This window comes from Methylobacterium sp. BI1 (assembly GCF_056680125.1).
In genome coordinates this window covers 3,924,067-3,980,381 of record NZ_CM155267.1, presented here as the reverse complement: position 1 = coordinate 3,980,381, position 56,315 = coordinate 3,924,067, and the positions used below count along the sequence as shown (strand labels likewise).

Sequence of the window (56,315 nt, the reverse complement as noted above, 5' to 3'; positions counted from 1 at the left end):
CGCATCGCCGCGACGCTGAGGCGGGCGGGCGTCTCCACCGCGTCGATCCAGGCGGTGTAGGAGGCCGGCACCGGGCGCGGCCGGGCGCTCGCCCGGAAGTCGCGCCAGAGTTCGGCGACGCCCTTCTCGCGCCAGGCGTCCCGGATGCGCGCGAACAGGCGCTCCGGCGTGCGCTCCGCCTCGGGCAGCGCCTGCACGCCGCGGCGGGCGGTTTCCGCGATCGCGCCGAGGGCGCCGAGATAGGTCAGGGAGACGTCGCGCAGGCGGAAGCGCCCGGCGCCGCTCATCGGATCGAGGCGCAGGCCCCGAACCCGGCGCGGCAGGTGCACGAGGTTGTCGATGCCGTCGGCATCGGCCTCCAGCGGAATCGTCAGCGTCTCGCGAAACCCCTTGCCGTCATCGACGTAGAGGATCGGGACGAGTTTCGTGCGGTCGAGGGCGGTGAGGTCGGCGCGGAGACGGACCCAGCCGCCGCGATGGCGCCGGCGTCCCTCCGGCGGCCAGAGGCGGAAATACGGGTCCGACCCGGTCGCGCGCCACGTGCCGGGCGTCCCCTCCGCTTCGATCTGGCTGGCGGCGTCGAGACGACAGCGTAGGGTGCGCGGCAAACCCGGATCCTCTTCGATGCGGGCACGGGGGCCTGCCGAACCGGGGTTTAGGGCAAGCCCGCCGGCCGTCGCAAGGGTCGGCGGGTTCGTGGCTCAGGCACGCCCGGCGGCGAGGTAGGCCCTCCACCCCCCGTGCCGGGTGATTTCCGGTGCTTCCACGACAGCGTGGGCCTCGCAGAGGAAGCCCGAGACGGCCTCGCCGTCGGCGAGCGCGATCTTGCCGATGCCCAGCGGCGCCGGGATCGCGGCGGCGAAGCGCCCGAAGGCCGCCGGGTCGAGCGCCCAGACCTCGACCTCGAGTCCGGGGCCCTCGAAACCGGGCGCGCGCACGAGGCCGGGCTTCGGCGGCACCGTGCCCGGCAGGGCATAGAGCCGGTAGTCGGCCGCCGTCCGGGTCGCGCGCAGGAAAGTCGCCCCGAGGTCCTGGAGCTGGTGGTTGAGGGCGAGCCCGGTGAGATGGGCGCCGACCACCACCAGGGGGATCTGCGCGGACACGGCAGGGGCGACCCGGCTTTCCTCGGGCAGGGAATGGGTGCGGTCCACGCCCATGCCGCCGTCGAGGGTGCGATGGAGGGCATCGGCCCAGGGCGCCAGGGCTTCGTCGCTGAAGCCGGGTCCGACCAGCATCACGCCCGCCGGCAAGCCGTCCCGGCGGAACCCGGCCGGGACCGCGATGGCGGCCATGCCGAGCAGGTTGGCGAAGTTGGTGTAGCGGCCGAAATGGCTGTTCCGGACGATGGGCTCGGCTTCCATCTCGGCCACCGAGTAGGTGGTCGGCGCGGTCGGCAGCAGCAGCACGTCGATCTCGGCCAGGATCGCGTCGGTGCGGCGCTTGAGGGCCTCGAAGGCGTAGCGGCCCCGGAAGGCGTCGACGGCGCTGTAGGCACGGGCCGAGTCGAGGATGGCGCGGACGCTCGGGTCGATCGCCGCGGCGTGATCGGCGTGGAAGGCCTCGACGGCCGCCAGCCGCTCGGCGACCCAGGGCCCGTCGTACAGGAGCGCGGCGATCTCGCGGAACGGCGCGTAGTCGAACGGCACCGCGACGGCGCCGAGGCGCTCCAGACGGGCGATGGCGGCGTCGTAGAGGGCCGCCGTCTCGGTATCGCCGTAGAACTCGCGCTCGGCCGGTGCGAGCACGCCGAAGCGCAGGCCGGTGGCCGGAAGCGGATGCGGGACCGCCGCGCGCGAATACGGGTCGGCCGGGTCGAAGCCTTCCGCGATCCGGCGCACGGCGACGCCGTCGCCCACGGTGCCCGCGAAGACCGTGATGCAGTCGAGGCTGCGGCAGGCAGGCACGAGGCCGGTGGTGCTCAGCGCCCCCGGCGTCGGCTTGATGCCCACGATGTTGTTGAAGGCCGCCGGCACGCGGCCGGAGCCGGCGGTGTCGGTGCCGAGGCTGAAGCAGGCGAGCCCGGCCGCCACGGCCACGGCGGAGCCGGAGCTCGACCCGCCCGAGACGTAGTCGACGTTGAAGACGCTGCGCGGGGCGCCGTAGGGCGAGCGGGTTCCGTTGAGGCCGGTGGCGAACTGGTCGAGGTTGGTCTTGCCGATCACCAGGGCACCCGCCGCCTTGAGGCGGCCCACGACCACGGCGTCCCGCTCCGGCCTGTAGGCGAAGGCGGGGCAGGCGGCGGTGGTGGGCAGGCCCGCCACGTCGATGTTGTCCTTCACGGCGAAGGGCAGGCCCCAGAGCGGCAGGGAATTCGGCTCGGGGTGCGCCGCCATCAGGGTGCGGGCCGCCGCAACGAGATCGGCGCGCGGAACCGGCGTGATGAAGATCGCCGGGTCCGCCGAAGCGGCCATCCGCTCGGCGACGATCTCAGCGAGGCCGACCGGGTCGAGGCTGCCGGAGGCGAAGGCCGCGCGCAGGCTCGCGATGTCCAGGATCGTGGGCAGCATGGGTTCAGATCTCCTCGATCACCGCGACAAGGTCGCCGCCGCGCAGGGTCCGGCCGGGCTGGGCCCGGATCTCCCGCACGAGGCCCGCCGCCGGGGCGGCGACGGCGATTTCCATCTTCATCGATTCCAGGATCGCCACGGTCTCCCCCGCGGCGACCCGGTCGCCCGGGGCGACCAGCAGCTTCCAGACGTTGCCCGGCACCGTGGTCGGCACGCCGAGGCAGCCGGGGGGCACTGCATCCTCCGTGCCGTCCGAGAAGGCCTCCTCGGCCACGAAGCTGTCGAGCCCTTCCGCCTTCCAGCGCTGGCGCTCAGCCTCGTAGGCCGCCTGCTGGCGCGCCTTGGCCGCCTGGATCTCCGGGGCATGCGCCGCCAGCTCGGCGCGATGGGCGGCGTAGGAGAAGGTCCCGTCCTCGATCCGCACCGGATAGGCTCCGTGCGGGAAGGCGGCGCGCGCCTCCGTCAGCTCGGCCGGATCGACGGGGAAGAATCGGATCCGGTCGAAGGGGCGCAGGAGCCAGGGGTGACCGGGCACGAATTCCCGGGTCGTCCGCCAGGTGTTCCACATCTGGATGGTGCGCCCGAAGAGCTGGTACCCGCCCGGCCCCTCCATGCCGTAGATGCACATGTAGGCGCCGCCAATGCCGACGGCATTCTCGGGCGTCCAGGTGCGGGCGGGGTTGTACTTCGTCGTCACGAGGCGATGGCGCGGGTCCACCGGCGTCGCCACCGGCGCTCCGAGATAGACGTCGCCGAGGCCCAGGACGAGGTACTGGGCGTCGAAGATGATGGTCCGCACGGCCTGCTCGTCGTCGAGCCCGTTGATCCGGCGGATGAACTCGATGTTCGACGGGCACCAGGGCGCGTTCGGGCGGACCAGATCCTGATACTTGCGCATGGCGAGCGCCGCCTGGGGGTCGTTCCAGGACAGGGGCAGGTGGACGGTCCGGCTCTCGACGGTGACGTCCTCGACGCGGGGCAGGCTTGCCTCGATCTCCCGCAAGGTGCCGAGGAGGCGGCTCCGGGGCAGGGTCACGCCGTCGTAGTGGATCTGCAGCGAGCGGATGCCGGGGGTGAGGTCGATGAGACCGGTGAGTCGCGCCTCCACCACCGCCTGCGCGAGGAGGTGGACGCGCATCCGGATGCCGATATCGAGGGCCATCGGGCCGTACTCGACGAGGAGGTTGTCGTCGCCCTGACGGCGATAGGCCACCGGGACGGGACCGGATTCGTCCGCGGCCAGGATGGGCGAGCCGCGCCGGATCGCCGGAGCCGGGAGGGCGGCAGGCGGGTCCGCGGGTGCCGGCACGTCGTCCCCCGGGCGTGCGACGGGGCTGAACCGCACCCGGTCACCCGGGCGCAGCTGACCCATCTTCCAGAGTTCGTCGCGCGCAATCACGGCGGGGCAGACGAAGCCGCCGAGGCTGGGGCCGTCGGGGCCGAGGAGGATCGGCATGTCGCCGGTGAAGTCGATGGCGCCGATGGCGTAGGCGTTGTCGTGCAGGTTGGAGGGGTGCAGGCCCGCCTCGCCGCCATCCGTCCGTGCCCAGCGCGGGGTCGGCCCCATCAGGCGCACGCCGGTGCGGGCGGAATTGAAGTGCACCTTATAGGTGGCCGAGAACAGGTCGGCGATGTCCGCGTCCTGAAAGAAGTCCGGCGCGCCGTGCGGGCCGTAGACGACGCCGAGGGTCCAGTCTTGGGTGAGCGGCGCCGGCTCCGGGCCGTCGACCGCCTCCTGCGGGGCATCGCCGAGATGGAGCACGTCGCCGGCCTTCAGCACGCCGGTGGCATGCCCGCCGAACGCACCGAGGGCGAAGGTGGCGCGGGAGCCGAGCACGACCGGGGCCGCGAACCCGCCGCGCAGGGCGAGGTAGCTGCGCTGGCCGGGGCCGGCGATGGCCCCGAGGCTCAGCGTCTGACCGGCCCGCACCGGGAAGCTCGTGCCGTGGGGCTGCTCGGCGCCGTCGAGTTTCGCCGGCATCCGGGCGCCGCAGACCGCCACGATGGTGTCGGCGTGGAAGCGCAGGGTCGGGCCGGACACCGTGAGCTCGAGGGCGCAGGTGTCGGGCGGGTTGCCCACCCGGGCATTGGCCTCGCGGAAGCTGCGGGCGTCCATCGGGCCGCTCGGCGGCACGCCCACGTGCCAGAGGCCGACGCGGCCGGGCAGCTCCTGCAGGCTCGACTGGGCACCGGGCAGCAGCACCTCGACGCTGCGCGGATGGAAGACGAAGTCGCGCAGGGCCGTGGTGGCGACCCGGCCCTCGGCGAAGAGAGCGGAGGCCGCGATGGCGCGCAGGTAGTCGCGGTTGGTCTCGATGCCCGAGACGGCCGTGCCGTCCAGGGCCGTGCGCAGGGCCGCGAGGGCGGCGGGACGGTCGGCCCCCGTGACGATGATCTTGGCCAGCATCGGGTCGTAGAACGGCGTCACCTCGGTGCCGGTCTCGATCCAGCCGTCGATCCGGATCCCTTCGGGAAAGCGCACCTCGGTGAGAAGGCCCGCGCTCGGGGCGAAGTTGGCGTGCGGGATCTCCGCGTAGAGGCGCGCCTCCATGGCGGCCCCCCTCGGGACCAGGGGGCCGGCCGCGCCGATGACGTCCTCGCCGGCGGCCTGGCGGATCATCCACTCGACGAGGTCGATGCCGAAGACCGCCTCGGTGACCGGATGCTCGACCTGGAGGCGGGTGTTCACCTCGAGGAACGCGAAATCCGCCCGGACCGGATCGTAGATGAACTCGACGGTGCCGGCAGAGGCGTAGGCGACGCGGGTTCCGAGGGCGACGGCCGCCGCGTGGAGGCGCGCGCGGACCGCGTCCGGCAGGTTCGGCGCCGGGGTCTCCTCGATCACCTTCTGGTTCCGCCGCTGGAGCGAGCAGTCGCGCTCACCCAGGGCCACGACACGGCCCTGTCCATCGCCGAAGATCTGCACCTCGACGTGCCGGGCGGCGCCGACGAAGCGCTCGAGATAGACCCGCGCATCGCCGAAGCTGGCACGGGCCGTGCGCTCCACCGCGGCGTAGTGCTCGGCCAGTTCCTCGGCCGAGGCGCAGAGGCGCATGCCGATTCCGCCGCCGCCGGCCGTGCTCTTGAGCATCACCGGATAGCCGATGGCCTCGGCCGCCGCGAGGGCCGCGGCGCAGTCGGGCAGGAGGTCGGTGCCGGGCAGGAGCGGCACCCCGCTCGCCCGGGCGAGTTCGCGGGCGGTGTGCTTCAGGCCGAAGGCGGAGAGATGCTCGGGCTTCGGGCCGATGAAGACGATTCCCTCGGCCGCCAGCCGCTCGGCGAAGGCGACGTTCTCGGAGAGGAAGCCGTAGCCCGGATGCACCGCCTGCGCCCCGGTGGCCCGGCAGGCAGCGATCACCGCCTCGACGTCGAGGTAGCTCTCCGCGGCAGGGGCCGGCCCGAGGCGCACGGCCTCGTCGGCCTCCAGCACGCCACGGGTGAAGCGGTCGGCATCGGAATAGACCGCCACCGAGGCGATGCCCATGCGCCGGCAGGTGCGCACGATGCGGCGCGCGATCTCGCCCCGATTGGCGATGAGGATCTTCGCGAACATCAGGCCGCGTCCCGGATCGTGACCCGGATCGGCGTCGGGTTGAAGCCGTTGCAGGGGTTGTTGATCTGCGGGCAGTTCGAGATCACGCAGATCACGTCCATCTCCGCCGTGATCTCGACGTAGTCGCCCGGCGCCGAGACGCCGTCGACGATGGCGAGATCGCCGTTCTGCTCGATCGGCACGTTCATGAAGAAGTTGATGTTCGGCGGGATGTCGCGCTTCGTGAGGCCGTACCGGGCCACCTCCAGGGCGAAGTTCTCGCGGCAGGCATGCAGGTACCGGGTAGCGTGCCCGAAGCGGACGGTGTTGCTCTCGCAGGAGCAGGCTCCGGCGGAAGTGTCGTGGCGGCCGCAGGAATCGGCCGTGACCCGCGCCATCACCCGACCCTCGCTGGAAACGAGCGGCGTACCGACGGTGACGTAGGCCGCGCCCTGCATCCGCACGGTGTCCTGGGAGGAGTAGCGCTCGCCGAGATCGTCGGCGCGGTAGAACAGGGTGTCGACCGCCTGGCAGCCCTCCGTGTCGGTGATGCGCAGGGTCTGGCCCCGGCGCACGAGACCGGACCAGGGCGCCTGGGCCGGCACGGCGACGTCGAGAATCGTCTTCACGTCGGTCATGCTGCGTCCTCCCTCACTGCCCGGCCCGGGCGTTGTTCTCGAAGCCGCGCACGGCTTCGGGCGTCGCCGTGCGACAGAGGTCGTCCGCCTCCGCGGGCGGGGCCCGGAAGCGGGTGACCGCCACGGGGCTGGGCGCGTAGCCGGCGGCCGGATCGAAGGGGTGGGGACAGTTCGACAGTGTGACGGTGAGGTCCATCTCGGCGCGCAGGTCGACGAAGTCGCCGCGCCGGCGACCGGCCTCGTTCCAGGCCAGCCGCCCTTCCGGGCCGACGCTCACGGGGGCGAAGAAGCTGACCAGGGCGGGGATGTCGCGCCGGTCCAGCCCGGCCTTCAGGGCGGCGAGGACGAGGTTGTCCCGGGTGTTGCGGTGGGGGCCGCCGGGATAGCGCGCGGCGTTGGAGGCGGCATTGGAGCCACCCGCGAGGGAATCGTGCGCGCCGCAGGAATCTTCGGTCAGCGAGAGCATCACCCGGCCCATGTCGGAGAACAGGACCCGGCCCTTCTGCAGGGCGGTGGTCCACTGCACCTTCACGGTGTCCGCGTAGTTCAGCCGCTCGGACGGGTCTGCCGCGCTCCAGGCGACCAGGGCGACGCTCGCCGGGCCGTAGTCGAGGGCGAGGCGCAGGGCCTCGCCCCGGGCCAGATGCGTCGTCCAGTACCAGCCGCCCGGGAGGGTCTCGACGTGCAGGACCTGGCCGGCGAGCGGCAGGCCGAGGGGCGAAGGCGGCGGCAGCGCGCGGGGCGCCTGGTCCTGCCCCGCGCGCTTCAGCGCCTCGTAGCGCCGCCGGTTCTCGGCGATGGTCTCTTCCGTGGTGGTCTCTTCCGTGGTGGTCTCTTCCGTGGTGGTCTCTTCCGTGGTGGTCGGTGACGCCGTGGTCATGCCCGTTCCTCGATCGTCCGCCGGGTCGTCCCGGCCGATGGTGAGCCCTGTTCACGAGGCCGGGTCGTCCCGGCCGGGCAGATGCGGGTGGCGCGGGGTCGCCTAGAACAGGTGGCTGTAGCGCTCGATCTCCCAGGCGCTGACGGTGAGATGATAGTCCTGCCACTCGGCGGTCTTGTAGCGGATGAACTCGTCGCGCAGGGCCTTGCCGAGGGTCCGCTCCACCAGGGGATCGGCGGCGAAGGCCTCCACCGCCTCCATCAGGGTCTGCGGCAGGAAGGCGATGCCCCGGGCCTCGCGCTCGGCATCGCTGAGGTCGTAGAGGTTGTCCTCGTTCGGCGCGCCGGGGTCGATCCGCTCGCGCACGCCCTCCAGGCCGGCCGCGAGCACCAGGGCGGCGGCGAGGTAGGGGTTCACGGCACCGTCGGCGTTGCGGCTCTCGCAGCGTCCCCCGCCGGCCGGCACGCGCACCGAGTTGGTGCGGTTGTTCGAACCGTAGGAGTTGAAGACCGGCGCCCAGGAGAAGCCCGCCATCGCGCCCTGGCGCACGAGGCGCTTGTAGCTGTTCACCGTGGGGGCGAAGGCGGCGCAGAGGGCGCGGCCATGCTTCAGCACGCCGCCGATGAAATGGAAGCCGGTCTCGGTGAGGCCGAGGCCGCGCGGGTCGGCGGCAGGATCGCAGGCGAAGGCGTTGCGGCCGGTCTCGCGGTCGAACAGCGACATGTTGAAGTGCGCGCCGTTGCCGGTGCGGTCGGCGAACGGCTTCGGCATCATCGTGGCGACCAGCCCTTCCTCCTTGGCGTAGTGCTTCGCCATCATGCGGAAGAAGGTGAGCCGGTCGCACATGGTCAGGGCGTCGGCGTAGTTGAAGTCGAACTCGAACTGGCCGTTCGCATCCTCGTGGTCGAAGGAATACAGGTCCCAGCCGAGATCGTTGATCGTGGTGGCGACCTTGTCGAGCCAGGAAAAATTGTCGACGAAGCCGCGCACATCGTAGCAGGGCTTCACCAGCTTATCGTCCGGGACCGGCGTGTGCAGCGATCCGTCCGCCGCCTGCCGGAGGAGGAAGATCTCGCACTCGATGCCGAGGTTGAAGCCGAAGCCCATCGCCTCGGCCTGCGCGAGCACCGACTTCAGCGCCACGCGGGTGGAGAGCGGGTAGGGCCGGCCCTGAAACGTCAGGTCGGCCGGGGTCCAGGCGAGCTTCGGCTCCCAGGGCAGCTGGATCACGTTGGAGAGGTCCGGCACCGAGGCGAGCTCGTCCTCGTTCGGGGCCTGGCCGAGGCCGTCGAGGGCGTAGCCGGTGTAGCGCTCGGAGCCGGCGGCCATCTGGGGCAGGTGGTCGATGGGCACCACCTTGGCCTTCTGCGCGCCGTGGATGTCGACATAGGCGCCGATGACGTACTTCACGCCCTTGGCGCGCAGGTCGGCCTGCAGGGCGGCGATGGCGGGGTCGATGTCGGTCGTGTGAGCCACGGGCTCGCTCCTCTTACGCGGAAACGTCGTAGGGATGGGGAAGGGGCGGGGACTCGCCGAGACTGCGCCGGACGAGGGCCGACAGGTCCTCGACCATCCAGCCGAACAGGCGCTCGCCCTCGGCGCGGCTCGCCTGCGATGGCCGCCCGGTGACGCCGTTCCGGCTGGTACGGTTGACCGGATGAGCGAAGACCAGGCCCTCGGTCCGGTCGGGATCGTCCGCCCCGGAGATCCGGTCCGGGCGGACCAGGGCGGGCGCCGTCGCCATCATCAAAGCGGTTTCGGCGGCGTTGGCGTGCCAGTCCGCGGCATCGGCGAAATGGGCCGCGCGCACGCGCTCGCTGACCGTCGCCGAGTTCACCAGCGCCACCATGAGGTCGTCATGGGCGGCGCGCAGCATCTCCAGGGCGCAGCGCAGGGGGGCGGCGTTGGTGACGTGGGCGTTGACCAGGAACAGCCGCCGCACGCCCGAATGATAGGCGGACGTGCCGATCTGCGCGACGAGTTGGGTCATCACCAGCGGGTCGAGGGTGATCGTGCCCGGCCAGCGCCGGCTGTGGCCGAGGGAGCAGCCATAGGGCAGCGTCGGCAGCACCGGGACGCGGGTCTGCGCCGAGACCGCGTGGGCGAGGCGCTCGGCCAGTACGAAATCCATGCCGCAGCCGAGATGCGGGCCGTGCTGCTCGGTGGCCCCCACCGGCAGGATCGCGGCCCGGGACACGGCCGCGAGGTCGCCCGGAATCTCTTCCCAGGTGCGCTCGGACCAGAGCAGCGGCGCGGCGGCCATCACTCGACCTCGTCGCCGGCCGGCGCCATGCGGGTGACGAGGGCCGTCGCCGCGGGCTCGTCGGCTTCGGCCTCGTCCTTCGGTGGATGGATCAGCGCGTCGAGCCGGGCGCGGGTGGCCCGGAACTCCGGCCCGAGCATCTGGTCGGGGCTGCGCGGGCGCGGCACCGGCACCTCGATCAGCTCGGCCACTTCGCCCGGATGCGCCTTCAGTACCAGGATGCGGTCGGCGAGCAACACGGCCTCGTCGAGGTCATGGGTGATGAACACGATGGTGATGTCGATCTTGCGCCAGATCTCGATGAGGTAGGCCTGCATCCGCGCCCGCGACTGGGTGTCGAGGGCCGAGAACGGCTCGTCCATGAGGAGGATGCGCGGCCGGGTGGCCAGTGCCCGCGCGATGGCGACGCGCTGCTTCATGCCCCCCGACAGCTGGTGCGGGTAGGCCTCCGCGAAGGCTTCGAGGCCGATCAGGGCCAGCCATTGCCGGGCCTCGCGCTCGGCTTCCCGGCGGGGCGTGCCGTTCTCCTCCAGGCCGAAGGCGACGTTGCGCAGGACGCTGAGCCAGGGGAAGAGCGTGTAGCCCTGGAAGACCATGCCGCGGTCGGCCCCCGGCCCGGTGACCGGCACGCCGCCGACCCGGACCACGCCGGAACTCGCCGTCTCCAGCCCGGCGAGGATGCGGACGAAGGTGGACTTGCCACAGCCGGAGGGGCCGACGACGCAGAGGAATTCGCGCCGATGCGTGACGAGGTCGATGCCGCGCAGGGCCGTCGTCTGGCCGCCGCCCGAGCTGCGGAAGACCTTGCCGAGGCCCTCGACGCTGAGGGCGACCTCACGGCTCTTCAGTTTGGCGAAGCGTGCCCGCACCGGCTCGGACAGGGTGCGGTAGTCGCAAGGCTCCACCGGCAGGGGGATAGGCATGGGCGGGGAAAGGGCGTCGGCGCGCGTCATGCCTCGCTCCGGTCGTAGGGGAAGAGCCGGCGCCCGATCCAGGCCAGGGCGAGGTCGGTGGCCGAGCCGACGAGGCCGATGATGAGGATCGCCGCGTAGACGTTCTCGAAGTGCTGGTAGCGGGCCTGCTGGGTGATGAAGAAGGTGATGCCGGAAGAGGTGCCGATGAGTTCGGCGACGATGAGGTAGGTCCAGGCCCATCCGAGCAGGATGCGCTGGTCGCGGTAGAGCTGCGGCAGCATCGCCGGCACGATGACCCGGCGGATCAGGCGGAGATTGCGCGCGCCGAGCGTCAGGGCGGCCTCGATCAGCAGCGGCTCGATCCGCCGCGTCGTGTTGGCGATGACCAGCACCTGCTGGAAGAACGTCCCGATCACGATGATCGCGATCTTGGGGCCATCGTAGATGCCGAGGATCGCCACCATCAGCGCCCCGAAGGCGGGGGCCGGCATGTAGCGGACGAACTCGATGACCGGCTCGGTCAGCCGCGCCAGGGTCGGCTGCGCCCCGCAGAGGATGCCCAGCGGCACCCCGACCACGGACGAGAGCAGGAAGCCCCAGAAGATGATCTGGATCGAGTGCCACAGGCTCAGGGGCAGGCGGATCGCGTCGCGCTGGGTCGGCGTCGCGGTCAGCGACGTCCAGAGCGCCGCCGCGACCTCGTGCGGCGCGGGCAGGTAGACCGGGTTGGCGGGGATGCCGGCGGGCACCGCGCCCTTGGCCGCCTGCGCTCCGGCGACCTCGTCGGCGAAGGCGGCCTTCGGCACCCGCATGCCCGGCTCCATCCAGGCGACCTCGCCGGGGTCCGTGACTTCCACCAGGGGATGCCAGAGGAAGGGCACGTAGGAGACCGCGGCCCAGACCAGGACCGGCAGCAGGAAGGAGAGCACCGCCAGCACGGTCCGGCGCCGGGACGAGAGCGGCCGGGCGACGCCCACCCAGGAGCGCCGCCGCGCACCGGCCTTCGCCGGAACGGCGACCGACCGCTGCGGGAGAGCGCCGGCGAGGGCCGGCTCCCCCGTCGCGCCGCCCTGGGGCAGGGGGCGTGGCATCCCGTCGGTGCGCGGCCCGGCGCTCACTTGCCGTCCGTCAGCGCCGGGTCGATGTAGCCCTTCACGTCCTGCGCGGCCTTGTAGACCTCGTACTTGACGTTGAAGGCGTCGGCGTAGCGGCTCGACCCGTAGAGGGAGCCGAAGCCCTCGGCATCGGCCATCACCTTACGGCCCTCGGCCAGGGTCAGGAGCTTGGTGCCCTTGAGGAAGCGGGTGAAGACCGGCGGCTCGATGCCGACCTTGGCGGCCATGATGGCGACGGCGTCGGCCTGCGTCTTCGGGTCCTGGATGTAGGCCACGACCTTGTCCCAGACCGCCACGAACTTGATCCAGTCGGCCCGGCGGGCGGCGAGGCTCGCGGGCGTCACCGTCACCACGTCGTAGATGAGTCCCGGCTCATCGGCGGAGGTGTAGAGCGGGCGGGCACCAGCGGCGCCCTTCATCGCCTGGCCGGCGATGGGCTGCCAGGCGCCGACCGCCGAGACGTCGCCGGAGGCCAGAACCTGGGGCGTCTCGTTGGTCTTCACGTTGACGAGGGAGACGTCGGTCTCCTTCAGCCCCAGCTTGGTCAGGCCATTGATGAGGAGCAGGTGTTCCACCAGCCCGACTTCGAGCCCGACCTTCTTGCCCTTCAGCTCGGCCAGCGCCTTCACGCCCGGCTTGCCGACGATGATGTCGTTGCCGTTCGAGTAGTCGGTCAGCATGATCATGACGTTCTTGGCGCCATTGCCGCCCATCACGAGGGCATCGCCGTTGGTGCAGGTCACCGCATCGAGCTTGCCCGCCGAGAAGGCATCCATGGAGGCCGAGTAGTCGAACCACTCGAACTTCGCGTCGATGCCGGCTTCCTTCAACCAGCCCTTCTCGATGGCGACCTGCCAGGCGACCCAGCCGGGCCAGTCGCTGTAGCCGATGCGCAGGGGTTCCGCGGCCTGGACGGGGCCGACCGCGACGGGGGCCGCGGCCAGCAGGCCGAGGCTGCCGAGGCCGAGGGCCAGGAGGCCGCCGGTGACGTGCCTGCGGGTGGCGGCGAGGACCGAGGACATGCGCATCTGTGATCTCCAGGCGCGTAGTACGATCTGACGAAATCGTAATACCGACGGGATTTCATGGATACAAAAGGCGTGCCAGGATGGTCGAAACGGTGGGAGGTTACCGATGGTTGAGGGCGCGACGGCTTCGGGGGTCCCCACGGAGGTGGACAATGCGCGCAGGCGGCCGGTGAGCCGGGTCAGCCTGTCCCTGTCCGAGGATCTCCTGAGCGAACTCGACACCATGGTGGGTGAGCGCGGGTTCGCCAGCCGCTCGCAGGCGGTGGCGACGATCCTGCACCGCTCCCTGGTCGAGCACCGGCATCAGGTCGGCGACCGCGTGATGGTGGGGACCATCACCCTCTGCTACGACCACCTCGCCAACGGCCTGCAGCAGCGCCTGGCCGAGTTGCAGCGCCGCTACATCGCCGAGGTGATCTCCTCGCTGCACGTGCACCTGATGCACAACCAGACCCTGGAAGTCGTGCTCGTGCAGGGCCCGGCGGACAAGCTCCAGACCATCGCGGACGCGATGATCACCGAGCGCGGCGTCATATCGGGGCGCCTCGAGCTGGTGGCCGCCCTGATCCCGCCGATCCACCCCTTCCCGGGGGACCCGGCCTGAAGCCGTTCAGCTCTGCCAGACCCGGGGGAGGGGCCGTCCGCGATAGGCGGTGAGGAGGCGCTGGGCCACGGCCCGCAGGGCGTCCGGATCGCGGCCGAGGAGGCGCACGACGAGGTGGCCGTTCCAGGCGCTGGCGGCGGCCGCCACGCCCTCGGCGCCGGTCGCGTCGAGGAGGGCGCGGACCGCGTCGAGCCGCCCCTCCGCCTCGTGCGAAACGTCGAGCAATGTCGCCATTGCCCGGGCGCCGTTGCCGATCGCCGTGCGGGCGAGCTGGTCCGTGAGCGCCCCGTCGAGGCGCAGGGTGTCGGCGTAGACGAGACGTCCGTCGCGGCGGATGCGCCAGGTGTCGGTGAGATGGCCCCGCGTCATCGGCTCGTTGCGGGCGGTACGCCCGAAGGTGATGGCCTCGAAGGCGAGGAGGTGGGCGCCCGGCGCCAGGTCCGCCTCGAAGCGCCGCGCCAGCGCGGCCCGGTCGAACAGGATCGTTTCCTGCGGCAGGTGCGCGAGCCGCCCTCCGGCGCCCACCGTCACCGCGGTGGCGATCCGGCTCACCGGCCCGTCCGAGCGGTAGACCTTCTCGGCGGCCGTGGTGGTCAGGGTGAGGTCGGCCCCCGCACCGACATCGGCGGTGACGCGGAAGGCATCACCGCAGGCGATGCCGCCGGCCGTGTTGAGCAGCACCGCCTCGCACGGGCCCTTCGGCCGGCGGGGCAGGCGCAGGCGCAGCGGACCGCCCTCGGCGATGTCGAGGATGCGGGTGTCGTGCCCGTCCGCGCAGGCCACGTGCAGGTGGATACGGCCCTGCGAGCGCTGGCGCTCCGGCGCCGCGACGAGGGACGCCGGAGCGTCGGGGTTCAGCAAGGCGGCGCGTCAGGCCGGGCCGGCGGCAACGGGACGTGCCGGGTCCGAGCCCCATTCCGACCAGGAGCCGTCGTAGAGGGCGCGGGGTGGTCGGCCCAGGGTCTCCAGCGCGAGCGCGACGATGGCGGCGGTGACGCCGGACCCGCAGGTGGTGACCACGGGCTTGCTCACGTCGACGCCGTTCTCGGCGAAGACCGCGCGCAGGGCCGCCTCGTCCTTCAGGCGGCCGTCGCTCTGGAGCGCGGCGTAGTGGACGTTGCGCGCGCCCGGCATGTGCCCGGGCCGGACGCCGGGGCGGGGCTCCGCCTCCTCGCCGCGGAAGCGCGCGCCGGAGCGGGCATCGACCACCTGGGCGCTGCCCGTGTCCAGGGCACGGGCGATGTCCGAGGCATCCGCCACGGCGCCGTGGTCGAGGCGGGCGGTGAAGTGGCGCCGGGCGCGCGGCCGGCCCTCGCCGTCCTCGAGGGGGTAGCCCGCCGCCACCCAGGCCGGGAGGCCTCCTTCGAGGATCTCGACGTCGCGGACACCGTAGGCCTTCAGCATCCAGCGCACCCGGGGGGCCGAGAACAGGCCCATCCCGTCATAGACGACGATATGGGCGCCGTCGCCGATGCCCAGTGCCCGCATGCGGGATGCGAAGACCTCCGGGCGCGGCAGCATGTGGGGCAGCGGCGAGCTCTCGTCGCTCATGGTGTCGATGTCGAACCGGATCGCGCCGGGGATGTGACCGGCCAGATACTCGGCCCGGGCATCGCGCCCCTGGGCGGGGAGGTACCAGGATCCGTCGAGGATCACGATGTCGGGCGCGCCGAGACGGGCATGGAGCCAGTCGGCCGTGACAAAGGGCGTCGTCGGCATGGTTTTCTCTGTTCTATGGGCCGGAACGCGTCCGGCCGGACTCGCCAGGAGGGTCTTCGGAAGTGGCCACCAAACCACATCCGGCAGCCGGTTGCACCACTCTGCGAACGCTTTGCGATCTGAACTCGGCGTTCCCGGCCCGCGTTGAACCGTGACGTCGATCCTGATCATCCCCCTCCTCGACACGGGAACAGCCGCCATGCGCCGTCCGACCTTCCTCCTCGCCGCCGCCCTCGGCCTCGCCCTCTCCGGCGCCGCCCAGGCGCAATCCTCCGTGACCAGCCCCGGCCAGGGCTCCGTGGGCAATTCCGGCACCAGCCTCGGCGGCAGCGCCGCCGGCTCGCCCGCGACCACCGGGACCGCCCCGGGCGCGGGCGCCGTCCGCAACCCGAACGCCGCCCCGCTGCCGAGCGCCGGTCGTGGCATCGCGCCGGGCACGGGTGCGCCGAGCGCGCCGCCTTCCGGCGCCGCCCACCGCTGACGCCTTCGCCACGATCCTGGTCAAACATCCGGGCGAGGGCCGGGCCGCGCGCCCGGCCTTTTTCGTCGCAGTCGGCCCGGCCGTGGTGCCAAGGTACGGCCGCTGCGGTTATGGATGGTCGGCCCGTACCAGCGTGATGGAGCCGCCGTGACCCCGCGCGAGACCTACCACATCGAAGTCCTCGCCTCCGAGGACGAGGCCGGCGCGCGCGGCGAGGATCCCGTGAGCCAGCGCGTCTCCGTGCGCACCTACACCGTCGAGGCCGCCAAGGAGCGGGCCCTGACCCTGTTCGCCCGCGCCCGGGCGCCGCAACGCAGCGGCGCGCCCGCCGAGGCCGTGCGGGTCATCGACGGCGCCGGCACGGAGGTGTTCCGCTGGAGCCGGTTCGACGAACCGGCCTGACGGAGCGGCCCCGCCATGCGCGCCCTCATCCTGCCCGGTCTCGTCCTGCTGTTCGCCGCCCTCTTCGTGCGCAGCTACACCGTGCCCCCGGCGCCCGACCGGCGCGGCGGGACGACCGTGTCGCTCGCCTGGCCGAACCGGCCGCTCTTCGGCAGCCCGCGGGCCGATTGTCTCGGCCTTCCGGCGGGCGACTCCGTCATCGCCTGCCTGATCGGATCGGTGTCGCGGGCCCGGGCGGACGGCATTCCGCTGATGCAGGTCGGTTTCTGTGCGACGTGCTACACCCTGTCCCAGCGCGCCGCCGCCCTCGGGCGCGACGAGGCCGCCGTCCAGGCGCGCCTCGGCGAGATCGCCCGCTTCGGCTGGTGAGTCGGGGCGGGCCGACGCACGTCAGGAGATCGCCATGCCCCTCGTCCGCATCGACCTGAACCGCTCGGCATCGCCGGACCGCGCCCGCATCGTCGGCGACGTGGTCTATGCCGCCCTGCGCGCGGTGGCGGGCGTGCCCGAGAACGACAAATTCCAGATCGTCACCCGCCACGAGGCCGGGGAGATCGTGGCGCCCGAGGCCGGCTATCTCGGCGTGACCTACACGGACGACCTCGTGATGATCCAGATCACCTGGAATGTGGGCCGCTCCGTTGAGGTCAAGCGTGCCCTGTACCGGCAGATCGCCGACGAGATCGCCGCGCGGGCCGGCATCCGCCGCGAGGACGTTGTCATCAACCTGATCGAGGTGGTGAAGGAGAACTGGTCCTTCGGCAACGGCGAGATGCAGTACGCGCCGGCCTGACGACCGGGCCTTCGGGCGCGCGGCGCCGGCGTTGACGCGACGCCCGCCGCCCCCGTAGACACGCGCCATCATGACGACCGTCCTTCGCCCCCGCTCGTATCCGGCGCCGCATCCTTAGCGGCGCGGGGCTCGTCATGTCTCAACCGCTGCGTCGTCGGCGGTTGATCTCTTTCCAGGACCAGACGTCGACGGCCCGGCTTTCACCGAGGTCACGTCCGTGCCGATTCATTTCCCAGAGCATTCCCGTCCACGCCTCGGCCTAATCGGCTTCGGCGCCTTTGGCCGCCTCGTGGCGCGCCACCTCGCCCCCTTCTTCGCCATCCACGCCTACGATCCGGCGATGCCGGCCGAGCCCGGGCCCGACGTGATCGCCGGCACCCTGCGCGCGGCGGCGGATTGCCCGGTGGTGATCCTGGCGGCCCCGGTCCCGGCGATTCCCGAGCTCGTGGCGGCCATCGGTCCGCATCTGCGCCCGGGCGCCCTCGTGCTCGATGTCGGCTCGGTCAAGGCGGTCGCCGCCGCGGCGATGCGCGACGGGCTGCCGGCGCACGTCGCCATCGTGGCGACCCATCCGCTGTTCGGGCCGCAGAGCGCCCGGGACGGACTCCGGGGCCTGAAGATTGCGCTCTGCGAAGTGCGGGGTGGCCGGACCCGGCGGGTCGCAGCCTTCCTGCGTCGGCACCTCGGCCTCGACGTCATCCTGACGACGCCGGAGGCGCATGACCGGGACGCGGCGGCCGTCCAGGGCCTGACCCATCTCATCGCGAAGGTGATGGTGCGGATGGAGCCCTTGCCGACCCGCATGACCACCCGGAGCTTCGATCTGCTGATGCAGGCGGTGGAGATGGTGCGCCACGACGCGCCGGAGGTCTTCGACGCCATCGAGCGGGCCAACCCCTATGCCGGCGCGGTCCGCCGCCGCTTCGTCACCGAGGCGTCCCGGCTCGCTCACGACCTGTCGGACGGGCCGGACTCGGTGGTCCGGGCCGCCTGAGGGCTTGGGGTTTCGTCAGGCCTCGGTTTCAGGCGTCCGGTCCGCGGAAGCGCCGGACAGGCGGGCCCGCAGGCGGTCACGCCATGCCTTCAGGCGAAGATTGGCCCCGGCTCGCCAGCCCTCCAGGCGAACGGCGAGGGGAAACAGCCGGTCGCCGCCGGGTGCCTCGACCAGGATATGGGCGAGGGCCAGGCGCTCGGTCCAGAAGGTCTCGGGCAGGGGGTAGTGCGGCGGGGCGCAGGAATCCGCCGTGGTCAGGGCCGGATCGGCGAGGATGGCGTGGGTCAGGCGCTGGAAGGCCAGGGCACCGGGCGAGTGCCGGGCGACGGCGGACTCGTAGGAGATCTTCAGGCTCCAGAGCTGTCCGCGCGTCGTGAAGCTGACCACGGCGGCCAGGGTGTGGCCGTCCCGGCGCAGGCGATCGATGCGGACGGCCCCGCGCGCGCCGAGACGGCTCACGAAGGCGCGCATCATCCGGGTCTGCACCGCGTCGCCCGCGATGGCGGTGCCGCGCGCGCCCTTCCAGCCGGCCCCCTCCAGGGCGATATAGTCGTCGATGGCCGCCGGAAGCGCGGCCGGATCGCGGATCGTCTCGAAGGTGACCGGGCCGTCCGCGCTCAGGCGGTCCCAGGCCTGGCGCAGCTTGCGCTGCTTGCGGGACGACAGATGCCCGAGATAGGCCGCGCGCGCGCCGGCGTCCCGGCCGGTCAGGTCCAGGAAGGCGCGCTCGTGCGCCCAGAAGCGGGCATGGCGCAGGCGGTGGCGGCCGAGCCAGTCCGAGAGCAGGTCCGCGAAGGAGCCGGAGGTCGGGACGTGGGTCAGCATCAGGCGCGGGCCGACGAGGCGGCGCAGGCCGAAGAACAGCGCGTCGAGGGCGCGCCCCGATTCGGCGCCGTCGAGAAGCGGGGCGCCGAAGATGCCGAAATCATGCATCCAGCCCATGGCCAGCAGGAGCGGCAGGCCCCAGCGCCACCGCGTCACCCGCAGGGGCCAGACCGCGACGAGGCGCAGGCCGGGCTCCTCCGGGGCGCGGTCGCCGACCAGGGCGACCTGCACGCCGCTCCCGAAGGCGCCGGCGGCGGGCAGGGCGTAGTCGGGATCGTAAAATAGGTTGTCGACCAGGGGCCGGCGGCCGAGGTCGTGCCAGGCCGCGATCCAGGGCGCGTCGGCTGCCAGGGGGCGCAGGGCGACCACGAGGCCGTCGGGGGTTGCGACCTGTCGCCGGGCGATTCGGCTCATGAGGCGGCTCGCCCGAAGCGGCGCGCCGCCAGATCGGCAACGCCGAGAATGTTGAACGCCCAAGCGGTGCCGGCCGAGACGGCGGCGAGGCAGGTCAAACGCAGGCCGAGGGCGAGGCCCGGATCCAGGGGAAGCCGGTCGAGCCCGGCGATCACGACGGCGCAGGCCAGGGCCAAGCCTCCGATCGTGGCGAGGTCGCGCAGGGGGACCGGCATGCGGAAGCGCTCACGGGATCCGACGACGAAGACGAGGCAGGCCAGGGCCTGGCCGGTCGCCATGGCGATGGCGGCGCCCTCCACGCCGTAGCGCGGGATGAGCAGGGCCGAAAGCCCGCCGATCGCCACGAGCAGCGTCAGCGAGGCGACGGCGTCGAGCTGGCTCTTCTGGGTGAAGTAGATGACCTGCCCGAAATAATACGACCGAAACATCTGCAGGATGCTGGCCGCCACGAGGAGCGGCGCCACCCGCAGGGCGGTCTCGCGGTAGTCGGGACCGAGCAGGAGGGTGACGAGGACGCCGTCGAAGGCGAGGAAGAACACGGCGCCGAAGGCCGCGATCAGGGTGAGGAGGCGGATGGCGTCCTCCAGCACCGGACGCGCTGCGGCAATCCCGCCGTCGCGGGCGTCGCGCTTGGCGATCGAGATCAGCGCCAGGGCGACGCTGTCGCCGAAGACGACGAAGCTCTGGCGCAAGAAATCGGCGAAGGCGCCGTAGGCCCCGAGCTCCGAGACGCCGATGCTGGCGCCGATCACCAGACGGTCGGCGGTCTGCGCCAGGGCGGCCGCCCCGAAGGAGAGCACCAGGGGCCAGCCATAGGCGAGGAGACGCCGCGCCTCCGTCCAGCTGCCGCCGCCCCGCAGCAGGCCGCGAATGACGTAGAGCGTGGGCAGCGCCGCGATGAGGTTGGCGCCGGCGGTGGCCAGGAGCAGCGGGATCGCGCCGCCGCCGAGGAGGAGGGCGCTGCTGCCGAGGGCCAGGACCAGGACGGCGCGCAGCACCACCGACAGGGCGACCGCGCCGACCTCGAGGCGCGTGCGCGCGATCTCGGCGGCGCCCTCGAAGGCCATCATGCCGAAGACGGCGGCGAAGATCGCGAGCGCCGCGTGCGGCTCGAAGAGCCCGAGCCCCGCCGCAACCGCTGCGACCAGGGCGGCGAGGGCCACCATCGCGCCGAGGAGCCGCACGACGGTGCCGACCTGCAGGACCGCCCGGTCCTCGGCATAGAGGGCGAAGAACGAGAATTTCGGCCATTGGCAGGTGGCGCTGTAAAGCACCAGCGCCCAGGACAGGATGAGCAGGTAGAGCCCGAAGACCTCAGGGGGGGCGAGCCGGGTGAATACCGCGAGGGCGCCCATGTTCAGGGCTGCGGCGACACCCCGCGAGCCGACATAGGTGAGGGTGTGGCGCGCGATCATCCGGACCCGTCAAGCGCCGGGCGGCCCGGCTCGTGGGACGAGCTAACACGCCAGTGTTGCCGCCGCGTCAATCCGTTCCCCCGTCATTCCCGCCCGGCCGGTGGGGAACGCGATGCGCTTCTCACCCGCGGTGGCGTGGCCATTGACTTCGCAACCGCGAAGGATCATATCGCAGGTGCAGCGTCAGCGGCCGTCATGGTTCCGCTTGAGAGGGCTGCGTGACGGATTGCCGGATCGCTTCTGCGGGCCCCGCGCGACCTGAGCCCCTCTCTTCAACGTGCATGCACCCGGACTGCCCCAGCACGCGGGCGGCTCCAGCTCAACGGACCGGCCACCATTTTCGACGGTTCCCCTCGCTACGAGGGCGTCCGGCACGGTCCCGCTGCCTGAAAGTTATTCCTTGACCCAATTCACCGATTTCGGCCTCGCCCAGCCCGTGCTGCGCGCCCTGGAAGAGGCGGGCTACAAGAGCCCGACCCCGATCCAGGCCCAGGCCATCGCCCCCGCCATGCAGGGCCGCGATCTCTGCGGCATCGCTCAGACGGGCACAGGCAAGACGGCGGCTTTCGCGCTGCCGATCCTGCACCGCCTCGCCGAGACCCCGCGCCGGCCGATCCGCCGCGGCTGCCGCGTGCTCGTGCTCTCGCCGACCCGCGAGCTCGCCAACCAGATCGCCGAGAACTTCTCCGATTATGGAAAGTACCTCTCGTTCACCAACACCGTGGTGTTCGGCGGCGTCACCATCTCCCGCCAGGAGAAGGCGCTGGCCAACGGCGTCGACATTCTCGTGGCGACCCCCGGTCGCCTGATGGATCTCATCGAGCGCCGCGCCCTGACCCTCGAGGCTGTCGAGATCCTCGTCCTCGACGAGGCCGACCAGATGCTCGACCTCGGCTTCATCCACGCCCTCAAGCGCATCGTGAAGATGCTGCCGCGCGAGCGCCAGAGCCTGTTCTTCTCGGCCACCATGCCGAAGAACATCGCCAGCCTCGCCGACCAGTATCTGCGCGATCCGGTCCAGGTCGCGGTGACCCCGGTGGCGACCACGGCCGAGCGCGTGACCCAGGAGGTCATCTTCGCCCATACCGGCGCGAAGCAGGCCCTGCTGAACCACATCCTGCGCGATCCGGCGATCGAGCGCGTCCTCGTCTTCACCCGGACCAAGCACGGCGCCGACCGCGTCGTCCGCGGCCTGGAGAAGGTCGGGATCAATGCGTCCGCGATCCACGGCAACAAGTCCCAGCCGCAACGCGAGCGGGCCCTGGCGGCCTTCAAGGACGGCTCCTGCCGCGTCCTCGTCGCCACCGACATCGCGGCCCGCGGCATCGACGTCGAGGCTGTCAGCCACGTCATCAACTACGACCTGCCGAACGTGCCGGAGAGCTACGTCCACCGCATCGGCCGCACGGCGCGCGCCGGGGCGAACGGGCTCGCGATCTCGTTCTGCAACGACGAGGAGAAGGCCTACCTGCGGGACATCGAGCGCACCACGCGCCAGAAGATCCCCGTGGCGGGCTTCCCCGAGGGCTTCAGCCCGCCGTCCCGCCAGGAGGCGGCCGACAACGCCCAGGCCGAGGAGCGCCGCCCGGCGCCGAACGGCCAGCGTCCCGGTCAGCGCCAGGGCCAGCGCCCGAGCAGCCGCCCGGGTGGACGTCCCGGCCAAGGTCGTGGCTTCGAGGGTCGCGGCGGTGAGAACCGCGGCGGGTCCGGACGCCCGGCCCGGTCCGACGGCGCCGCCCGTCCTCAGGATGGCCGCGGCGATCGCCGTCCGGCTGCCCAGGGTGAGGCCCGTACCGAGCCGCGCGGCGAGCGCCCCCGGGCGCCCCGTCCGCAGGGCGGCGGCGAGGGTCGCGCCATCGGCTGGCTGGATCGCGGACCCCGTTCCTGATCCCATCGCCTGACGCAGAGCGCATCGTCTGAAGCACGAAAACGCCGTCCCGGCTTCCGGGGCGGCGTTTTCGCGACGGGTACCCCGGGCATTGCCAAGCCGCGGCGCAGGGCCACATCACAGGAGCCGGGCGCTCCGCCCGGGCGCTTCGGAGGCTTGGGCGATGCGGTTCGAACTCTACCGGGATTCCGCTGGCGGCTGGCGCTGGCGCCTGCGGTCCCAGAACGGCAACGTCATCGCAGATTCGGCGGAAGCCTATGTACGTCGCGAGGATTGCGAGCACGGTATCAGCCTGGTGAAGGGTAGTGCCGCGGCGCCCACGGTCGACATGACTCTGAAGATCGCCTGACGCAGGCCCCGCAGGGCTTCGTTGACCATTACGGCAACGCTTGGCGGGTGGAGGGAAACGCTTTCGCCCCTCGTGCGTTTGCTGCATCCGGGCCTCGCAACGAGGGATGCCGGGGTGTCGAGACTCGACAGAATACAGGGAGTTGAGAACGTGCTGAGGAAACTCGTGCTGGCCGCGCTGCTGGCCCTAGGCTTCGCCGCGACCGCGCCACAGGGCGCTTCGGCCGCCCCCGTCGGACCTGCCCTCGCGCTCCAGAGCGAGGCTGCCCCGGCCGCCGTGCAGACGGTTCAGTATTATGGCTATCGCCGCCGCTTCTACGGCCCGCGTCGCTTCTATGGCCCGCGCCCGTTCTACGGCCGCCGTTACTATGGCCCGCGCCGCTTCTACGGCCCGCGTCGTTTCTATGGTCCGCGTCGCTTCTACGGCCCGCGCCGCTTCTACTACTAAGAATTCAGCCGCGTCCGGTTCCGGACGCCAATCCATCGACGGCCCGGTTCTCGTTGCGACGAGGACCGGGCCGTTCTCGTTCATGGCATTAAAATTCAAGCACCACACTGTCATGCAGCGGTCCCATGCGATAAGTTGCCGATACAAGAGACGGCCGACATCGGATCGCGCCGCTTGGGAGGCTACGCCATGAACGTCCTTGCGGCCCGCCGTGCGGAGGCGCGCGCATTCTGGGAGTCGGTCCCCCTCGAGGTCTTCCTGTCCGCCTGCGCGATCATCCTGGCCGGTGCCCTGAAATTTGCCGACGTGATGCCCTGAAGGCGGTCGCGATGCCTCGGCAAAAGGCCCGGCATCGGCCTACAGTGCTGGCGGTCGAGGGTGGGACATGAGCGGGATCATGGCGGAAACGGACGAGGCGCGGCGCCCCAGCGGCGACCTGACGGTGCGCACCATCGCGATGCCCGCCGACACGAACGCCAACGGCGATATCTTCGGCGGCTGGGTCATGTCGCAGATGGACCAGGCGGGCGGTATCGCCGCCGTCGAGCGTTCGCAGGGGCGGGCGGTGACCGTCGCGGTCGACGCAATGACGTTCATCCGCCCGGTGCGGGTCGGCGATGTGCTCTGCGTCTATACCCGGATCGACCGGGTCGGGCGCAGTTCCATGAAGATCGAGGTCGAGGCCTGGGCCCGGCGCTTCCGCACCCAGTTGCGGGAACAGGTGACCGAGGCGACCTTCACCTTCGTCGCCATCGACGATGAGGGCCGTCCGCGCGCCATCGAGCCGACCTGACCGCCTACGTCGACGGGACTGGGCGGCTCAGGCGTTGGGCGCCGCCACCTTCTGGCGCAGGCCCGTGATGACCGCCTTCAGGACATCGGTATCCGCATCCGGGCTGCCCATGCAGCGAACCGATTCGATCCGCTCGTGCACGAAGGACAGCTTCGCGATCACCGCCGGGGTCAGCTTGAACGGAAACAGCGCCGGCTGGCCCATGCTGCGGCTCAGGGAATTCACCGCATAGGTGAGGGGCAGCCACGCCTCCACGATCCGGCTGAAATCCGTCATCCGGTAGGGGTCGAAGTCGATCACAACCGGCTCCGACGAGCCGTGGCGCAAGCGCGGGCGCACATGCATCTCGAAGGTGCTGGCCGTCTCCAGCGTATCGACGATGTGGAGGTACTGTGCCCAGGTCTCGGCGAAATCCTCCCACGGATGGGCCGTGGCATAGGCGCTGACGTAGCTCTCCTCCCAGTCGGGCGGTGCCCCGTGCGCGTAGTGGCGCTGAAGGGCGCCGGAATAGTTCAGCCGCTCGTCACCGAACAGGGACCGGAAGGTCCACAGGCTCTGGTCGAAGCGCACCAGGACGTTCCAGAAGTAGTGCCCGATCTCGTGGCGGAAGTGTCCGAGGAGCGTGCGGTAATACTCGCCGAACAGCATCCGTCGGCGCTCGCGCTCGACGTCGTCGGCCTCCGCGATGTTGAGGGTGATGAGGCCGCTGCGATGACCGGTGAGCACGGGCGGCCCGATCTGGTAGCTCTCGGACGGATCGACCAGGAAATCGAAGGCGAGACCGGTGGTAGGGTTCTCGTCTCGGGTCATCAGCGGCAGGTCGAGGCGCAGGAGAGAGTAGAACAGCCGGTGCTTGGCCGCCTCGATCTGGCGCCAGCGGGTCAGGTTCCAGGCGATGGAAAGGTCCGGCACCACGTGGTTGTGGCGACAGGTGATGCAGTAGCGGTTCGGCGAATCCTCGGGGACCAGCCAGTTGCAGACGTCGTGATCGGCATTGGCGCAGAAGCGGTACTTGCGGCCCGGATTGGCATAGGCGTGCCAGAGACCGCTGACGGGCTCCACCGCCGACATCTCGTGGACGTCGCAGACATAGCCCAGCCGGCGCTCGCAGCTCTCGCAATGGGTGCTCTCGAAGCTGATCGGCTGGTCGCAAGCCTGGCACTGGAAGATTTTCATGGAGCCGTCGGGGGACGCCTTTCCTGTCTGTCCACGGAGCGTCGCACGGCGCCCGTGAAGGAACCGTCATAGCCTAACCGCACGCCACAGGGTGGCAAAGCACGGGAGAGGACCGAAGTTCCGGCGTTCCGCCCGGTCGGGGCCGCCGAAACGCCGGAGCACGAAACTTGCAGGCCGTCGCGAGCCGTATCCCTCCTGGCCATCCCCCGGCGCGAGGGCGAGACGGTCGTCGTGCCGACGGTCCTCCGGGTCCCGGCGCGCAAGGGCATCGCTTGCGGGTCTCCGTTGGCGTATGTCTCTGGTGAAGCTTTCTTCGGAGCACCGCAGGGTGGTGCCCCGTCCCTCCGCTGCCGGCGCGTGCTGATCCGCCCGCCCGGCGCCCTGTCCAGTTACAGCGGGAGCCCCCGTGTCGATCAAAGCCGCCCTGCACCACGTCACCCACTACACCTACGATCGGCCGATCACGCTGGGGCCGCAGGTGATCCGCCTGCGTCCGGCGCCGCATACGCGAACCGCCGTCCCGGCCTATTCGCTGAAGGTTCTGCCCAAGAACCACTTCATCAACTGGCAGCAGGATCCGAACGGCAACTGGCTCGCCCGGCTGGTCTTTCCGGAGAAGACCACCGAGCTGAAGATCGAGGTCGACCTCACGGCCGACATGTCGGTGATCAACCCGTTCGACTTCTTCGTCGAGGATTACGCGCAGGCGCGGGGCTTCGCCTACGCGGATGACCTCACGGCCGAGCTGAAGCCCTACCTCGTCCTCGACGATGCCATGGCGCCGGAGGTGGATGCCTTCCTGGAGCGCCTGCCCGCCGAGCAGAACACCGTCCTGTTCCTCGTGGCCCTGAACGCCCAGGTGGCGCAGGAGATCACCTACGGGGTCCGCATGGAGCCCGGCGTCCAGACCGCCGCCGAGACCCTGACGCTGAAGAGCGGCTCCTGCCGCGATTCGGCCTGGCTGATGGTGCAGATCCTGCGCCGCCTCGGCATGGCGGCCCGCTTCGTCTCGGGCTACCTGATCCAGCTCATCCCCGACACCACTGCCGTCGACGGGCCGGCCGGCACCACGACCGATTTCACCGACCTGCACGCCTGGGCCGAGGTCTACCTGCCGGGCGCGGGCTGGATCGGCCTCGACGCCACCTCCGGCCTCCTCTGCGGCGAGGGCCACATCCCGCTGGCGGCGACTCCGCACTACGCCTCCGCGGCGCCGATCTCCGGCCTCGCCGAGCCGGCGGGGGTCGAGTTCGGTTTCGAGATGACGGTGACCCGGGTGGCGGAGGCGCCGCGCATCACCAAGCCCTTCTCCGAGCAGGTCTGGGCCGCGATGGACGCCCTCGGCGACCGGATCGACGCCGACCTCGCCGAGCAGGACGTGCGCCTGACCATGGGCGGGGAGCCGACCTTCGTCTCCATCGACGACTTCGAGTCGCCGGAATGGAACGCCGCCGCCGTCGGCCCGACCAAGCGCGGCCTCGCCGACAAGCTGATCCGCCGCCTGCGGGATCGTTTCGCCCCCGGCGGCATGCTGCATTACGGCCAGGGCAAGTGGTATCCCGGCGAGAGCCTGCCGCGCTGGGCCTTCGCCCTGTACTGGCGCCGGGACGGCGTGCCGGTCTGGAAGGATGCCGGCCTGATCGCCCCCGAGGACGGTCCGCGCGACGCCAACATCCACAAGGCCAAGGCTCTCATCGACGGGGTGGCCAAGCGCCTGGGGCTCGGCGCCTACGTCTTCCCGGCCTTCGAGGACCCGGTCTACTGGTCCGACAAGCGCGACGAGCTGCCCGTCAACGTCACGACGGCGGAGCCGCACTACCCGAACCCGGAGACCAACGCCCGCATGGCCCGGGTCTTCGCGCGCGGTCTCGGCGAGGCCGCAGGCTACGCCCTTCCGCTGGCGAGCCTGCCCACCGGCAAGGCGAGCGATTCCGACCGGCTCTGGATCTCGGAGCCCTGGGAGTTCCGGCGCGGCCACGCCTTCCTGACCCCCGGCGACTCGCCCGTTGGCTACCGCCTTCCGCTGTCGTCGCTGCCCTTCGTGCCGCCGGAGCACTATCCCTACTACCAGCCCCAGGACACCCTGGAGGCCCGGGACCCGCTGCCCCGAGACCCGCTGCCCCGAGACCCGCTGCCCGAGGGCCATCCCGGTGCCAAGACCGTGAATGGTTCCGGAGTGACCGGCGTCGCCGTGCGCACCGCCTTCGCGGTGGAGCCGCGCGACGGCATCCTGCACGTCTTCATGCCGCCGCTGCAGCGGGTGGACGAGTACCTGGAGCTGCTGGGCCACCTGGAGGCGACGGCCGCCGAGCTGAAGCAGCCGCTCCACATCGAGGGCTACGAGCCGCACTTCGACCCACGCCTCAACGTCATCAAGGTGACGCCCGATCCCGGCGTGATCGAGGTCAACGTGCATCCCGCCGCGGCCTGGCGCGACGCCGTGCGGATCACCACCGACCTCTACGAGGATGCCCGGCAGATCCGCCTCGGCGCGCAGAAGTTCATGACCGACGGCCGCCACACCGGTACGGGTGGCGGCAACCACGTGGTGCTCGGCGGCGCGACGCCGGACGACTCGCCGTTCCTGCGTCGGCCCGACCTCCTGAAGAGCCTGGTGCTGTACTGGCAACGCCACCCGGCGATGTCCTACCTGTTCTCCGGGCTCTATATCGGCCCGACGAGCCAGGCCCCGCGCATGGACGAGGCGCGCCACGACGGTCTCTACGAGCTCGAGATCGCGATGGCGCAGGTACCGAAGCCCGACGAGCCCAACATCCCGCGCTGGCTCGTGGACCGGATCTTCCGCAACATCCTAGTGGACGTGACGGGCAACACCCACCGGTCCGAGATCTGCATCGACAAGCTCTACTCGCCGGACGGTCCCACCGGCCGCCTCGGGCTCGTCGAGTTCCGCTCGTTCGAGATGCCGCCGGATCCGCGCATGAGCCTCGCGCAGCAGCTCCTGCTGCGGGCGATCGTCGCCTGGCTCTGGCGCGAGCCGCAGGAGGGGGGCTGTGTCCGCTGGGGCACGGGCCTGCATGATCGGTTCATGCTGCCCCACTTCCTGTGGGCCGACTTCCTCGGCGTGCTGGAAGACCTTCGGGGAGCCGGCTACGACTTCGACCCGGCGGCCTTCGTGGCACAGCGCGAGTTCCGGTTCCCGGTCTTCGGAACGGTGGAGCAGGGCGGCGTGAAACTCGAGCTCCGCCAGGCCCTCGAACCCTGGCACGTGCTGGGCGAGGAGGGCGCGATCGGGGGAACCGTGCGGTACGTGGACTCGTCGGTGGAGCGGCTGCAGGTGAAGGTCGAGGGCTACGTGCCCGGCCGGCACATCATCGCCTGCAACGGCCGCCGCCTGCCGATGACCGGCACCGGGACGTCCGGCGAGGCGGTGGCCGGCCTGCGCTTCAAGGCCTGGCAGCCGGCCTCGTCGATGCACCCGACGATCCCCGCGCACTCGCCGCTCACCCTCGACATCCTCGACGCCTGGAGCGGCCGGTCCCTGGGCGGCTGCCGCTACCATGTCAGCCATCCGGGCGGGCGGAACTACGAGACCTTCCCGGTGAACACCTACGAGGCGGAGGGGCGTCGTCTCGCGCGCTTCCAGGCCCACGGGCACACCCCCGGGAAGATCGCGATGCCGCCCGAGGAGACCAACCGCGAGTTCCCGATGACGCTCGACCTGCGCACCCCCGCACCCCCGGGCGTGACCCCGCCATGAGCGCAGCGGCCGCGGCGGAGATTCAGGGACGGGCCGAGCGCCTCGCGCGCTGGACCTCCGCATACCGGCCGCTCCGGGGCGTCCCCGACGAGCTCATGGACGCGAACGGCCAGCCCAAGGGGGCCTGGCCGCGGTTCCTCGACCAGCTCGGCGGCATGGACGAGGTCGAGATCGGCGCCCGCTTCGTCTCGGCGGTCCGCCGTATCCGCGACACCGGGATCTCCTATCGGATCTACGGCGACAAGCGCGAGCATGCCTGGCCGCTGGGCTCGCTCCCGCTTGTCCTCGAGCAGGCGGACTGGGAGACGCTGAGCGCCGGCATCGTCGAGCGCGCCGAGCTGATGGAGACGATCCTCGCCGACCTCTACGGCCCGGAGCGCCTGGTGGCCAAGGGCCTGCTGCCGGCCGCGGTGGTGGCGGGCAGCCCGGAATTCATGCGTCCCCTGGTCGGCGTCACGCCGCCGGGCGGCCGCTTTCTGAAGCTCTATGCCGCCGACGTGACGCGGGGGCCGGACGGGCGCTGGCGGGTGCTGGCCGACCGGACGCAATCGCCCTCCGGGCCCGGCTACGCTTTGGAGAACCGGCTCGTCCTCACGCGGGCCTTTCCCGATCTCCACGCCGACCTGCAGGTCGAGCGGCTGGCCGCCTTCTTCCAGGCTTTTCGCGATGGCCTCGCGGCGGGCGCGCAGCGCAGCGATCCGCGCATCTGCCTGCTGACCTCGGGGGTGTTCAGCTCGACCTATGTCGAGCAGGCCGCGCTCGCCCGCTATCTCGGCCTGCTCCTGGTGGAGGGCGACGACCTCGTGATGCAGGACGGGGCCCTGCACATCCGCACCATCTCCGGCCTCAAGCGGGCCGACGTGCTCTGGCGGCGCATCGATTCGGACTACCTCGACCCCCTGGAGCTCAACCCGGCTTCGCGTCTCGGCGTCCCGGGCCTCGTGGAAGCCCTGCGCAACGGCAACCTCGTGGTCGGCAACATGCCGGGTTCGGGCATCCTCGAATCCGGCGCGCTCGCCGCCTACCTGCCGGGGATCGCGCGGCATTTCCTGGGGCGCGACCTCACGCTCGCCGGGCCGAAGACCTGGTGGTGCGGCGATCCGCAGGCCCTGGACGAGATCCGCGACAGGCTCGACGGCCTGAGCCTGCGCCCGGTGGCGACGCCGCCGAAGGGCGCGGTGCGCGACGCGATCCTGGCCCCGCACGCCCTCGACGCCGAGCGCGATCGCCTCGGTGCTGCCTTGCGCGACCGGCCCTTCGACTACGTCGCCCAGGAGACGATGCCCCTCGCCACCATGCCGGCCTGGGATGCGAGCGGCGGCTCCCTGCGGCTGGTGCCGCGCCCCTTCGTGCTGCGGGTCTTCGCGGCGGCGACGCCGGAAGGCTGGCGCGTGATGCCGGGCGGCTTCTGCCGGATCTCGGAGCGGCCCGACGTCGAGCCCCTGGAGATGCGCGCCGGCATCAAGTCGGCCGATGTCTGGATCCTGTCGCGCGATCCCGTGGAGCCGGTCTCCCTGCTCCAGACAGGGCCGGCGCGGGTGCGCCGGATCGCCGGACATCTTCCATCGCGGGCCGCCGACAACCTGTTCTGGTTCGGGCGCTACGTCGAGCGGGCCGAGGCGGTGATCCGCCTCGTCCTCGCGCATCTCGGCAATGTCGGGTCCGGGGTGATCGCCGACAGGGCGGGCGACTCGAAGGCGCCCACCGCCCTGCGCATCCGGGCGCTCCTCGACGAGTGGGGGGCCATCGCTGCTCCCGACCTGCCCACCGCGGCCGTGGCCCAGCAGGCGCTCGGCGGCCAGGAGACCTACGGCTCGGCCCTGCGCCACAGCCTGTCGGCGCGGATCAACGCCGCGACCCTGCGGGAACGCCTCTCCGGCGAGGCCTGGCGAGCGCTTGCGGACCTGAAGGAGGTCCTGGAGATCGAGGCCGGGCGGGCCCTGCCGGAGGCGCAGCTCCTCGGCCTCGCGGAGCGCGCCCTGAGCCACATCGCGGCGCTCTCGGGGCTCGCCCAGGAGAACATGAACCGCACGGCCGGCTGGCACTTCGTCGATCTCGGCCGCCGGATCGAGCGCGCCATCAACACCCTGACCTTCGCCACCCGCTTCGCCGGCGACGGGGCCACCGCCGAGGACCTCGGGGTGATGCTGTCCCTGTGCGATTCGCACGTCTCGTTCGGCGCGCGCTATCTCCAGGGCGTGGCCCTCGACCCCGTGCGCGACATGGTGCTCCTCGACCCGTTCAACCCGCGCTCGGTCGCCTTCCAGCTCGAGGCGATCACCCGGCATCTCGCCCAGCTTCCGGTACTGCGCGCCGACGGATTGCCCGAGCCGCACCAGCGCATCGCCGCCAGGCTCGCGGCCGAGTTCGCCACCGGCGAGGCGGCGGCGTTCGACGGCGCCGCCCTGATGCGCCTGGAGAACGAGGTCGAGGGCCTCGCCGACGCCGTTGCAACCCGCTACTTCCCGAACGGTCCGCATGCCCTGCGCCCGGAGAAACTGGTGGGGCTCGCGTGATCTATACGCTGCGCCACCTCACCACCTACCGCTATGCCCGCCCCGTGCGCTTCGCCCGCTGCACCCTGCGCCTGCGCCCGCGCGACGGGGAGGGCCAGACGGTGCTGGAGAGCAGCCTCACGATCACGCCCGATCCGCGGACCCGCATCGTCCGGCGCGACTATTTCGGCCTCGACGCCACCGCGGTCACGATCGACACGCCCCACACCGAGCTGCGGGTCGAGGCCCTGTCCAGGGTTCTGGTGGAGCGCGATCCGCTGCCGGCCCAGGAATCCGGTCGCCCGTGGGAGCAGGTGCGCGACGAGGCGGTGAACGGGCGCGGGCTCGGCCCGGACCGCCCGGTGCACTTCCAGTTCCCGAGCCTGCGCGTGCCGCTCGTCCCGGAGGTCACGGATTATGCCCGGGCGAGCTTCCCTCCGGGCCGGAGCGCCTTCGGCGGCGCCTTCGACCTGATGCAGCGCATCCGGGCGGACTTCACCTTCGATGCCAAGGCCACCACCGTGCACACGCCCCTCGCCGAGGCCTTCGCCCTCCGGGCCGGCGTCTGCCAGGACTTCACCCACATCATGATCGCGGCCCTGCGCGGCCTCGGCCTGCCCGCCGCCTATGTCAGCGGCTATCTCCGGACGATCCCGCCCGCCGGGCGCCCGCGCCTGCGCGGCGCCGATGCGAGCCATGCCTGGGTCTCGGTCTGGTGCGGGGAGAACTGGATCGGCCTCGACCCCACCAACGGCATCGGCATGTGCGACGATCACATCGTCGTGGCCCGAGGGCGCGACTACACCGACGTGTCCCCCATCGACGGCATCGTGTCCGCCTCGGGCCCGCAGAAGCTCAAGGTCGAGGTGGACGTGGTGCCGGACGGCGAGCCGATGCCCGAAGCAGCGGCTCCACTCCAGGCCAGCCACGCCTGACCCGCTCGCCGCGATCCGGCCGCGATCCTAGGCGGACCTGGCCGTGAACAGGCGGAAGGCTTCGAGGGTCTCGGCGCTGACGTGATGCTCGATGCCCTCGGCGTCGCGGCGGGCGATCTCGGGGCTGACCCCGAGCGCGCAGAGGAACTGCTCGACGATGCGGTGGCGCTCGCGGCTCTGCACGGCCAGGGCCTGTCCGGCCTCCGTTAGGAAGACGCCCCGGTACGGACGCTGCTGCACGAGGCCGTCCTCGGCGAGGCGCTTCAGCATCTTGGCGACGGTTGGCTGGGCGACCCCGAGGCGGGCGGCGATATCCACCTGCCGCGCCTCGCCGCCATCACCGATCAGGTCGGCGATGAGCTCGACGTAATCCTCGACGAGTTCCAGCCGGCGCGCTTCGCGAGCCTGCCGGAAGCTCTCCACGTGGACGTCGGGATCGACCAGGGAGGTGTCGGGCGCGGAGGACGTCGAATCCTGCATGTGGCCGGCGAACTCCCCCGAACAATGGTGCCCCCGAACGGGAGCCCGAGCCGGTTTGTACCGAAGCCGCGCCACGGATGGGAGCCCCCGGGGTCCGAAAGCCGCCTCATCCGCGCAGGTGAGCCACAAAATCCCGCGTGAACCGGGGCAGATCGGCCAGCGAGCGCAGGCAGATCGTGAGGTCGCGGAGCGCCCAGGCATCCTCGAGGGGCACGATGGCGAGGGCCATGGTGCGGGCGGCCCGTGCCGCGGTCGTCTCGGGCACGATGCCGAGGCCGACGTCGCAGGCGACCAGCCGGCAGATCGCGTCGAAGCTGCGCAGCTGCACCCGGAGGCGCATCGGCGGCCGGCCGGTACGCGCGGCCTTGTCCGCCAGGAAGCGGGTGAGGGCGCTGGTGCGGTCGAGGCCGACCAGGGGATGCTCGATCACCTCCGCGAAGGCGACGGAGGCGCGCGCCGCCAGGGGGTGCCCGGTGGACGCCACCATGACGAAGCGGTCCTGCCGGAACGGATAGGTCTCCAGGGCGCCGGTATCGACGGTGCCGGCGACGATCCCGAGATCGGCCGAGCCCTCGGCCACCAGCCCGACGATCTCGTCCGAGGTGCGTTCCTCGATGTCGACGCTGACGCCGGTCTGCCGGGCCAGGAAGGCGCTGAGCACCTCGGGCAGGAATTCCGTCAGCGCGTTGGTGTTCGAGACTAGGCGGATCTGTCCCACCGTGCCGCCCGAGAAGGCGGCCAAGTCCTCCTGCATCCGGTCGATGCGGTCGAGGAGGCCGCGGGCGTGGGCGAGGAGCGACCGCCCCGCCGGCGTCGGCGCCACGCCCTGGCGCCCGCGGGTCAGCAGCGCGGCTCCAAGCGTCTCCTCCATGGCCCGGATGCGCACTGAGGCGGCGGCCAGCGCCAGGTTGGCCCGGGCCGCGCCGTGGGTGATCGAGCCCGCCTCCACCACGTGCCGGAACAACGAGAGATCCACCAGATCGAAGCGCATCATCGGGTCCGCGGCTCCCTCCGCTGGGTGTTCTTCGCGGGGTATTCTTCGCCCAGGGTGTCAGGACTTCCTTAACCCTGCGCGGGCATCGTACCGGCATGGTGGTCCGTCGTCGCGTCCGTGCTGTTCTGATGCCCCTCGGCCTCTACGCCGTGTCGGGCCTCGTCGTGGGCTTCTTCGTGCATCAGGCCGAGAGCGGCAACCGCGGCCTCGAAGCCAAGCGTGCCCTCAAGGTTCAGGCCCGGGCGCTGAATCAGGAGCTCAACGCCGCCAAGGCGGACCGGGCGATCTGGGAGCACCGGGTGGCCCTGCTGCGCAGCGACCAGATCGACCGCGACCTCCTGGAGGAGCGCGCCCGCGTCATGCTCGGCCGGGTCCACGCCAACGACGTCGTCATCATCGATCCCTGATCGACCCCCGGGGGCGAAACCCGTCGCCCGCGCAGGCGCTTCGCACCTGACAACTTCCCCGTTCTGTCGGGCCGTCGGCCTCGCTTTCACTCCGGGCGTGTCCTAGAACCCCGGGTGAACAGATGGTCCCGGGGAGTTGCCGATGGATGCCGCGAAGGATGCAGGCCAAGCCGCCTCCGACACACGCCGGACGGGGGCGAAGCGATCCGATGGGGCGAAGCCCACGGGCGCGGCAGAGACCCACGCGCCGGCCCCGAACGCGCCGCAGTTCACCCGCGAGGAAGACCTCCACGCCTATCACGAGATGCTGCTGATCCGGCGCTTCGAGGAGAAGGCCGGCCAGCTCTACGGCATGGGCCTGATCGGCGGCTTCTGCCACCTCTATATCGGCCAGGAAGCGGTCGTCATCGGCATGCAGATGGCCTCGATCGATGGCGACCAGGTCATTACCGGATACCGCGACCACGGCCACATGCTCGCCTGCGGCATGGACCCGAAGGGCGTGATGGCCGAGCTCACCGGGCGCCGCGGCGGCTACAGCCGCGGCAAGGGCGGCTCGATGCACATGTTCTCCCGCGAGAAGCAGTTCTTCGGCGGCCACGGTATCGTCGGCGCGCAGGTCAGCCTCGGCACCGGGCTCGCCTTCGCCGACGCCTACAAGAAGAATGGCAACGTCAGCCTGACCTACATGGGCGATGGTGCGGCTAACCAGGGCCAGGTCTACGAGAGCTTCAACATGGCGCAGCTCTGGAAGCTGCCCGTGGTCTACGTGATCGAGAACAATCGCTACGCCATGGGCACCTCGGTGGCCCGCGCCTCGGCGCAGACCGACTTCTCCAAGCGCGGCATCTCTTTCGGCATCCCCGGCGAGCAGGTGGACGGCATGGACGTCCGCACCGTGCGCGAGGCGGCGACGCGGGCGATCCAGCACGCCCGCTCGGGCGAGGGTCCCTACATCCTCGAGATGCAGACCTACCGCTACCGCGGCCACTCGATGTCCGATCCGGCCAAGTACCGGACCAAGGACGAGGTCTCGAAGATGCGCGAGGAGCACGACCCGATCGAGATGGTGCGCAAGCGCCTGATCGAGATGCACGGGGTGCCCGAAGCCGAGCTGAAGGCCACCGACGCCAAGGTGCGCGAGACCGTGAACGAATCCGCCGAGTTCGCCACGCACGATCCCGAGCCGGATCCGGCCGAGCTGTGGACCGACATCCTGCTGGAAGCCCGCGCCTGAGTTCCATCCTGCGCCGGAGGCTGGCCCGCACGCCGCACCCGCGGCCGCGGGTCAGCCTCTGACGGGCTGACCGCCTCATCCTCGATCGACGAGTATTCCATGGCGACCGACATCCTGATGCCCGCCCTCTCCCCGACCATGGAGGAGGGCAAGCTCTCGAAGTGGCTGAAGAAGGCGGGCGATCCGGTCAAATCCGGCGACGTGCTCGCCGAGATCGAGACCGACAAGGCGACCATGGAGGTCGAGGCCATCGACGAGGGTGTGCTCGCCAAGATCCTCGTCGAGGAGGGCACCGAGGGCGTGAAGGTCAACACGCCGATCGCGATCATCGCCGCCGAGGGCGAGGACGTCTCGGCGGCGTCCGCGGGTGGCGGCGCGCCGAAGCCCGAGGCCTCCGCGCAGCCCGCCCCGGCCCCCGACATGCAGGCCGAGGGCCAGGCCGAGAAGCCGGCCCCGAGCGCCAAGACCGGCGACGACGCGCCGAAGGCTCCAGCGGCCCCGGCCACCATCACCAACAAGGCGCCCGCGCCGGTGATGGAGGAGTTCCCCGAAGGCACCGAGATGGTCTCCATGACCGTCCGAGAGGCCCTGCGCGACGCCATGGCCGAGGAGATGCGCAAGGACGACGCCGTCTTCGTGATGGGCGAGGAGGTCGCCGAGTATCAAGGCGCCTACAAGATCACCCAGGGACTTCTGCAGGAGTTCGGCGCCCGCCGGGTGGTCGACACCCCGATCACCGAGCACGGCTTCGCCGGTATCGGCGTCGGCGCGGCCTTCACGGGCCTGCGCCCCATCGTCGAGTTCATGACCTTCAACTTCGCCATGCAGGCGATCGACCACATCATCAACTCGGCGGCCAAGACCCTCTACATGTCCGGCGGACAGCTCGGGTGCCCGATCGTGTTCCGCGGCCCCAACGGCGCGGCCGCCCGCGTCGGCGCCCAGCACAGCCACGACTACTCGGCCTGGTACTCCAACGTGCCCGGCCTCAAGGTCATCGCGCCCTACACCGCCTCGGACGCCAAGGGCCTGCTCAAGGCGGCGATCCGCGACCCGAACCCGATCATCTTCCTCGAGAACGAGATCCTCTACGGACAGACCTTCCCGGTCCCGAAGCTCGACGACTTCGTGCTGCCCATCGGCAAGGCGCGGATCCATCGTCCCGGCACGGACGTGACCATCGTGTCCTTCTCCATCGGCATGACCTACGCCCTCAAGGCAGCGCAGGCGCTGGCCGAGGAGGGCATCGAGGCGGAAGTGATCGACCTGCGCACCCTGCGCCCGATGGACACCGACACAGTGGTGGAATCGGTGAAGAAGACCGGCCGCTGCGTCACGGTGGAGGAGGGCTTCCCGCAATCGGGCATCGGCGCCGAGATCTCGGCCCGCCTGATGGTCGATGCCTTCGACTACCTCGACGCCCCGGTCCTGCGCGTCACCGGCAAGGACGTGCCGATGCCCTACGCGGCCAATCTCGAGAAGCTGGCGCTGCCCAACGTCGCCGAGGTGATCGAGGCCGTGAAGGCGGTCTGCTACCGCTGAGGACCATGCGCGTTCACCTCCCACTCTCCCCGGCCCGGGGAGGGATCGGAGACGAGATGATGACCGACAAATTCGAAGAACTGTCCGCCCCGCCGGATGCCATCGAGAACGGTGGCATCGAGGTACTTCGCGCCAGCGTCGTGGACGGGGCCGTGAGCATTGCCCTGCGGCGCTCCTTCGACGACCCGGCCACCTGGGGCCGCCTCCTGGCCGACCTCGCCCGTCAGGCGGCGCGGGTCTACGCGCTGGAGACCGAGATGTCGGAAGAAGACGCCTTCGCGCGCATCAGCGCCGGCTTCGAGGCCGAGAGCCTCGACCCCGACGCCCCGAGACTGAACTGACCGCCGCTCCCCCGACACCGCCCGCTGACGATCAGGATTTCCCCCCATGCCGATCAACGTCCTGATGCCCGCCCTGTCGCCTACGATGGAGAAGGGCAACCTCGCCAAGTGGCTGAAAAAGGAGGGAGATGCGGTGAAGTCCGGCGACGTGCTCGCCGAGATCGAGACCGACAAGGCGACCATGGAGGTCGAGGCCATCGACGAGGGCGTGCTCGCCAAGATCCTGGTGGCCGAGGGCACCGCCGACGTGCCGGTGAACGACCTCATTGCCATCATCGCGGCGGACGGCGAGGATCCGGCTAGCGTCCAGGCCCCCGGCGGCGGGGCCTCCGGTGCGCCGAAGGCCGAAGCAGCGACCTCGGAATCTCCGAAGGCCGAGGCGCCGAAAGCGGACGCATCCGCCGAGAACGCCACGCCGGGGGGCGGAACGATGTCCTACGCCCGCGTCAACGAAGCCCCAGACGGCGCGAAGCCCGCGGGTGGCAAGGGCGAAGGCGCGGACGCTGGCGCCGCGCCCTCCGCAGAGGGCGGGCGCGTCTTCGCCTCGCCGCTGGCTCGCCGCATCGCCAAGCAGGAGGGCGTCGACCTCGCGGCGGTGACGGGCTCCGGCCCCCGCGGCCGGGTGATCGAGCGCGACGTCCGGGCGGCCCTCGCCGCCGGCACCGGCAAGGCGGCCCCGGCCGCCGCGCCGAAGCCCGCCGAGGCCCCGCAGGCGGCGCCCGCGCCGGCCGCGCCGGCCCCCGCCAAGGCGGCGGCGCCCGCCGGCCTCACCGCGGATCAGGTGCGCGGGTTCTATCCGAAGGGCACCTACGAAGAGGTGCCCCTCGACGGCATGCGCAAGACCATCGCCAAGCGCCTCACCGAGGCGATGCAGGTGGCGCCGCACTTCTACCTCACGGTGGATTGCGAGCTCGACGCGCTCATGGCCCTGCGCGAGCAGCTCAACACGAGCGCCGGCAAGACCAAGGACGGCAAACCGCTGTTCAAGCTCTCGGTGAACGACTTCGTCATCAAGGCGATGGGCCTTGCCCTGATGCGGGTGCCGACGGCCAACGCGGTCTGGGCCGAGGACCGGATCCTGCGCTTCGACAACGCCGAGGTCGGAGTCGCAGTGGCCATCGACGGCGGCCTGTACACGCCGGTGATCCGTCGGGCCGACCAGAAGACGCTTTCCGCCATCTCCAACGAGATGAAGGACTTCGCCGCCCGGGCCCGGGCCAAGAAGTTGAAGCCCGAAGAGTACCAGGGCGGCGTCACCTCGGTCTCCAACCTCGGCATGTTCGGCATCAAGCACTTCACGGCGGTGATCAACCCGCCGCAATCCTCGATCCTAGCCGTGGGTGCCGGCGAGAAGCGCCTCGTCGTGCGCGACGGTGCCCCCGCCGTCGCGCAGGTGATGACCACCACCCTGTCCTGCGACCACCGCGTCCTCGACGGGGCGCTGGGCGCCGAGCTGATCTCGGCGTTCAAGGCACTGATCGAGAACCCGATGGGGATGCTGGTGTGATCGGGTCGCACTGACCCGACCCCGAGCCCGGCACGTCCCACCCCCCGGCCCCTCCGCAACGTCAGGAGGGCAGCAGGAGCCCTCACATGGCCGACACCTATGACATCCTCATCATCGGCGCCGGCCCCGGGGGCTACGTGGCGGCGATCCGGGCGGCGCAGCTCGGGTTCAAGACGGCGGTGGTGGACCGGGAGCACCTCGGCGGCATCTGCCTGAACTGGGGCTGCATCCCCACCAAGGCGCTGCTGCGCTCGGCCGAGATCTACCACTACATGCAGCACGCCTCCGATTACGGCCTGTCGGCCGAGAAGGTCGGCTTCGATACGGCCGCCATCGTCAAGCGCTCGCGCGGGGTCTCGACCCGGCTCAACGGCGGCGTCGGCATGCTGCTGAAGAAGAACAAGGTCGACGTGATCTGGGGCGAGGCCACCATCACGGCGGCCGCCAAGGGCAACCAGCCGGGCCAGGTCATCGTGAAGGAGACCACCCGTGCCCCGGCCCCGAAGGGCGCCCTGGCAGCGGGCTCCTATTCCGCCAAGCACATCATCGTCGCCACCGGCGCGCGGCCCCGCGCGATCCCCGGCATCGAGCCCGACAAGAAGCAGATCTGGACCTACTACGAGGCCATGGTGCCGGAGACGATGCCCAAGAGCCTGCTGGTCATGGGATCGGGCGCCATCGGCATCGAGTTCGCCTCGTTCTACCGCACCATGGGCGCCGAGGTCACGGTGATCGAGCTGCTGCCGCAGATTCTGCCCGTGGAGGATGCCGAGATCGCCGGCCTCGCCCGCAAGCGCTTCGAGAAGCAGGGCATCAAGATCCTCACCGGTGCCAAGGTAACGAAGGTGGAGAAATCCGCCGATGCCGTCACGGCGACGATCGAGACGGGGGACGGCAAGTCCCAGCAGCTGACGGCGGAGAAGCTGATCTCGGCGGTGGGCGTCGTCGGCAACATCGAGGGCATCGGCCTCGACAAGCTCGGCGTCACCATCGAGCGCGGCATCGTCGTCACCGACGGCCTCGGCCGCACCAACGTGCCGGGCGTCTACGCCATCGGCGACGTCGCCGGCCCGCCCATGCTCGCCCACAAGGCCGAGCACGAGGGCGTGCTCTGCGTCGAGACGATCAAGGGCCTGCACACCCACGCCATGGACAAGGCCAAGATCCCCGGCTGCACCTATTGCCAGCCGCAGATCGCATCGGTGGGCCTCACCGAGGCCAAGGCCAAGGAGCAGGGCTTCGCCGTGAAGGTCGGCCGCTTCCCCTTCGCGGGCAACGGCAAGGCCATCGCGCTGGGCGAGCCGGACGGCCTGGTGAAGACCGTCTTCGACGCCAAGACCGGGCAGCTGCTGGGCGCCCACATGGTCGGCGCCGAAGTCACCGAGCTGATCCAGGGCTACGTCGTCGCCATGAACCTGGAGACCACCGAGGAAGACCTGATGCACACGGTCTTCCCGCACCCGACGCTCAGCGAGATGATGCACGAGAGCGTGCTGGATGCGTACGGGAAGGTGATCCACACCTGATCGGGTATCCCGACCGCGATGGGCAGGTGGCGATGTTCGGGGCTGCCGAGCGCCAGGCTTGAAACCCGCCGGCCGGAGTGACACCTGAGCGCGCGCCAGCCGGATCGGATGTCTCACGAAGGAAGACGCGCGATGGATGGACATGTCTACGGCGCCCTGGGTCAGCCCGGCGTCGGCCTGCTCATGGCAATCGTCATCGGGGCGTTGGCGGGATGGCTCGCCGAGCGCTTCACCGCGGCGAACATGGGTCTGATCGCCAACATCGTGATGGGCATTCTCGGCGGCCTGCTCGGCAACTACCTCGCCCACAAGCTGCACATCCCGATCTTCGGGTTCTGGCGCAACCTGATCTCGGCGACGGTCGGCGCGATCCTCATCATCACGATCTACCGGGCCGTGGCTGGACGCCGGTACTGAGCCGACAGCGGGGCTGACGAACGCGGGCCCCTGTCGCGCCGTTCCGCCGCGGCGGGTTTGCGATCGGGGGCGTCACGCCTTAAGTCCTGGGCACGCGCCGGCGTCTCGCGGGCGAATCCCGTGGATTGTCATGGCCGTCGTCCTCGACCTCCTTCGCAACGATCAGCGCCCGCGCCACCCCGAGAAGGCGCACCGGCCCGACAAGCCGATCCAGCGCAAGCCCGACTGGATCCGCGTGAAGGCGCCCGGCTCCAAGGGCTGGGAGGACACGCGCAGAATCGTCCACGAGCACGGCCTCGTCACGGTCTGCGAGGAGGCCGGCTGCCCGAATATCGGTGAGTGCTGGGAGAAGAAGCACGCCACCTTCATGATCATGGGCGACACCTGCACGCGGGCCTGCGCCTTCTGCAACGTGCGCACCGGCCTGCCGGAAGGCCTCGACGCCGGCGAGCCCGACAAGGTGGCGGATTCCGTGGCCAAGCTCGGCCTGCACCACGTGGTCATCACCTCGGTGGATCGCGACGATCTCGCCGACGGCGGCGCCGAGCATTTCGCCCGGACCATCCGGGCGATCCGCGCGCGCAGCCCCGCCACCACCATCGAGGTGCTGACGCCGGACTTCCTGCGGAAACCCAGCGCCCTCGAGGTCGTGGTCGCGGCCCGGCCCGACGTGTTCAACCACAACATGGAGACCGTGCCGGGCAACTACCTGACGGTCCGCCCCGGCGCGCGCTACTTCCACTCGGTGCGCCTGCTCCAGCGGGTGAAGGAGCTCGACCCGACCATCTTCACCAAGTCCGGCATCATGGTCGGCCTCGGCGAGGAGCGGAACGAGGTGGTCCAGCTCATGGACGACCTGCGCTCGGCGGATGTCGACTTCCTCACCATCGGCCAGTACCTGCAGCCGACCAAGAAGCACCACGAGGTGGTGCGCTTCGTGCCCCCGGACGAGTTCAAGGGCCTGGAGACCACCGCCTACACCAAGGGCTTCCTCCTCGTCTCGGCGACGCCCCTGACCCGCTCCTCCCATCACGCCGGAGAGGATTTCGCAAAGCTGAAGGCGGCCCGTCTCGCCCGCATCGCCAACGCCTAGAGTCTCGATGCCTTCATTCCGGATCAACCGCGCGGTGCGCCATTCGCCGCGCCAGATGTACGACCTCGTGGCCGACGTGGAGCGCTATCCGGACTTCCTGCCCCTCTGCGAATCCCTGCGCGTGCTCCGGCGCCAGCCGGGCGCGGACGGCACGGAGGTGCTCGTGGCCGAGATGGGCGTCGGCTACAAGGCGATCCGCGAGCGCTTCACCACGCGGGTCACCCTCGATCCGCAGAACCTGCGCATCGTGGCCGAGTACATCGACGGCCCGTTCCGCCACCTCGAGAACCGCTGGGCCTTCAAGGAGGCCGAGGGCGGCGGCTGCACGGTCGACTTCTTCATCACCTACGAGTTCAAGAGCCGGACGCTCGGGATGCTCATGGGCACGATGTTCGACCGCGCCTTTCGCAAGTTCACCGACGCCTTCGAGGCGCGGGCGAACCGGGTCTACGGCGCGGCCTGAACGGCGCCTGCACCGACATCCGCCGCAAACCCCACGCCGGCCTGGCGCTCGAACAGGGCGCGGTAGCGTCCCTCCGGCTGGCTGAGCAGATCGTCGTGGCTGCCGTCCTCGACGATGCGGCCGCCGTCGAAGACGAGGATCCGGTCGAGGGACCGCACCGTGGAGAGCCGGTGCGCGATCACGATGGCCGTGCGCCCGCGCATCAGCCGCTCCATGGCCTCCTGGATCAGCGCCTCCGACTCCGAGTCGAGGCTGGAGGTGGCCTCGTCGAGGATGAGGATCGGCGCGTCGGCCAGGAAGGCGCGGGCCAGCGCCACCCGCTGGCGCTCGCCGCCCGAGAGCTTGACGCCGCGCTCGCCCACGAGGGTGGCGTAGCCCTTGGGCAGGCGGGCGATGAAGTCGTGCGCGTTGGCGAGGCGGGCAGCGTGCGCGATCGCGTCCGCGGAGGCGCCGGGGCGGGCATAGGCGATGTTCTCGGCCAGCGACCGGTGGAACAGGATCGGCTCCTGCGGGACGATGGCGATGTGGGCGCGCAGGGACGCCTGCGTCACGCCGGCGACGTCACGCCCGTCGATCGTGACGCGGCCGCCGGTGACGTCGTAGAGGCGCTGCACCAGCTTGACGAACGTCGTCTTGCCGGAGCCCGAACGGCCGACGAGCCCAACCCGCTGCCCGCCCGGGATGTGCACCGAGAGGTCGCGGTAGAGCGGCGTCGCGTGTCCGGCGTAGTGGAAGGTGACGTGCTCGAAACGCAGCTCACCGCCCGCCGCGACGAGCGCCGTGGCCCCCGGCCGGTCGGCGACGCCGTAGGGTTCGGCTTCCAGAGCCACGAGTTCCTCCATCTCGTTGACGCCCCGCTGCACCCGGTTGATGTGACCGCCGATGTCCCGCAGGTAGCCGTGCACCACGAAGTAGGTGGTGAGCACATAGGCCACGTCGCCGGGAGTCGCCGCCCCCGTCCACCAGAGCCACAGGGCCGTGCCGACGATCGCCGTTCGCAGCAGGAGGAGCAGCGCGAACTGCGCCGTGATGCTCCAGGTGATCCGCATCCAGGTGCGGTGCGTCCGCCGGTTCCACCTGCGGAGGAGGCGGGCGAGGCGCGCATCCTCGCGGGCCTCGGCGCCGAAGGCCTTCACCACCGCATTGGCCCCGACGGCATCGCTCAAGGCCCCGCCGAGCCGCGAGTCCCAGACGTTGGAGATCTGGGCCGCCGGCGCGATGACGCGGGTCGCCAGGGCTACGACGATGCCGAGATAGATCAGCGCGCCGAGACCGACCACCAGCCCCATCACGGGCCATTGCAGCCCGAGCAGGATCATGGTGCCGACCAGGACCACGATGGCCGGCAGCAGTTCCAGCAGCAGCGTGTCGTTCAGTCCTTCGAGGGCCCACATCCCGCGCGAGACCTTGCGCACGGTCGAGCCCGAGAAGCTGTTGGCGTGCCAGTCTGTGGACAGGCGCTGGACCCGGTGGAAGCCCGCCTGCGCCACCGCCTGCATGGTCGAGAGGGTCAACGGCACCACCAGGGCCCAGGCAACGTGGCGCAGCCCCAGGGTGACCAGCCCGAGACCGGCCATGGCCGAGAACGCCGTCAGCGCGTCCCAGCGCGCCGCCAGGCGGTCCGCGGCGGAGAGCGCGTCGACCAGCCGGCCGGCGAACAGGGGCAGGAACACGTCGGCCAGGGTCGAGCCGACGATGGCCGCGACGACGCCGCCGAGGAGGCGGATCCTGCTGCGCCACTGACGGACGAGGAACGCGAGGACGGCCCGATAGGCCTCCGCGCCTTTCAGGCGGTCGAGAATCATGGACGCGATCACGGCGCGGAATACGCGCCGACTCCGTGAACGGCATGGGCGCCGCAGCGACCGGCCGAAGAAGGATGAGGGTGGGACGAGGACGCGGTGGCGCGCTCAGGCGCGCGGCGACGTCAGACCGGCAGGCGCGGGGGGCGCAGGCGGGCCGGGGCGGCGAACGATACCGATCTCATGCAGCCTCCCCATGGAAACGCGGACTGGGTTCGCGGGCGAACGCGGCGCGTGAGCACCATGGGCCGTACCCTGTCAGGCACGCGTGTCGGTTTCAAGACGTCGGGGCGAGGACCGATTCGAGGAGACTGAGGGCGTCGCCCACCGCCTGCCGACGGATTTCGGTCCGGCCGAGGTCGCCGTAACGACGCTCCAGGTGGCGCACGGCGCGGCCCGTGGCGGCGAGACCGAAATGCACGAGACCGACCGGCTTGTCGGCGCTGCCGCCGCCGGGCCCGGCGATGCCGGTGATCGCGACGGCGACGCGGGCGCGGGCATGCGCCAGGGCGCCATCGGCCATGGCGCGGGCCACGGGCGCACTCACCGCGCCGTGGGCGGCGATCAAGTCGGCTGGGACGCCGATGCTCTCGGATTTGGCTGCGTTCGAGTAGGTGACGAAGCCACGCTCCATCACGGCGGAGGAGCCCGGGATCGCGGTGAGCAGCCCGGCGACGAGACCGCCGGTGCAGGATTCGGCCGTGGCGACTGTCAGCCCCGCCGCCGCATAGGCGGCGACGAGTGCCTCCGCCCGGGCCAGCAGGGCGGGGTCGTCGATCACGAGCGGCGCTCGGCCGTCTCGTCGGTGGCGTCGAGCGCGGCCGTCACTTCGGGCAGCCGGACCGTGGCGGCGGCCTGCGCCGCCAGGCCCTCGGCGCGGCCGACGAAGCCGAGCTTCTCGGTGGTGGTCGCCTTGATCGAGACGGACGTCAGCGGCACCCCGGCGATCTCGGCGATGCGAGACCGGATGGCCTCGCGATGGGCGCCGATACGGGGGGCCTCGGCCAGGACGGTGATGTCCAAGTGATCGATCTTGCCGCCGCGCGCCCGCACAAGCTCCACCGCATGGGCGAGGAAGCGATCGGACGAGGCACCGCGCCATTGCTCGTCGCTCGGCGGGAAATGGGTGCCGATATCGCCGTCGGCGATCGCGCCGAGCAAGGCATCGGTGAGGGCGTGGAGGGCGACGTCGCCGTCCGAATGGGCGAGGACGCCCCGGTCGGCCGGGATCTTCACGCCGCCGAGCCAGACGTGGTCGCCGTCCGTGAAGGCGTGGACGTCGAAGCCGGTGCCGAGGCGGGTGACGTAGGTGGTCATGGAATGGGCCTCGTTCAGGGCTGTGGGATGTTGGCCGGAGAAGCCGCGATCGGCCTCGATCAGGTCGGCCGGCTGGGTGATCTTGCGGTTGCGCGGGTCGCCCTCGAAGACGACGACGGCCAATCCGGCCCACTCGGCCAGGGCTCCGTCGTCGGTGAAGGCGTGGAGATCCGCCTCGGCCGCGCGGCGATGGGCGTCGCGGAGGGGGCCGTAGGCGAAAGATTGGGGTGTCTGCACCGCGCGAAGGCCCTCGCGCCGGGGCGTCTCGCGGACCCGGCCGGTGCCGTCGCCGAGGTCCTCCACCACCTTGATGGTGTCGGTGACGGCGATGCCCGGCACGGCGGCACGGTGATCACGCCCGGCCACCAAGGCGCGCTCGATGAGGGCCACGTCCACGTGCGGCCGCGCGGCGTCGTGGACGAGGACGAGGTCCGGTGCGCCGGCGCCGTCCAGGGCCTCGAGCCCGGCGCGGACGGATTGCTGGCGGGTCGCGCCACCGGGCACGGGCTCGGCCAGCTTGTCCCGGGTGGCGGCGTCGAGGTCGTCGAGGCAGGCGCGGTAGAAATCGGCCGCGTCCGGTGCGATCACGGGCTGGATGCGGGCGATGCCCGGATGGGCCGCGAGGGCCGCCAGGGTCCGGGTCAGCACGGCCTGGCCGCCGACGCGGCGGTACTGCTTCGGGGTATCGCCCCCGATGCGGATACCGCGGCCGGCGGCGACGACCACCGCTGCCGCATTCCACGCGGTGCCGGACATGCGTATGCTCCCGCGCTTCGGGCGTGTGAGGATCTGCGCACCGGCCGGTCACCGCGCGTCCGCGATGCGAAGGCCCTGGCGACCCATCGATGGGCGGTCTGTCGTTTAAGCGCGGGAGAAGCTGAAATCAAATCCGTGGAATCGCTTGCGCGGCGAGCCGTTTTGTCTATTTGTTGAGCACAATGTACGCTGATGATTATTTGAGCTTTCTCCGCGTGGCGGAGACCGAGGGTGGTCCTGCGGCCCGCGGGGGTGTGCGGCCCGTTCCGGTCCTCCTGGCACCGCTGTCGGGCGTCACCGATCTACATGTCCGGCGCATCGCGCGACGCCTCGGGGCGAGTGCCGTCGTCTCCGAGATGGTGGCCGCCGCCGAGCTCGCCCGCGGCGATCAGGAGGCCCAGCTGCGGGCGGAGGGCAGCGGCGTCGATCCCCACATCGTGCAGCTCGCCGGGTGCGCGCCCGAGCCGATGGCGGAGGCGGCTCGCATCGCCGAGGCGAACGGCGCCGACGTGATCGACATCAACATGGGCTGCCCGGCCAAGGTCGTGACGGGGGTCGCCTCGGGCTCGGCGCTGATGCGCGACATCGAGGGTGCGACCCGCATCCTCGCCGCGGTGCGTGGGGCCGTACGGGTCCCCGTCACGGTCAAGATGCGCCTCGGCTGGGACCACGCCAACCTCAACGCGCCGGAGCTGGCGCGCCGGGCCGAGGGGCTCGGGCTGAACGCCGTGACGGTACACGGCCGCACCCGACAGCAATTCTACAAGGACCGGGCCGATTGGGGCGCGATCCGCGCCGTGGTCGAGGCGGTGGCGATCCCCGTCATCGCCAACGGCGACATCGCCACCCTCGCCGAGGCGCAAAGCTGCCTCGCGCGCTCAGGCGCCGCCGGCCTGATGGTCGGGCGGGCGGCGGTGGGGCGGCCCTGGCTCGTCGGGGCCCTCGCGGCCGGCCTCGCGGGCCGGCCCGCGCCCGTTCTGTCCGGCGCCGAGATGGCCGCCCTGGCGGTGGAGCACTACCAGGGCCTCCTCGCCCTGTATGGGCTGCGCATGGGCGTGCGCCACGCCCGGAAGCACCTGGCGGCCTACGCGGAGGCCGGCGGCGGACTTTCCGGCGAGGACCGGATGCGCCTCCTCACCACCACGGACCCGGCGATCGCAGCCACGCTGCTGGCCCGTGCCTTCGGCGCGGAGACCGGAGCGACGCTGCCGCACGCCATCGGGGAGGCCGCATGAGTTCGGACAAGCCGGTATCGGGCCGCGGCGGCGCGCAGCGACCCGACGCCATCCCCACCAACGAGGCGGTGATCAACGCCCTGCCGCTGCCGGTCCTGACGGTCGGGGCGGACGACCACATCCTCCACGTCAACCATGCCGGCGAGACCTTCTTCGACCATTCCGCCCGGCTGATGCAGCGGCGGCGCCTCTCGGACATCATCCCCTTCGCCTCGCCGATCATCGCCCTGGTCGCGGAGGTGCGGCGGCGCCGGGCCAGCGTCAGCGAGTACGGCGTCGAGCTGGTGCAGCCGCGCTCCGGGCTGGAGCGCAGCGTCGACGTCTTCGCGACGCCGCTGGGCGACGACGAGGAGGCCGTGGTCCTGATGCTCCAGGAACGGACCATCGCCGACAAGATGAACCGCCAGCTCACCCACCGGGGAGCCGCCCGCTCCATGGTGGCGCTGGGCGCCATGCTGGCCCACGAGATCAAGAACCCGCTTGCGGGCATCCGCGGCGCGGCTCAGCTGCTCGAGCAGTCGGGCAACGAGGACGACCGCCTCCTGACCCGGCTGATCTGCGACGAATCCGACCGGATCGTCCGCATCGTCGAGCGCATGGAGCTGTTCGGGGACGAGCGCCCGGTGGAGCGCGGCTCGGTCAACGTGCACGGCGTACTCGATCAGGTGAAGCGCTCCGCGCAATCGGGGTTCGCCCGCCATATCCGCTTCGTCGAGACCTACGACCCCTCCCTGCCGCCGGTGCTGGGCAACCGCGACCAGCTCGTGCAGGTGATCCTCAACCTCGTGAAGAACGCCTCGGAGGCCATCGGCGCCGATGCGGTCGACGGCGAGATCACCCTTTCGACGGCCTTCCGCACCGGCCTGCGCCTGCAGGTGCCGGGCTCGCGCGAGCGCGTCAGCCTGCCGATCGAGGTCGCGGTGCGGGACAACGGTCCGGGCGTCTCGGCGGACCTGCTGCCCGACCTCTTCGACCCCTTCGTCACCACGAAGGCGCAGGGCTCCGGCCTCGGACTTGCATTGGTCGCCAAGATCATCGGCGACCATGGCGGGATCGTCGAGTGCGATCCAGTCCCCCGCCGAACCACCTTCCGCCTTCTTCTCCCCATGTCGAGCGCCCGCGACGGGCGCGAATCGTCCGCGGAGCTGTAGAGTCGCGTCATGCCCAACGGACACATCATCGTCGCGGATGACGACGCCGCCATCCGCACAGTCCTCAACCAGGCCCTGTCGCGGGCCGGGTACGAGGTCCGCTCGACCGGTAACTGCGCCACCCTCTGGCGCTGGGTCGCCGAGGGGGCGGGCGACCTCGTCATCACCGACGTGGTGATGCCGGACGAGAACGTCTTCGACCTGCTGCCGCGCATCAAGCGCGTGCGGCCGGAGCTGCCGATCATCGTCATGAGCGCGCAGAACACCTTCATGACGGCGATCCGCGCGTCCGAGCGGGGCGCCTACGAGTACCTGCCCAAGCCCTTCGACCTGAAGGAGCTGATCGCCATCGTCGGGCGCGCCCTCTCCCGCCCGCGCGGCACGGCGCCCGCCGGGACAGACCCGGGTAACGAGGACATCCCGCTCGTCGGGCGCTCGCCCGCCATGCAGGAGATCTACCGGGCTTTGGCCCGGCTGATGCCCACCGATCTCACCGTGATGATCACCGGCGAATCCGGCACCGGCAAGGAACTCGTCGCCCGGGCCCTGCACGATTACGGCCGGCGCCGGACCGGCCCGTTCGTTCCGGTGAACATGGCCGCCATCCCGCGCGACCTCATCGAATCCGAGCTGTTCGGCCACGAGAAGGGAGCCTTCACCGGCGCGCTGTCGCGCTCGGCCGGGCGCTTCGAGCAGGCCGAGGGCGGCACGCTGTTCCTGGACGAGATCGGCGACATGCCGATGGAGGCGCAGACGCGCCTCCTGCGCGTGCTGCAGCAGGGCGAGTACACCACCGTCGGCGGCCGGGTGCCGATCAAGACCAACGTCCGCATCATCGCGGCCACGAACAAGGACCTGCGGGTCTCGATCCAGCAGGGCATCTTCCGCGAGGACCTGTTCTTCCGCCTGAACGTGGTGCCTCTGCGCCTGCCGGCCCTGCGCGAGCGCTCGGAGGACGTTCCCGACCTCATTCGCCACTTCTTCATCCTGGTCGAGCGCGAAGGCCTGAGCCGCAAGCAGCTCGACGGCGAGGCGATGGAGCGCCTGAAGCGCTATCGCTGGCCCGGCAACGTCCGCGAGCTGGAGAACCTCGTCCGGCGCCTCGCGGCGCTCTATCCGCAAGAGACGATCACCGGGCCGGTGATCGAGGCCGAGCTGGACACCCTGCCGCTGGCCCAGAACCAGCCGAACGGCCCCGCCGGCACCCGGAAGCCGAGCGGCGAGGCCGAAACCCTGTCGGGGGCGGTGGAGCGTCACCTCGCCGAGTATTTCGGCGGCTATCGCGACACGCTGCCGCCGCCGGGCCTGTATCACCGCATCCTCCGCGAGATCGAAGGACCGCTCATCGGCGCGGCCCTGGCCGCCACCCGCGGCAACCAGATCCGGGCGGCCGAGTTGTTGGGCGTCAACCGCAATACCCTGCGCAAGAAGGTCCGTGACCTCGATCTGCAGGTCTTCCGCAACGCGCGGTGACCCCGCGCCCTCCAGCCGAAGCCCTTTTTCACTTCAGCGAGGATCCGGCGATCCGGGTCTTCGTGCCGCGTCCCGTTCGGGTGGCCATCGACCGCGGGCCGGAGCGTGCCTGGCTCAACGGACCCCTGGTCTGGGCGATCGATGCCGCGCACAGCCTACTCTACCTCTTCCCGCGCGACTGTCCCCGCATCGTGATCTGGCCGACGGCCGAAACCACGCCGGAGGACCGGCGGACCTGGTTCGGCGACGTCACGGGCCGCGCCGTCGCCTATGTGGAGGAAGCCTGGATCGAGCGGATCCGATCCGCGACGCTTCACCGATACGGGATGCCAGCAGAGACCTTCGAGGTTGTCGGCGAGCCCGGAGCCTGGGTGTCGCGTCGTGCGGTCGTTCCCTACGGTCTCGATACACTCTGGAACCTGCCCGGGGCGATGGTGACGGAGGGTCTGGAACTCCGGGCCCTGCCGCGCCTCACCCCCCTCGCGCCTGTCTGGCGATCGACGCTCCAGGCCAGCGGTCTGCGCCTGCGCAATGCGCGGGACTGGGTGCCGCCGGCCGGCGGCCCCCCGAGGCCGCACGCGCTCTCAGGGGCCGGGCCGGCGTCATGACCGAAATACCTGGCGCGGACGAAGCACCTGGCTCGGACGAAATACCTGGCTTGGACGAAGTACCTGGCTCGGAAGGGCTCAGACGTGCGTCTCGCGCAACATCTCCGGCCGCACCGCGAGGAGGATGACCAGCCCGCCGGCCGCCATCGCGGCGGCGATCAGCCAGAAACCCAGGGTCAGGCTTCCGGTGCTCGTCTTGATCGAGCCCAGGACGAACGGGCTGACGAAACCCCCGGTCAAGCCCAGGCTGTTGATCAGGGCGATGCCCCCGGCGGCGGCCGATCCTTTGATGTAACCGGTGGGGATCGACCAGAACAACGGCATCGTGGTGATGATGCCGAGGGCCGCCAAGGTGATGAAGACGAAGGAGAGCACCACGCTTCCGTTCGAATAGATCAAGCCGACCAGCGCCAGGGCCGAACCGAAGGCCGTCAGGGCGAGGTGCCAGCGCCGCTCCAGGGTCCGGTCCGAGTGGGCCCCGATGGCGACCATGCCGCCGGCGGTGATCCCGTAGGGGATCGCGGCCAAAAGGCCGATCTGCAGCGGATTCCCGTAACCCATCTCCTTGATCATCGTCGGCAGCCAGAAGGTGATCAGGTAGGTCCCAGCGATGAAGCAGAAATAGGCGAAGGACAGGAAATAGACCCGGGGATCCCGGAAGGCGGAGAAGAAGGACGGCAGGCCGTGCGCCTCCGAAGGGAAGCCGGACCGCTCGAGGGCGAGGTTGTCGCGGATCAGGGCCTTCTCATCGGACGACAGCCACTTCGCCTGGTCGGGTTTGTCGTCAAGATAGAGAAAGACCGCCAGACCGAGCAATGTGGTGGGCAAGCCTTCGAGCACGAACATCCATTGCCAGCCCTTCAGGCCCCAGATCCCCGCCATGTCGTTCATGATCCAGCCGGAGATCGGGCCCCCTAGGGCCCCGGCCACTGCGATGCCGCTCATGAAGATCGCGATGATGCGCGCCCGGTATGCGCCAGGGTACCAGTAGGTGAAGTACAGGATGATCCCCGGAAAGAATCCTGCCTCGAAGACGCCGAGGAGAAAACGCAGGCCATAGAAGGCCCAGGGCGCGTGGACGAAGGCCATGAGGGCGGAAACCAAGCCCCAGATGACCATGATCCGGGTGATCGTCTTGCGGGCGCCGATCCGTTCGAGGAGCAGGTTGCTCGGCACTTCGAACGCGAAATATCCGAGGAAGAAGATCCCGGCTCCGAGCCCGTACACGGCGTCGCTGAACCCAAGGTCGGATTTCATCTGCAGCTGCGCGAAGCCGACGTTGATCCGGTCCAGATATGCAAGGACGTAGCAGATGAACAGGACCGGAACCAATCTCCACGTAATCTTCGCGTAGACGGCTGCCGGCTTCGCTGAGATCCGACCAGCCATCTCATGGTCTAGATCGAGAGCTGCTGAGTGCATGGCTTTCCCTCCAATGGATTTTTATTTTGTAATTCTTGCGTGATTTCTTCTTTAGCTTCCTATCCCCGAAGCTTTACCGCAGCCGATGCAAGCATCGACTCCGGTTGGCGTGCTCCTGGGGGCAGACGGATCGCATACCGACGGCAGGGCGGATCGCATGGAAAGCGGCGCGGAAACCCTTACGCCCGCTACCCGCTAGGCTTGAAGGACAAGGGCGAACCCTTCCTCCCGCGCGTGCCGACCATCGCGAAAAATCCGAGGGCGGTCCCGGGGTTCGCCGACGGCGGCTCGGCAGAACACTCAGCGCAGGAAGTGATCGGCGTAGGCGGCTCCAAGGCCGATCCGCTCGTAGTGCTGACGAACGTTTTCGAGCTTGGTGAAGACGTCCTCGTAGCCCATCGGTTTGCCGTAGGGATCGACGTAGACGTAGCCGCCGGTGACGTGGAAGAGCGTCGCCATCTCTGTCACGTCCTCGGGAACCACCAGCGTGTGGGTCTCTCCCGGCGGCTCGAACGCGTAGTCCCCGGCGGTCGCCACCCAGTCATGCTCGAGGTAGTGCCACTTGCCGCGCAGCGTCAGGGCATGCACCGGGCCATTGTGCCGATGGCGGGACAGGATGCCGGAGGAGCGGACGCGCAGGATGTTGACGTAGTAGCCCTGACTGACGCTGAGGACGAGGGGCTTGAACGCGACGTCGTCCGACTGGGGAATCCAGTGACGCTCGTCGGTGTCGAGATCGAGGGCGCCCCCGATGAAGATGTCGTCCAGCATGCCGGCGGGCTGGGGCAGCTGAAACGCGACCTTGCTGGTATCCAGCCGGGGCTTTTCCATCATCGCGACCTGCGGCCGGACCTGATCGAGAACGGTCATCCTGAACTCCGGATTGATTGGCTTCGGTCCGGAGATAGTGGGCCGAATACTGGTCTCGGATCTATCCGGCCAGGGTCAGAGCTTCTATGACCACCGTTCACAGATGAGGTGGGCCGGGGCATGGAGTTCAGAGATCTGACAACCTTCGTGCGGGTCGCGGAGGAAGGCGATTTCTCGGCGGCGGCCCGCAGCCTGGGCCTGACGCCCTCGGGCGTCAGCAAAACGATCGCGCGTCTCGAAGACGGTCTCGGCCGGCGCCTGCTGCAGCGCTCGTCCCGAACCATGCGCTTGACGCCGGAGGGCGAACACTTCCTGGACGCGGCGCGCCGCGTCCTGGACGCGATGCAGGAGGCCGAAGCCATCGGCTCCGCGATACCGACCGGAATGCTCCGGATTCGCTGCGTACCGACCTTCGCGCGCTATCAGCTCGCCCCGATCATCCCGGAGTTTCGCCGCCTCTACCCGCGCCTGCGCATCGCGTTCGTCCTCAGCAACGAGCGAACCGCATCCCTGGACGATCAGGCGGACGTCGCAATTGCCAGCGGCGACCTTCCGAACTCAAGCCTGATCGCCCGGCGCATCGCCAGCAGCCGCTGGGTTATCTGCGCGTCTCCCGCCTATCTCGCCGAACGGGGGTCCCCGGCATCGCCGGCGGATCTCGGCCGTCACGAGTGCCTCAATTTTTCGATGCAGACGCGATGGAATTCCTGGTCGGCGGTCGTCGGCGCCCCGACGGACGAGGGCGGCATCATCGCCAACCAGGGCGACATGCTCCTGGCACTGGCGCGGGCGGGAGCCGGGATCGTGCGCCTCGCCGAGTTCCATATCAGCGACGACCTGCACGCCGGCCGCCTCGTCCGGCTGTTCCCGGACGAACAGGATCAGACGGAGGAGCCGATCTACGTCCTGTATCAGGAGCGGCGGAACCTCAGCCCGCGGATCCGGGCCTTCGTCGATTTCGTGGAACGCGCCTTCGCGGATACGCCGTGGCGGTACGAGCCCCGCTCGACCTGATCGGCTCGCGAGACCGCCCTCCACGGAGGTCGAGGGTGGAATCGGGGCGATGGCCCGGGCGGCAGGCCGTCCGATTGCCGGGCCTGCTAGGCCTGGGCAGCGTCACTTCAAAGCAGGACGCGGACGGGTCGCCCCGTCCGCGTCGCCGGCTTCCCAATGCTGAGGCGCCCGTCAGGCCATAGCGGGCTTGCCCACCAGGACCGGCTCGGCACTTCCATCGAGCCAGCGCCGGCGCATCGGCTTCAGCACGAAGTAGGCGAGGATCGCGGTCAGCACGTCGAGGGTGATGATGATCGCGAAGACCGGCAGCCACGATCCCTGCACGGCGTAGATCCAGGCCGCGATCGGGCCGCCGAAGAGCGAGCCGATGCCCTGGGCCATGTAGAGGAAGCCGTAATTCGTCGTGGCGTGCTTGGTCCCGAACGTGTCCGTGAGGATCGAGGGGAACAGCGAGAAGATCTCGCCCCAGGCGAAGAATACCACGCCGGAGAGAAGCGCGAAGGCGTAGGCGTTCTCCCGGAAGACGAGGAGCAGGGCGATCGCCGCCGCCTCGGCCGCGAAGGCGATGCCCATCGTGTTCTCGCGCCCAATCTTGTCGGAGACCCAGCCGAAGAACGGACGGGTCAGACCGTTGGTGATGCGATCGAAGGTGAGCGCGAAGGGCAGGGCGACGAAGCCGAAGATGATCGCGTCGGCGACGCCGAAGTCACGGGCGAAGGAGGCGAAGTTGGCTACCACCATCAGGCCGCCCGTCGACATCATCGTCATCATGACGAACATTAGCCAGAACAGCGGGGTCCGCAGCATCACCTTCGGGGGCGTGTCGTGCACGCAGGTCGAGAGGTTGACGGCGGGCGCCGGCAGCACCTCGCCGGCCCGGGGGGCACGCAGGCCGAGGGCCGCCAGGGCGCCGATCGCCCCGAGCACGATGCCGAAGACCGTGAGCGTATGGCGGTAGCCGTCGGCCACGAGCATGTCGCTGATTGGGAAGGTGCTCAGCATGGCGCCCATGCCGTAGCCGGCGGCGACCACGCCGACCGCGAAGCCGCGCCGGTCGGGAAACCACTTCACCATCAGGCCGACGATCCCAACATAGACGATGCCGGTGCCGAGGCCGCAGAACAATCCATAGGTCGCGTAGACGCCCAGCAGGGTATCGACCCGGGCGGCCAGAACCCAGCCGAGGCCGGAGAGGGCAGCGCCGAGAGCGATCATCAGCTTGGGGCTGAACCGGTCGATCAGGTAGCCCTGAACCGGCGAGAAGAAGGTCTGCAGCACGATCAGGATCGTGAAGGTCCACTGGATCTGCGGCAGGGTCGAGCCGGTCGTCGCGATCAGCGGTTTGGTGAAGAGCGTCCAAACGTATTGCGGACTGGAGATCGCCATCATGGCGATCAGCCCGAGGCCGAGTTGCAGCCAGCGTTGGCGGGAGAGGGTCGTATCCATTATTCGCTCCTTGCGACGGACGCGCCTTCGCAAGGATGATGCCAAGTCATTGTTTCGCCTGACCTAATGGCGCAACCCAGCCGCGAAGGTCAGCGCAAGTTACAGCCCCTCCGAACCTCCGTCGGATCTCGGGTCATGCACCGCGGCGACCGAGCCATTGCTCGGGTGACGCACGAGCATCCCGGCATGGCCGAGGGAGTCGATGTAGGCGCCGCCGAGTTCCTCGATCTCGTGCCCGAGCGTGCGCAACGCGGCGATACAGGCCGGGTCGAAGCGGTCCTCGACCTTCACGGTGAGGGACTCAGCACCCCAGGTCCGGCCATAAAGCAGGCGCGGGGCATCGACGGCGGTCGCCGGGTCCATGCCGTAGTCGGCGTAGCGCGCGAAGATCTGCGACTGGAACTGCGGCTGCCCATCGCCCCCCATGCTGCCGTAGGACATGACGCGGCCGTCGTCGAAGCAGGCGAGGGCCGGAATGAGGGTGTGGAACGGTCGGCGGCCGGGCTCCAGCGGGTTCACCGCCTTGGCATCGAGGGAGAACGACGTGCCCCGGTTTTGCCAGTGGATGCCGGTCTTCGGCAGCACGATGCCGGAGCCGTATTCCCAGTAGATCGACTGGATGTAGGACACCGCGAGGCCGTCGCGGTCGATGGCCCCCATCCAGACGGTGTCGCCCTCGCCGGGATTGCGCAGGGGCACGCTGGCGGCCCGGCGCATGTCGATCTGCGCCGCCTCGCGGTCCAGGCGCTCCGGCGTCAGGAAGCCGGCGGGGTCGACGGCCAGCCGATCGTAGTCGGTCACGATCCGGTCACGGATGGCGAAGGCGCGCTTCGTCGCCTCGATCAGCCCGTGGTAATGCGCGGTGGTCTCGGGTCGCTCGATCCGC

Annotated in this window: 52 protein-coding genes (2 of these 52 only partly in view); 28 read left to right on the top strand and 24 right to left on the bottom strand. The window is 70.5% G+C overall.

Going from position 1 to position 56,315, the window contains the following annotated elements:
* The 10 genes from AC1MGR_RS18805 to AC1MGR_RS18760 all read right to left on the bottom strand — a co-directional run.
* Positions 1–608, bottom strand: the 5' end (the start) of a protein-coding gene (locus AC1MGR_RS18805) for a glycosyltransferase family 2 protein (protein WP_480232539.1). It extends 1,618 nt beyond the left edge of the window; only the first 608 of its 2,226 coding nucleotides appear in the window; it begins with the start codon at positions 606–608; its stop codon lies beyond the left edge, outside the window.
* A 93-nt stretch (positions 609–701) separates the two neighbouring features.
* Positions 702–2,507, bottom strand: coding sequence for an allophanate hydrolase (gene atzF, locus AC1MGR_RS18800; RefSeq protein ID WP_480232538.1), 1,806 nt, complete (start codon positions 2,505–2,507; stop codon positions 702–704).
* 4 nt (positions 2,508–2,511) lie between these two features.
* Entirely contained in the window at positions 2,512–6,060 is a 3,549-nt protein-coding gene (uca, locus tag AC1MGR_RS18795) for an urea carboxylase (RefSeq protein ID WP_480232537.1), read from the bottom strand.
* The gene (locus AC1MGR_RS18790; protein WP_480232536.1) at positions 6,060–6,677 is read right to left on the bottom strand and encodes an urea amidolyase associated protein UAAP2; all 618 of its coding nucleotides are present in this window, start codon (positions 6,675–6,677) and stop codon (positions 6,060–6,062) included. The genes uca and AC1MGR_RS18790 overlap by 1 nt, the downstream gene beginning before the upstream one ends.
* Positions 6,678–6,690: 13 nt before the next feature.
* A complete protein-coding gene (locus AC1MGR_RS18785) occupies positions 6,691–7,557 on the bottom strand; it encodes an urea amidolyase associated protein UAAP1 (protein ID WP_480232535.1) in 867 nt (288 codons plus the stop codon).
* A gap of 102 nt (positions 7,558–7,659) precedes the next feature.
* Positions 7,660–9,033 (bottom strand): type III glutamate--ammonia ligase, encoded by a 1,374-nt coding sequence (glnT, locus tag AC1MGR_RS18780; protein ID WP_480232534.1) that lies wholly within the window; start codon positions 9,031–9,033, stop codon positions 7,660–7,662.
* A 13-nt stretch (positions 9,034–9,046) separates the two neighbouring features.
* Positions 9,047–9,820 (bottom strand): creatininase family protein, encoded by a 774-nt coding sequence (locus tag AC1MGR_RS18775; RefSeq protein WP_480232533.1) that lies wholly within the window; start codon positions 9,818–9,820, stop codon positions 9,047–9,049.
* The gene (locus AC1MGR_RS18770) at positions 9,820–10,773 is read right to left on the bottom strand and encodes an ABC transporter ATP-binding protein (protein ID WP_480232532.1); all 954 of its coding nucleotides are present in this window, start codon (positions 10,771–10,773) and stop codon (positions 9,820–9,822) included. The genes AC1MGR_RS18775 and AC1MGR_RS18770 overlap by 1 nt, the downstream gene beginning before the upstream one ends.
* A complete protein-coding gene (locus AC1MGR_RS18765; RefSeq protein WP_480234837.1) occupies positions 10,770–11,825 on the bottom strand; it encodes an ABC transporter permease in 1,056 nt (351 codons plus the stop codon). The genes AC1MGR_RS18770 and AC1MGR_RS18765 overlap by 4 nt, the downstream gene beginning before the upstream one ends.
* 23 nt (positions 11,826–11,848) lie before the next feature.
* Positions 11,849–12,877, bottom strand: coding sequence for an ABC transporter substrate-binding protein (locus tag AC1MGR_RS18760; RefSeq protein WP_108034348.1), 1,029 nt, complete (start codon positions 12,875–12,877; stop codon positions 11,849–11,851).
* 106 nt (positions 12,878–12,983) lie between these two features.
* Here AC1MGR_RS18760 and nikR point away from each other — a divergent pair, with 106 nt between their 5' ends.
* Positions 12,984–13,481 carry a nickel-responsive transcriptional regulator NikR gene (gene nikR, locus AC1MGR_RS18755; protein WP_108034349.1) on the top strand — a complete coding sequence of 166 codons (498 nt, stop codon included), beginning with the start codon at positions 12,984–12,986 and terminating at the stop codon, positions 13,479–13,481.
* Between the two features lie 6 nt (positions 13,482–13,487).
* Here the strand turns inward: nikR and AC1MGR_RS18750 are convergent, their stop codons facing one another.
* Both AC1MGR_RS18750 and sseA read right to left on the bottom strand, forming a co-directional pair.
* Positions 13,488–14,339 carry an urease accessory protein UreD gene (locus AC1MGR_RS18750; RefSeq protein WP_480234836.1) on the bottom strand — a complete coding sequence of 284 codons (852 nt, stop codon included), beginning with the start codon at positions 14,337–14,339 and terminating at the stop codon, positions 13,488–13,490.
* Positions 14,340–14,351: 12 nt separating this feature from the next.
* Positions 14,352–15,200 (bottom strand): 3-mercaptopyruvate sulfurtransferase, encoded by an 849-nt coding sequence (gene sseA, locus AC1MGR_RS18745; protein WP_480232531.1) that lies wholly within the window; start codon positions 15,198–15,200, stop codon positions 14,352–14,354.
* A gap of 199 nt (positions 15,201–15,399) precedes the next feature.
* Here sseA and AC1MGR_RS18740 point away from each other — a divergent pair, with 199 nt between their 5' ends.
* From AC1MGR_RS18740 to AC1MGR_RS18720, 5 genes are all read left to right on the top strand, one after another.
* Entirely contained in the window at positions 15,400–15,681 is a 282-nt protein-coding gene (locus AC1MGR_RS18740) for a hypothetical protein (protein WP_108034352.1), read from the top strand.
* 147 nt (positions 15,682–15,828) lie between these two features.
* The gene (locus AC1MGR_RS18735; protein WP_480232530.1) at positions 15,829–16,083 is read left to right on the top strand and encodes a hypothetical protein; all 255 of its coding nucleotides are present in this window, start codon (positions 15,829–15,831) and stop codon (positions 16,081–16,083) included.
* Positions 16,084–16,098: 15 nt separating this feature from the next.
* The gene (locus tag AC1MGR_RS18730; protein ID WP_480232529.1) at positions 16,099–16,452 is read left to right on the top strand and encodes a hypothetical protein; all 354 of its coding nucleotides are present in this window, start codon (positions 16,099–16,101) and stop codon (positions 16,450–16,452) included.
* A gap of 34 nt (positions 16,453–16,486) precedes the next feature.
* Positions 16,487–16,876, top strand: coding sequence for a tautomerase family protein (locus AC1MGR_RS18725; RefSeq protein ID WP_480232528.1), 390 nt, complete (start codon positions 16,487–16,489; stop codon positions 16,874–16,876).
* 223 nt (positions 16,877–17,099) lie between these two features.
* A complete protein-coding gene (locus tag AC1MGR_RS18720; RefSeq protein WP_480234835.1) occupies positions 17,100–17,870 on the top strand; it encodes a prephenate dehydrogenase/arogenate dehydrogenase family protein in 771 nt (256 codons plus the stop codon).
* A gap of 15 nt (positions 17,871–17,885) precedes the next feature.
* Here AC1MGR_RS18720 and AC1MGR_RS18715 read toward each other — a convergent pair whose 3' ends face one another.
* Positions 17,886–19,109, bottom strand: coding sequence for a GNAT family N-acetyltransferase (locus tag AC1MGR_RS18715; RefSeq protein ID WP_480232527.1), 1,224 nt, complete (start codon positions 19,107–19,109; stop codon positions 17,886–17,888).
* Positions 19,106–20,524 carry a lipopolysaccharide biosynthesis protein gene (locus tag AC1MGR_RS18710; RefSeq protein ID WP_480232526.1) on the bottom strand — a complete coding sequence of 473 codons (1,419 nt, stop codon included), beginning with the start codon at positions 20,522–20,524 and terminating at the stop codon, positions 19,106–19,108. Before AC1MGR_RS18710 ends, AC1MGR_RS18715 begins: the two co-directional genes overlap by 4 nt.
* A gap of 400 nt (positions 20,525–20,924) precedes the next feature.
* On the opposite strand from AC1MGR_RS18710, the gene AC1MGR_RS18705 reads away from it, so the two are divergent.
* From AC1MGR_RS18705 to AC1MGR_RS18685, 5 genes are all read left to right on the top strand, one after another.
* Positions 20,925–22,412, top strand: coding sequence for a DEAD/DEAH box helicase (locus AC1MGR_RS18705; RefSeq protein WP_480232525.1), 1,488 nt, complete (start codon positions 20,925–20,927; stop codon positions 22,410–22,412).
* A gap of 163 nt (positions 22,413–22,575) precedes the next feature.
* Entirely contained in the window at positions 22,576–22,761 is a 186-nt protein-coding gene (locus tag AC1MGR_RS18700; protein ID WP_108034360.1) for a DUF1508 domain-containing protein, read from the top strand.
* Between the two features lie 150 nt (positions 22,762–22,911).
* Entirely contained in the window at positions 22,912–23,208 is a 297-nt protein-coding gene (locus AC1MGR_RS18695; protein ID WP_056211258.1) for a hypothetical protein, read from the top strand.
* A 189-nt stretch (positions 23,209–23,397) separates the two neighbouring features.
* Entirely contained in the window at positions 23,398–23,526 is a 129-nt protein-coding gene (locus AC1MGR_RS18690; protein WP_480232524.1) for a hypothetical protein, read from the top strand.
* A 79-nt stretch (positions 23,527–23,605) separates the two neighbouring features.
* Positions 23,606–24,001, top strand: coding sequence for an acyl-CoA thioesterase (locus AC1MGR_RS18685; protein ID WP_108034467.1), 396 nt, complete (start codon positions 23,606–23,608; stop codon positions 23,999–24,001).
* A gap of 27 nt (positions 24,002–24,028) precedes the next feature.
* Here AC1MGR_RS18685 and AC1MGR_RS18680 read toward each other — a convergent pair whose 3' ends face one another.
* The gene (locus tag AC1MGR_RS18680; protein WP_480232523.1) at positions 24,029–25,177 is read right to left on the bottom strand and encodes a zinc-binding metallopeptidase family protein; all 1,149 of its coding nucleotides are present in this window, start codon (positions 25,175–25,177) and stop codon (positions 24,029–24,031) included.
* 406 nt (positions 25,178–25,583) lie between these two features.
* Here AC1MGR_RS18680 and AC1MGR_RS18675 point away from each other — a divergent pair, with 406 nt between their 5' ends.
* From AC1MGR_RS18675 to AC1MGR_RS18665, 3 genes are read left to right on the top strand one after another with little or no spacing between them, the layout of a single operon-like run.
* Positions 25,584–28,898: a transglutaminase family protein gene (locus AC1MGR_RS18675; RefSeq protein ID WP_480232522.1), complete on the top strand. Its 3,315-nt coding sequence runs from the start codon at positions 25,584–25,586 to the stop codon at positions 28,896–28,898.
* The gene (locus AC1MGR_RS18670; protein ID WP_480232521.1) at positions 28,895–31,414 is read left to right on the top strand and encodes a circularly permuted type 2 ATP-grasp protein; all 2,520 of its coding nucleotides are present in this window, start codon (positions 28,895–28,897) and stop codon (positions 31,412–31,414) included. The genes AC1MGR_RS18675 and AC1MGR_RS18670 overlap by 4 nt, the downstream gene beginning before the upstream one ends.
* A complete protein-coding gene (locus AC1MGR_RS18665; RefSeq protein ID WP_480232520.1) occupies positions 31,411–32,328 on the top strand; it encodes a transglutaminase family protein in 918 nt (305 codons plus the stop codon). Before AC1MGR_RS18670 ends, AC1MGR_RS18665 begins: the two co-directional genes overlap by 4 nt.
* A 27-nt stretch (positions 32,329–32,355) precedes the next feature.
* Here the strand turns inward: AC1MGR_RS18665 and mntR are convergent, their stop codons facing one another.
* Both mntR and AC1MGR_RS18655 read right to left on the bottom strand, forming a co-directional pair.
* Entirely contained in the window at positions 32,356–32,808 is a 453-nt protein-coding gene (gene mntR / locus AC1MGR_RS18660) for a manganese-binding transcriptional regulator MntR (protein ID WP_055953004.1), read from the bottom strand.
* A gap of 106 nt (positions 32,809–32,914) precedes the next feature.
* The gene (locus tag AC1MGR_RS18655) at positions 32,915–33,802 is read right to left on the bottom strand and encodes a LysR substrate-binding domain-containing protein (protein ID WP_181259559.1); all 888 of its coding nucleotides are present in this window, start codon (positions 33,800–33,802) and stop codon (positions 32,915–32,917) included.
* Between the two features lie 95 nt (positions 33,803–33,897).
* On the opposite strand from AC1MGR_RS18655, the gene AC1MGR_RS18650 reads away from it, so the two are divergent.
* The 9 genes from AC1MGR_RS18650 to AC1MGR_RS18610 all read left to right on the top strand — a co-directional run bounded on the left by AC1MGR_RS18650 (position 33,898) and on the right by AC1MGR_RS18610 (position 42,335).
* Entirely contained in the window at positions 33,898–34,209 is a 312-nt protein-coding gene (locus AC1MGR_RS18650; protein WP_055953008.1) for an FtsB family cell division protein, read from the top strand.
* Positions 34,210–34,351: 142 nt separating this feature from the next.
* Positions 34,352–35,446: a pyruvate dehydrogenase (acetyl-transferring) E1 component subunit alpha gene (pdhA, locus tag AC1MGR_RS18645; RefSeq protein ID WP_480232519.1), complete on the top strand. Its 1,095-nt coding sequence runs from the start codon at positions 34,352–34,354 to the stop codon at positions 35,444–35,446.
* Between the two features lie 99 nt (positions 35,447–35,545).
* Entirely contained in the window at positions 35,546–36,988 is a 1,443-nt protein-coding gene (locus tag AC1MGR_RS18640) for a pyruvate dehydrogenase complex E1 component subunit beta (RefSeq protein ID WP_108034366.1), read from the top strand.
* A gap of 59 nt (positions 36,989–37,047) precedes the next feature.
* A complete protein-coding gene (locus AC1MGR_RS18635) occupies positions 37,048–37,329 on the top strand; it encodes a DUF5076 domain-containing protein (protein ID WP_108034469.1) in 282 nt (93 codons plus the stop codon).
* A gap of 46 nt (positions 37,330–37,375) precedes the next feature.
* Positions 37,376–38,836: a pyruvate dehydrogenase complex dihydrolipoamide acetyltransferase gene (locus AC1MGR_RS18630; protein WP_480232518.1), complete on the top strand. Its 1,461-nt coding sequence runs from the start codon at positions 37,376–37,378 to the stop codon at positions 38,834–38,836.
* 86 nt (positions 38,837–38,922) lie between these two features.
* On the top strand, positions 38,923–40,362 hold the full coding sequence (lpdA, locus tag AC1MGR_RS18625) for a dihydrolipoyl dehydrogenase (protein WP_480232517.1): 1,440 nt from the start codon (positions 38,923–38,925) through the stop codon (positions 40,360–40,362).
* A gap of 132 nt (positions 40,363–40,494) precedes the next feature.
* A complete protein-coding gene (locus AC1MGR_RS18620; protein WP_480232516.1) occupies positions 40,495–40,779 on the top strand; it encodes a GlsB/YeaQ/YmgE family stress response membrane protein in 285 nt (94 codons plus the stop codon).
* Between the two features lie 130 nt (positions 40,780–40,909).
* Entirely contained in the window at positions 40,910–41,872 is a 963-nt protein-coding gene (lipA, locus tag AC1MGR_RS18615) for a lipoyl synthase (protein ID WP_480232515.1), read from the top strand.
* A 7-nt stretch (positions 41,873–41,879) separates the two neighbouring features.
* On the top strand, positions 41,880–42,335 hold the full coding sequence (locus tag AC1MGR_RS18610) for a type II toxin-antitoxin system RatA family toxin (RefSeq protein WP_108034371.1): 456 nt from the start codon (positions 41,880–41,882) through the stop codon (positions 42,333–42,335).
* On the opposite strand, the gene AC1MGR_RS18605 is transcribed toward AC1MGR_RS18610, so the two are convergent.
* From AC1MGR_RS18605 to AC1MGR_RS18595, 3 genes are all read right to left on the bottom strand, one after another.
* On the bottom strand, positions 42,320–44,140 hold the full coding sequence (locus AC1MGR_RS18605; RefSeq protein ID WP_480232514.1) for an ABC transporter ATP-binding protein: 1,821 nt from the start codon (positions 44,138–44,140) through the stop codon (positions 42,320–42,322). The two genes, AC1MGR_RS18610 and AC1MGR_RS18605, sit on opposite strands and share 16 nt — an antisense overlap.
* Before the next feature lie 274 nt (positions 44,141–44,414).
* A complete protein-coding gene (locus AC1MGR_RS18600) occupies positions 44,415–44,918 on the bottom strand; it encodes a CinA family protein (RefSeq protein ID WP_480232513.1) in 504 nt (167 codons plus the stop codon).
* On the bottom strand, positions 44,915–46,210 hold the full coding sequence (locus AC1MGR_RS18595; RefSeq protein ID WP_108034374.1) for a bifunctional 2-C-methyl-D-erythritol 4-phosphate cytidylyltransferase/2-C-methyl-D-erythritol 2,4-cyclodiphosphate synthase: 1,296 nt from the start codon (positions 46,208–46,210) through the stop codon (positions 44,915–44,917). The genes AC1MGR_RS18600 and AC1MGR_RS18595 overlap by 4 nt, the downstream gene beginning before the upstream one ends.
* Before the next feature lie 182 nt (positions 46,211–46,392).
* On the opposite strand from AC1MGR_RS18595, the gene dusB reads away from it, so the two are divergent.
* From dusB to AC1MGR_RS18575, 4 genes are read left to right on the top strand one after another with little or no spacing between them, the layout of a single operon-like run.
* Positions 46,393–47,445 carry a tRNA dihydrouridine synthase DusB gene (gene dusB / locus AC1MGR_RS18590; protein ID WP_480232512.1) on the top strand — a complete coding sequence of 351 codons (1,053 nt, stop codon included), beginning with the start codon at positions 46,393–46,395 and terminating at the stop codon, positions 47,443–47,445.
* A complete protein-coding gene (locus AC1MGR_RS18585; protein WP_480232511.1) occupies positions 47,442–48,596 on the top strand; it encodes a two-component system sensor histidine kinase NtrB in 1,155 nt (384 codons plus the stop codon). Before dusB ends, AC1MGR_RS18585 begins: the two co-directional genes overlap by 4 nt.
* Before the next feature lie 9 nt (positions 48,597–48,605).
* The gene (gene ntrC, locus AC1MGR_RS18580; protein ID WP_108034376.1) at positions 48,606–50,069 is read left to right on the top strand and encodes a nitrogen regulation protein NR(I); all 1,464 of its coding nucleotides are present in this window, start codon (positions 48,606–48,608) and stop codon (positions 50,067–50,069) included.
* Positions 50,066–50,677, top strand: coding sequence for a DUF6886 family protein (locus AC1MGR_RS18575; protein ID WP_480232510.1), 612 nt, complete (start codon positions 50,066–50,068; stop codon positions 50,675–50,677). Before ntrC ends, AC1MGR_RS18575 begins: the two co-directional genes overlap by 4 nt.
* Positions 50,678–50,755: 78 nt before the next feature.
* On the opposite strand, the gene AC1MGR_RS18570 is transcribed toward AC1MGR_RS18575, so the two are convergent.
* Both AC1MGR_RS18570 and AC1MGR_RS18565 read right to left on the bottom strand, forming a co-directional pair.
* On the bottom strand, positions 50,756–52,009 hold the full coding sequence (locus AC1MGR_RS18570) for an MFS transporter (protein WP_480232509.1): 1,254 nt from the start codon (positions 52,007–52,009) through the stop codon (positions 50,756–50,758).
* 390 nt (positions 52,010–52,399) lie between these two features.
* The gene (locus tag AC1MGR_RS18565) at positions 52,400–52,870 is read right to left on the bottom strand and encodes a 2,4'-dihydroxyacetophenone dioxygenase family protein (protein WP_480234834.1); all 471 of its coding nucleotides are present in this window, start codon (positions 52,868–52,870) and stop codon (positions 52,400–52,402) included.
* A gap of 219 nt (positions 52,871–53,089) precedes the next feature.
* Here AC1MGR_RS18565 and AC1MGR_RS18560 point away from each other — a divergent pair, with 219 nt between their 5' ends.
* Positions 53,090–53,983 (top strand): LysR family transcriptional regulator, encoded by an 894-nt coding sequence (locus tag AC1MGR_RS18560; protein WP_480232508.1) that lies wholly within the window; start codon positions 53,090–53,092, stop codon positions 53,981–53,983.
* Between the two features lie 171 nt (positions 53,984–54,154).
* Here AC1MGR_RS18560 and oxlT read toward each other — a convergent pair whose 3' ends face one another.
* Both oxlT and AC1MGR_RS18550 read right to left on the bottom strand, forming a co-directional pair.
* Positions 54,155–55,429, bottom strand: a complete 1,275-nt coding sequence (gene oxlT / locus AC1MGR_RS18555; RefSeq protein WP_108034380.1) for an oxalate/formate MFS antiporter — start codon at positions 55,427–55,429, stop codon at positions 54,155–54,157.
* A gap of 99 nt (positions 55,430–55,528) precedes the next feature.
* Positions 55,529–56,315 carry the 3' end of a gamma-glutamyltransferase family protein gene (locus AC1MGR_RS18550; protein ID WP_480232507.1) on the bottom strand. 812 nt of this gene lie beyond the right edge of the window, so 787 of the gene's 1,599 nt are visible here — the last part of the coding sequence; its start codon lies beyond the right edge, outside the window; the stop codon is at positions 55,529–55,531.

Bases quoted from the DNA above. Each gene is read 5' to 3' on its own strand.
- atzF (WP_480232538.1), bottom strand. From the start codon at position 2,507: ATGCTGCCCACGATCCTGGACATCGCGAGCCTGCGCGCGGCCTTCGCC.
- uca (WP_480232537.1), bottom strand. From the start codon at position 6,060: ATGTTCGCGAAGATCCTCATCGCCAATCGGGGCGAGATCGCGCGCCGC.
- AC1MGR_RS18790 (WP_480232536.1), bottom strand. From the start codon at position 6,677: ATGACCGACGTGAAGACGATTCTCGACGTCGCCGTGCCGGCCCAGGCG.
- AC1MGR_RS18785 (WP_480232535.1), bottom strand. From the start codon at position 7,557: ATGACCACGGCGTCACCGACCACCACGGAAGAGACCACCACGGAAGAG.
- AC1MGR_RS18775 (WP_480232533.1), bottom strand. From the start codon at position 9,820: ATGGCCGCCGCGCCGCTGCTCTGGTCCGAGCGCACCTGGGAAGAGATT.
- AC1MGR_RS18770 (WP_480232532.1), bottom strand. From the start codon at position 10,773: ATGACGCGCGCCGACGCCCTTTCCCCGCCCATGCCTATCCCCCTGCCG.
- AC1MGR_RS18765 (WP_480234837.1), bottom strand. From the start codon at position 11,825: ATGCCACGCCCCCTGCCCCAGGGCGGCGCGACGGGGGAGCCGGCCCTC.
- AC1MGR_RS18760 (WP_108034348.1), bottom strand. From the start codon at position 12,877: ATGCGCATGTCCTCGGTCCTCGCCGCCACCCGCAGGCACGTCACCGGC.
- nikR (WP_108034349.1), top strand. From the start codon at position 12,984: ATGGTTGAGGGCGCGACGGCTTCGGGGGTCCCCACGGAGGTGGACAAT.
- sseA (WP_480232531.1), bottom strand. From the start codon at position 15,200: ATGCCGACGACGCCCTTTGTCACGGCCGACTGGCTCCATGCCCGTCTC.
- AC1MGR_RS18740 (WP_108034352.1), top strand. From the start codon at position 15,400: ATGCGCCGTCCGACCTTCCTCCTCGCCGCCGCCCTCGGCCTCGCCCTC.
- AC1MGR_RS18730 (WP_480232529.1), top strand. From the start codon at position 16,099: ATGCGCGCCCTCATCCTGCCCGGTCTCGTCCTGCTGTTCGCCGCCCTC.
- AC1MGR_RS18725 (WP_480232528.1), top strand. From the start codon at position 16,487: ATGCCCCTCGTCCGCATCGACCTGAACCGCTCGGCATCGCCGGACCGC.
- AC1MGR_RS18715 (WP_480232527.1), bottom strand. From the start codon at position 19,109: ATGAGCCGAATCGCCCGGCGACAGGTCGCAACCCCCGACGGCCTCGTG.
- AC1MGR_RS18710 (WP_480232526.1), bottom strand. From the start codon at position 20,524: ATGATCGCGCGCCACACCCTCACCTATGTCGGCTCGCGGGGTGTCGCC.
- AC1MGR_RS18700 (WP_108034360.1), top strand. From the start codon at position 22,576: ATGCGGTTCGAACTCTACCGGGATTCCGCTGGCGGCTGGCGCTGGCGC.
- AC1MGR_RS18690 (WP_480232524.1), top strand. From the start codon at position 23,398: ATGAACGTCCTTGCGGCCCGCCGTGCGGAGGCGCGCGCATTCTGGGAG.
- AC1MGR_RS18685 (WP_108034467.1), top strand. From the start codon at position 23,606: ATGGCGGAAACGGACGAGGCGCGGCGCCCCAGCGGCGACCTGACGGTG.
- AC1MGR_RS18680 (WP_480232523.1), bottom strand. From the start codon at position 25,177: ATGAAAATCTTCCAGTGCCAGGCTTGCGACCAGCCGATCAGCTTCGAG.
- AC1MGR_RS18670 (WP_480232521.1), top strand. From the start codon at position 28,895: ATGAGCGCAGCGGCCGCGGCGGAGATTCAGGGACGGGCCGAGCGCCTC.
- mntR (WP_055953004.1), bottom strand. From the start codon at position 32,808: ATGCAGGATTCGACGTCCTCCGCGCCCGACACCTCCCTGGTCGATCCC.
- AC1MGR_RS18655 (WP_181259559.1), bottom strand. From the start codon at position 33,802: ATGATGCGCTTCGATCTGGTGGATCTCTCGTTGTTCCGGCACGTGGTG.
- AC1MGR_RS18650 (WP_055953008.1), top strand. From the start codon at position 33,898: ATGGTGGTCCGTCGTCGCGTCCGTGCTGTTCTGATGCCCCTCGGCCTC.
- pdhA (WP_480232519.1), top strand. From the start codon at position 34,352: ATGGATGCCGCGAAGGATGCAGGCCAAGCCGCCTCCGACACACGCCGG.
- AC1MGR_RS18640 (WP_108034366.1), top strand. From the start codon at position 35,546: ATGGCGACCGACATCCTGATGCCCGCCCTCTCCCCGACCATGGAGGAG.
- AC1MGR_RS18635 (WP_108034469.1), top strand. From the start codon at position 37,048: ATGACCGACAAATTCGAAGAACTGTCCGCCCCGCCGGATGCCATCGAG.
- AC1MGR_RS18630 (WP_480232518.1), top strand. From the start codon at position 37,376: ATGCCGATCAACGTCCTGATGCCCGCCCTGTCGCCTACGATGGAGAAG.
- lpdA (WP_480232517.1), top strand. From the start codon at position 38,923: ATGGCCGACACCTATGACATCCTCATCATCGGCGCCGGCCCCGGGGGC.
- AC1MGR_RS18620 (WP_480232516.1), top strand. From the start codon at position 40,495: ATGGATGGACATGTCTACGGCGCCCTGGGTCAGCCCGGCGTCGGCCTG.
- lipA (WP_480232515.1), top strand. From the start codon at position 40,910: ATGGCCGTCGTCCTCGACCTCCTTCGCAACGATCAGCGCCCGCGCCAC.
- AC1MGR_RS18610 (WP_108034371.1), top strand. From the start codon at position 41,880: ATGCCTTCATTCCGGATCAACCGCGCGGTGCGCCATTCGCCGCGCCAG.
- AC1MGR_RS18605 (WP_480232514.1), bottom strand. From the start codon at position 44,140: ATGATTCTCGACCGCCTGAAAGGCGCGGAGGCCTATCGGGCCGTCCTC.
- AC1MGR_RS18595 (WP_108034374.1), bottom strand. From the start codon at position 46,210: ATGTCCGGCACCGCGTGGAATGCGGCAGCGGTGGTCGTCGCCGCCGGC.
- dusB (WP_480232512.1), top strand. From the start codon at position 46,393: ATGTACGCTGATGATTATTTGAGCTTTCTCCGCGTGGCGGAGACCGAG.
- AC1MGR_RS18585 (WP_480232511.1), top strand. From the start codon at position 47,442: ATGAGTTCGGACAAGCCGGTATCGGGCCGCGGCGGCGCGCAGCGACCC.
- ntrC (WP_108034376.1), top strand. From the start codon at position 48,606: ATGCCCAACGGACACATCATCGTCGCGGATGACGACGCCGCCATCCGC.
- AC1MGR_RS18565 (WP_480234834.1), bottom strand. From the start codon at position 52,870: ATGCTGGACGACATCTTCATCGGGGGCGCCCTCGATCTCGACACCGAC.
- AC1MGR_RS18560 (WP_480232508.1), top strand. From the start codon at position 53,090: ATGGAGTTCAGAGATCTGACAACCTTCGTGCGGGTCGCGGAGGAAGGC.
- oxlT (WP_108034380.1), bottom strand. From the start codon at position 55,429: ATGGATACGACCCTCTCCCGCCAACGCTGGCTGCAACTCGGCCTCGGG.